This window comes from Saccharopolyspora dendranthemae (assembly GCF_007829955.1).
In the GTDB taxonomy this organism is placed as follows: domain Bacteria; phylum Actinomycetota; class Actinomycetes; order Mycobacteriales; family Pseudonocardiaceae; genus Saccharopolyspora; species Saccharopolyspora dendranthemae.
Genome location: NZ_VIWX01000001.1, coordinates 1 through 57,671 on the forward strand (window position 1 = coordinate 1; position 57,671 = coordinate 57,671).

Genomic DNA, 57,671 nt, shown 5'->3' on the forward strand with positions numbered 1-57,671 from the left:
TGGTCAACGACCGGCTCATCCCGACGGGAACGGAGGCGGTCGAGGGAACCGACTACGACTTCCGCACCGCGCGGCCGATCGGCGGCACCGAGATGGACACCGCCTTCACCGGGCTGCACCACGCGAACGGCGAAGCGGTGGTGCGCTTCCGGCGGCGGGACGTCGACGTCGAGCTCCAGGTCGACGAAACGCACAAGTACTTGCAGGTCTACACCGACGACGATCCCAGCACCGACCGGCCGAGCCGGGCGGGGCTGACCGTCGAGCCGATGACGTTGGCCCCCAACGCATTCGTCACCGGTGACGGATTGATCATCTTGCAGCCGGGTCAGACCCACACCGGGAGCTGGGGCTACCGGATCGCGGAGTGATCGACCAACATCGGGGGTGGGAGGTTCCGGCCGGGACCTCCCACCCCCGATGACCGATAGGCTGGTCCCGTGGCCGAATACATCCAGATCCCCACGCCGGCAGGAAAGTTCGACGCGTTGACCGCGGGCTCCGAGGAGGGGCGCCCGGTGCTGCTGCTGCACGGATTCCCCGAAGCGGCGGTCGAGTGGAGCGAGCAGCTGGGCGTCCTCGGCGGCGCCGAGTGCTTCGCGGTCGCGCCGGACCAACGCGGCTACTCCCCCGGCGTGCGCCCGGAACAGGTCTCCGACTACCGGATGCGGGAGCTCGTCGCAGACGTTCTGGCCATCGCCGACCACTTCGGCTGGGACCGCTTCGACCTGGTCGGCCACGACTGGGGCGCCGCCGTCGCGTGGTCGGTGGCGGCCGAGCACCCCGAGCGGCTCCGCACGCTCACCGCGGTGTCGATCCCGCACCTGGACGCGTTCACCCAGGCCGTCCGCGAGGACGAGGACCAGCAGCAGCGCTCGGCCTACATGCAGGCGCTCCGCTCCTCCACGGCCGAGAAGACGCTGCTGGCCGACAACGCCGCGAAGCTGCGCCGGATCTACTACCCCGGCGTTCCCGAGCACCACGTGGACGACTACGTGCAGCGGCTCACCGAGCCAGGCGCGCTCACCGGCGCCCTCAACTGGTACCGGGCGTCGAAGTTCAACGACGAGATCGGGCCGATCACCGTGCCCACCCTGTTCGTGTGGAGCACCGAGGACGTCGCGGTCGGCTCCACGGCCGCGCTTGCCACCGAGCAGCACGTCACCGGTCCCTACCGGTTCGAGATGCTGCAAGAGGTTTCGCACTGGATCCCCGAGGAAGCGCCCGACTCGCTGACCCGCCTGCTGCTGGAGCACCTGCTCGCGCACCCCGAGTGAACTCTTGCCGGTGGCGGTCCGGGCGGTGAGCATGAGATCCGTCCGGTTTCCGACGCGCCGTAGGAGTGCTCGTGAAGGGTTCCGAAGGTCTGCTGGCCACCGCCGCTGCCGCCGGTGTCGACATCTGCTTCGCCAATCCCGGCACCACCGAGATCCCGCTGGTCGAGGCCTTCGACCAGGTCGACGGGGTGCGGGCGGTGCTGGGGCTCTCCGAGGGCGTGGTGACCGGTGCGGCTGACGGCTACGGCCGGATGACGGGAGCGCCCGCGCTGACGCTGCTGCACCTGGGGCCGGGCTTCGCCAACGGCATCGCGAACCTGCACAACGCCCGCAGGGCCCGCACCCCGATCATCAACCTGGTCGGCGAGCACGCGTCCTGGCACCAGGCCGCCGACGCGCCGCTGAGCAGCGACATCGAATCGCTGGCACGTCCGGTGTCGGGCTGGTTGGGCCGCACGACGTCGACGTCGTCCGCCCCGGAGGAGTTCGCCGAGGCCTACGTCGCAGCGCTGCGCGACCGGCTGCCCGCGACCCTGATCGCCGCGGCCGACCACATGTGGGGCCAGGGCGCCATGCCCGCGTCCGCACCCGCCCGGCCCGAACGACCCCAGGTCGACGAGCTGCGGATCGCCGAGGTCGCCAAGGTGCTCTCGGCCGGCCGCCGACCCGTGCTGCTGCTGGGCGGGCACGCGCTGGAGAACGCCGAGAGCATCCGCACCGCCGTCCGGATCGCGGCCGCTGCGGGAGGCGACGTCCTCGCCGAGCGCGGGAGCGCGCGGGTGGAACGCGGCCCGGACATCCCGCCGCTGCAGACGCTCCCCTACTTCCCGGAAGCCGTGACCTCGGCGCTCGACGGCTATACGGACCTGATCCTGATCGGTGCCCGCACGCCCGTGTCGTTCTTCGGCTACAAGGGACAGCTGAGCCACCCGCTCCCGGACGGCCTGAACGTGCACGAGCTGGCGGACGCCGACGCCGACTCGCTCACCTGCCTGACCGCGCTCGCCGAGGCGACCGGCAGCGCCGCGGACAAGCTCCCGCGGGCTGAGCGTCCGAAGGTCACCGCGCCCACGGGCGCGCTGGACGCCAATGCCATCGCCGCGGCGATCGTGCTCACCCAGCCCGAGCACGCCATCATCGTCAACGAGGGCGTCTCGTCCTCGGCCGCCTACCCCGCGATCGCCGACGCCGCACCCGCGCACTGCGAGCTCGCGCTGACCGGCGGTGCCATCGGGATGGGCATGCCCGTCTCCACCGGTGCCGCGATCGCCTGCCCGGATCGTGCGGTGATCAACCTCCAGGCCGACGGCAGCGCCGCCTACACCGTGCAGGCGCTGTGGACCCAAGCACGCGAATCCCTCAACGTCACCACGGTGATCTGCTCCAACTCCCGCTACCGCATCCTCGACGAGGAGCTGCGACGCGCGGGCATCGACGATCCCGGGGCCGCCGCGGCGTCGATGACCAGTCTCGGCGAACCCGCCCTGGACTGGCAGGCCGTCGCACGCGGTTTCGGCGTGCAGTCCACCCGTGCCACGACGGGCGAGGAGCTCCTCAACGCCCTCCGCGCTGCCCAAGCACAACCGGGCCCGCACCTCGTCGAAGCGGTCCTCTAGATCGGCTCAGCAGAAGAGCCCCACCCCGCTCACGTGCGGGGTGGGGCTCTTCTGCGGTGCGCGGACCCGGTCAGATGGTCCAGGTGTCGTTGCCGGTGAGCAGCTTCTGCAGTCCGGCGGGCTTGGCCTGCTCGGCCTGGGCGACCTGCTCGCGGGCGAGGTCGTCGTAGGTCGGGCGGACGGTGTTGCGGAAGACGCCGGTGATCGCCGGGCTGAGGTCCTGCCCGCCCAGCCGCGACAGCGCGAAGGCCAGCGACGGGTCCTCCCGCTCGGCGTCGTGCACCACGACGTCCGAAGCGTCCACTTCGGACAGCTTGGCCACGCGCAGGCCCTCGGGACCCTGCACCACGCCGTACCGCTCGTCCTCCGGCCCGAACACGATCGGTTCGCCGTGCTGGAGCGACACGATCCGGCGTTCCTTCTCCTCGTTGTCCTTGAGGACGTCGAAGGCGCCGTCGTTGAAGATCGGGCAGTTCTGGTAGATCTCGACGAGCGCGCTGCCCCGGTGCTCGGCCGCGGCCTTGAGCGTCTCGGTGACGCCCGCGCGGTCGGAGTCGATCACGCGGGCCACGAACGACGCTTCCGCGCCCAGCGCCAGCGACACCGGGTTGAACGGGTAGTCCAGCGAACCGGCCGGTGTGGACTTCGTGACCTTGCCGACCTCGCTGGTCGGCGAGTACTGGCCCTTGGTGAGCCCGTAGATCCGGTTGTTGAACAGCAGGATCTTCAGGTTCACGTTGCGGCGCAGCGCGTGGATGAGGTGGTTGCCGCCGATCGACAGCGCGTCGCCGTCACCGGTGACCACCCACACCGACAGGTCCGGCCGCGAGGTCGCCAGACCGGTCGCGATCGCCGGGGCACGCCCGTGGATGGAGTGCATCCCGTAGGTGTTCATGTAGTACGGGAACCGCGACGAGCACCCGATGCCCGAGACGAACACGATGTTCTCGCGCTTGAGCCCGAGCGATGGCAGGAAGCTCTGCACCGCGTTGAGCACGACGTAGTCGCCGCACCCGGGGCACCAGCGGACCTCCTGATCGGACTTGAAGTCCTTGGCCTTCTGCGGCGCATCGGCGGCCGGCACCCCGGCCAGCCCTCCGAGCGACGGCATTCCCAGCTCGGTGGCAGTCACACGGACACCCCCTGCACGACATCGATGAGCACGTTCTGGAGTTCTTCGGCCTGGAAGGGCAGGCCGGCGACCTTGGTGTAGGACTGCACGTCGACCAGGTAGCGGGCGCGCAGCAGCATCGCCAGCTGGCCGAGGTTCATCTCCGGCACGATCACCTTGTCGTAGCCGCGCAGCACCTCACCGAGGTTGGCAGGCATCGGGTTGAGGTAACGCAGGTGCGCGCTCGCGATGTTCAGGCCCTGCGCCCGCACCCGGCGGCACGCCGCACCGATCGGACCGAACGACGAACCCCACCCCAGCACCAGCACCCGAGCCTCACCGGACGGGTCGTCCGCGGTGAGGTCCGGAACGGTCACACCGTCGATCTTGCGCTGCCGCAACCGCGTCATGTGATCGTGGTTGTCCGGGTCGTAGGAGATGTTGCCCTTGCCGTCGGCCTTCTCCAGACCGCCGACCCGGTGCTCCAGCCCCGGAGTGCCCGGCACCGCCCAATCGCGCGCCAAGGTCTCCTCATCGCGCACGTACGGCCAGAACTCGCCCGAACCGTCGGTGGCGTTGGGCTCGGTCGCGAACTCCACCCGCAGATCCGGCAACGACTCCACGTCCGGGATCAACCACGGCTCGGACCCGTTGGCGATCGCTCCGTCCGACAGCAGCAGCACCGGAGTCCGGTAGGCCAGCGCGATCCGCACCGCCTCCAGGGCGATCTCGAAGCAGTCCGCGGGCGAGCACGGAGCCAGCACCGGCACCGGCGACTCACCGTTGCGGCCGTAGAGGGCCTGCAGCAGATCCGCCTGCTCGGTCTTGGTCGGCAACCCCGTCGACGGACCGCCGCGCTGGATGTCGCACACCAGCAGCGGCAGCTCCAACGCCACCGCCAGACCGATCGTCTCGGACTTCAACGCCAGACCCGGGCCCGACGTCGTGGTCACACCGAGCGAACCGCCGAACGACGCGCCCAGAGCCGCACCCACACCGGCGATCTCGTCCTCCGCCTGGAAGGTCGTCACGCCGAAGTTCTTGTGCTTGGCCAACTCGTGCAGCACGTCCGAAGCCGGCGTGATCGGGTACGTGCCCAGGAACACCGGCAGCTCGCTGCGCTGCCCCGCCGCCACGATCCCGTACGCCAGGGCCGCGTTGCCCGTGATCTGCCGGTAGGTGCCCTCCGGCAGCTTCGCCGGGGCGACCTCGTAGGTCACCGCGAACGACTCCGTCGTCTCGCCGTAGTTCCAGCCCGCCCGGAAGGCCAGCACGTTCGCCTCGGCGATGTCCGGCTTCTTCGCGAACTTCTCCCGCAGGAACCGCTCGGTGCCCTCGGTCGGCCGGTGGTACATCCACGACAGCAGACCCAGCGCGAACATGTTCTTGCACCGCTCGGCGTCCTTCTTGCCCAGCCCGGTCTCCTCCAGCGCACCCTGCGTCAGGGTGCCCATCGCGACCTCGTGCACGGCGAAGCGCTCGAGCAGCTCCTCGGCGTCCAGCGGATTGCCCTCGTACCCGACCTTCGTCAGGTTCCGCTTCGTGAACTCATCGGTGTTCACGATCAGGATCCCACCATGCGGGAGATCACCGAGGTTCGACTTCAACGCCGCCGGGTTCATCGCCACCAGCACGTCCGGCCGGTCGCCCGGCGTCAGGATGTCGTAGTCGGCGAAGTGGAGCTGGAAGCTCGACACACCCGGAAGCGTCCCCGCAGGGGCCCGGATCTCGGCCGGGAAGTTCGGCAGCGTCGCCAGATCGTTCCCGAAGGCCGCGGCCTCCGACGTGAACCGATCACCCGTCAGCTGCATACCGTCACCGGAGTCACCGGCGAAGCGAATCACGACCCGATTCAGCTTTCGAGTCCCGTTCGTCCGGTGTCCGTTCGTCGCGCCCAATTGATCCGTTCCCCTTCAATTGCAGGCAACGTTCGTCCTGTGGCGAACGATACAGGTAGTGGCGTGTTCGCGATCACGCAGTCGATCTTGGCGATCACCGTGTGCGAACCTCTGCGCGGAACGATCCAGTTCTGGATTCCCGCCCAGGCAGGAGGACCTGTATCGATGGTGCAACCGGGAGGTGAACGGACGCTACGGGCCGCTCACCGGCAAATTTGTGATCTGCCACACCATCGGTCTCTCACCATGCGGGAACACGATCGCTCAACTGGCCGATGCCCGCCCGGGGACAGGTCGGATTACATCTCAGGCCGGACCACAAGTCCGGTCGAGCCCGACCGTGGAGGACACCATGCCGCTGCATCCGGAAGCCGAACCCTTCGTCGCGCAGACCAGGGAGACCTTCCCCGACCTCGGCGGTGAGATCACCGATGCCGCGACAGCCCGGCGGATCTCCTCGGCGCGGAGCGACGGCAGACCGCGGGGAGAAGTCGAACGCGTCGAGGACCGGCACATCCCGGGCTCCTACGGCGTGCAGGTCCCGGTCCGCCTCTACTGGCCGAGCGACCGCACCGGGTTGCCCGTGCTGGTGTACTTCCACGGCGGCGGCTGGGTCCTCGGTGACCTCGAGTCCCACGACGGCTTGGCGCGGACGCTGGCCAACGCGGTCGGGGCGATCGTGATCTCGGTGGACTACCGGCTCGCCCCGGAGCACCGCTACCCCGCCGCCGTCGAGGACGCCTACTCGGCGACCGTCTGGGCCGCCGCGCACGCCGAGGAGATCGGCGGGGACGCCTCCCGACTGGCGGTGGTAGGCGACAGCGCGGGTGGCAACCTCGCCGCGGTGACCTGCTTGCAGGCGCAGGAGCGCGGCACGCCCGACATCGCCTTCCAACTGCTGCTCTACCCGGTCACCGATCACGACTTCACCACGCGGTCGTACCTCGACAGCGGACCGGACTGCCTGCTGACCAAGCAGCACATGATGTGGTTCTGGGACGAGTACGCGCCCGATCTGGAGGTGCGCGACCACCCGCACGCCTCCCCGCTGCGCGCCGACGACCTCACCGGGCTGCCTCCCGCCCACGTGCTCACCGCCGGAATGGACCCGTTGTGCAGCGAGGGGCGGGACTACGCCGCGCGGCTCAAGCAGGCAGGGGTGCCGACCTCCACCCAGCACCTCCCGGGCCTGTTCCACGGGTTCGCACCCGAGGCCGAGCGGATCCCGGTCGCCGCCGAGGCGATGCGCGAGGCGTTCGCGGTGCTGCGCACGGCGCTCGGCTAGCGTTCCCCCGCAACAGGTGGTGCGCTGAGGACCGGCTAGGAGAACGGAGGTGGGCCGAGTGGCCGACGAGGTCGATGTCGTGGTGATCGGCATGGGGCCGGGTGGCGAGGACGTGGCCGCGCGGCTGGCGAACGCCGGGCTGTCCGTGGTCGGCGTCGAGTCGCGCCTGGTAGGCGGCGAATGCCCCTACTACGCCTGCATCCCGACGAAGATCATGCTGCGCGCGGCCGAGGCGTTGGCCGAAGCGCGCAGGGTTCCCGAGCTCGCCGGGTCGGCGACCGTCCGGGCGGACTGGTCCCCGGTGGCCACCCGCATCCGCGACGAAGCCACGACCGGCTGGAACGACGAGGCCGCGGTCCGGCGCTTCGAGAGCACCGGCGGCCGGCTGGTGCGCGGTGTCGGTCGCATCACCGCGCCCGGTGAGGTGACCGTGGGAGAGCAAGTGCTGCGCGCCAAGCGCGCCATCGTGCTCAACCCGGGAACCGAACCGGCCATCCCGCCGATCGAGGGCCTGGCCCACGCACCGTTCTGGACCAACCGCGATGCCGTGGCGGTCGAGCAGGTCCCGGAATCCCTCGTCGTGCTGGGTGGCGGCCCGGTCGGACTGGAGTTCGCGCAGGTCTTCGCCCGGTTCGGCAGCGAGGTCACCGTGGTGGAGGCGCAGTCGCAGCTGCTACCGATGAGCGAGCCCGAGGCCTCGGAGGTCATCACCGAACGACTGCGCGCCGAAGGCGTGCGGGTCCTGGTCGGCAGCGCCGTCCGGCAGGTGTCCCACAGCGGTCGCTTCCAGGTCTCCACCGACGACGAGCAGCTCGAGGCCGAGAGCCTGCTGGTCGCCACCGGCAGGCGCACGGACCTGCGCGCGCTGGGCGTGGCCGCGGTCGGCCTCGACGACGAGGCCCGCACGATCGCCGTCGACGAGCGGATGCGCGCGACCGACGGCGTCTGGGCGATCGGCGACGTGACCGGCCGCGGCGCGTTCACGCACACCTCCGTGTACCAGTCGCGGATCGCCGCGGCCGACATCCTGGGCGAGGCAGGGGCGCCGGCCGATTACCGGGCGATGCCCTCGGTGACGTTCACCGATCCGGAGGTGGCCACGGTCGGGCTGACCGAGGCGCAGGCCGTCTCCGAGCACGAGCGGATCCGCACCGCGATCGCCAAGCTGCCCGAGACACCCCGGGGCTTCATCCACAAGGTCGGCAACGAGGGCCTCGTGAAGCTGGTCGCCGACACCGAGCGAGGCGTGCTGGTAGGCGCCACGGCCGTCGGGCCCTCCGGCGGCGAGATGATCGGCGCACTCGCCGTGGCGGTCCACGCGGAGGTCCCGATCGCGCGGCTCAGCGAGATGATCTTCGCTTACCCGACGTTCCACCGCGCGATCCAACCGGCGCTCGACGAGCTCAGCACGCCCTAGCTGCGAGCGGAGCCCCGGCGGCGCTTGCGCTCGTACATGTCCTGGTCGGCGGCGTGCAACAACTCGTCCCGACCGGCTTCGGGGTCGGTGGTGATGATCAACCCGACGCTGGTGCGCAGCCGCAACGCGGTGTCGCCGACGGTCACGTCGGCGTTGAGGCGCTGCTCGATGCGGTCTCTCAGCTCGGCGCCTTCGGCCGCGTTCTCGACGAGGCTCACCACCACGAACTCGTCCCCGCCGAGCCTGGCCACCGCGTCACCGCCGCGCACCGCCGCTTCCAGCTCACCGGCCGCGGCGATGATCATCTTGTCCCCGAACACGTGCCCGTGCTCGTCGTTGAGGGGCTTGAGCTCGTCGAGATCGGCCACCACCACGGCGAGCAACCCGTCGCCGCGCGCGATCCGCTTGAGCGCGAGGTCCATCAGGTCGGCCAGCAAGGTGCGGTTGGCCAGCCCGGTCAGCGGGTCGTGCAGCGCCAGCTGCGCCAGACGCGCGTCCGCCGACCTGCGCTCCCCGATGTCCTCGTACTGGCTCACCACGAACGCGGGGAGCCCGTTGGCTCCCGGGACGGCGGTCGCGCGGATCAGCATCCAGATGGCCTGGCCGTCCTTGCGCCGGTAGCGCTTCTCGATGTTGACGCTCTCCACGACTCCGTGCACGAGTTCGTCCAGCGCCGCTCGGCCCCTGTCGTCATCGTCCTCGTAGGTGACCTCGGTGAACGACATGCCGATCATCTCCTCGCTGGAGTAGCCGAGCATGTCGCAGAGCGTGTCGTTGACCTGGGTCCAGCTCCCCTTGAGGTCCAGCAGCGCCATGCCGATAGGCGCGTTGGCGAAGCTGCGCTGCCACAGCAGCTCCGCTTCGCGGCGACGGGTGATGTCCTGGCACTGCGACAGGTAGTGCACGGGCGCACCGTCGGCGTCCCGGATGAGCGAACGCGACACCAGTACCCAGATCACGGTCCCGTCGGAGCGGATGTAGCGCTTCTCCAGCGGCTCGTCGGACTCGGCCGGGCCCTGCTCGTCGACGTCATCGCGGTGCGTGACACTGCGGTAGTCATGGCCCACGAGGTCGTCCGGCCCGTACCCCAGCATGCGGCAGAACGCCTCGTTGACGTGCAGGTATCTACCTTGCACATCGATGATCGCCATGGCCGCCGCACCCTGTTCGAAGAGCGGCCGCCATAGGATCGACTCGGCGTCGCCGCCCGGCTGCGAAGAGGTGGCCATACGAAACGCACGATAACCGCACCGCACGGGGCACGCATAGACGACGCATCTCCGCGTAAGGCCGCGAACACGGTGCGTTACTATCCCGTGACCGACCCAGTCGAGCGCGGAGCGTGTGCAATGGCGGGAACTTCGGTGGGACGCGCAGTCGATCAGATCCGGCGGATGTTGCGCAGCCAGGAACTGCTCCCTGGCCAACCGCTGCGGCAGGAAGCACTGGCCGAACGGCTCGGAGTAAGCCGTGTCCCGGTCCGGGAGGCCCTGAAGTCGCTGGAGGCCGAGGGCGTCGTGCGCCACCGGCCGAACGTGGGCTACGCGGTGACCCGGCTCTCCGCTGACGAGCTGCAGCAGTCGCACCTGATGCGCGCCGCACTCGAATCGACGGTGCTGCGCCGGGTTCCGCAGCTCGGCGACTCCCAGCTGGTCGCCCTCACGGAGCTCAACCGCAGCATCGAGACCGCCGCCGAAGCCGCCGACGTGCTCCGCATGACCGAGCTCGACCACGACTTCCACTTCGTGATCTTCCGAACCTCCCGGCTCGACCTGATCGTCGACGAGATCGAGCGGATATGGACGATGACCGAGCCCTACCGCTCGGCTCACCTCTACGACCAGGAAACGAGGCGAAGACTCGTCCGCGAACAACGGATGCTGATCGACGCCTTGCGCAAGGGCGAGACCGCCACCGCGATCTCGATCATGGACTCGCACCGGAGCCGACCGGCTTCTCCGATTCCCGTCACGTTCGGCCCCGCACTCCCCTCGCCCCGCTGATCCCGCCGCCCGCGCGTCCACCACAAGCGCCGGAGCGGCCTTCCCGGATGATCACCGAAGGGCGCTGGTGACACCTCACCACCGAGGCATCACCAGCGTTCCCGCTCAGTGCGCGCGAGCCATGAGTCCCGCCGGGTCAGTAAGTGGCCAGGTCGACGAGATCCGCCTTGTGCAGGTTGCGGATCGGGTTCTTGGCTCCGTCCACGTATTTGCGCGCCCCGGATTCGAACAGCAGGTAGGCATTCCCGTTGAAAGCCGCGATGCCCTGAGACATGCTCGGCGCGCGGAAACACCGTGCGGACGAGTCGATATCGGTGGCACCCCCGTCGACGACGTAGACGTTGCTGAAATTGCCCCTGCCGTGGGACGTGCTGTAGATGAAGTGCCCCTTGGACACGAGCAGGCCTTGCGTCTTCTTCGGCACCTCGTATTTCTGGCCGGTCTTCAAGTTACCGTTGGCCGCCACGGAGTACTCGTACATGGAGTCGCGGCCACCCGTGTTGAAACGTCCCGCGTACAAGGTGTCGCCCGAGCTCGCCAGGAACGACGATCCGTACACCTTGCGCGGCTCCCCGACGGGGTTGAGTGTGGCGTGTCCCGGCAGCGAAAGAGCCAGCAGCAGGCTGTCCAGCCGGTACTTGTCGATGGTGTAATCCCGCTCGGTCCCCTCGTCCTCACCGTCATCGACTTGTTTGCCCTCGACGAACACCCAATCCTTGACCACCGCGATGCCTCCTGCGTGCGAGTCGGCGATCTCCACGAAATCGCGCGCTCCGGTGGTGAGGTTGATGACGTAGATCCGTGCACTCGTGCCCGAACCGCGATCCCCTTCCGAATCGCCACGGTCTTCCGAATCGTCGTCATTCTCGTAGGCGGTGATCAGCATGAGGTCTTTCCACACGGCGAGCCCCTGCGGGACGTAATCGTCGTCGAGGCCCGGTATCGCGCGGGACTTGCTGAACATGTCGTCGTAGACCTTCGAAGCCGAAGGCTTTTTGTAGAACGGATCAGCGCCTGGCGATTGCTCGCACGTGATCTTCTCGTCGGCGATGTCGTCGTCAGGTACTGCGCCGCCCGCGGTGGACGAGCAGAGCAGACACGCACCGCTGGTCAAGGCGATCACGGCACTACGGAATGCCTTTTTCATCTGTACCCCAGTTCTGCGCCATTTCGAACTCGCGGCGCGATCGAATTCCGTTCAACGATGATCCACGCCGCACAGATTAGAAGTGCCCGAGTTCTCGGCCAATGTGCACGGAGCGCAATTTCGGATGCGGATTGTGCACGGTGCTCAAGAGGTTCGCGCCGTGATGATGTCGAGGGCGTGAACGACGTCGTGGACACCGGCGCCGGTGGTCAGCAGGTCGAGTCCCAGCAGCGCCTCGGCCGTGCGCAGGTGCGCTCGGACCGTGTTGCGGCTGAGACCGAGGCGCTGGGCCGCCTGCTGGGCGTCGGTGTTGGTGTCGATCCAGGTGCGAAGGGTGCTGCGGTGCTGGGAGTCCAAGGGCCGCAGGACAGTGCGGGCCCACGCGGCTGCGGGTTCGATGCTCAGCAACTCGGCGAGCGTAGGTGGGTGCTGGCCGGTCGCCGTCGAATCCTGCGAACTGCTCAGCGCCAGGGCGAGGTGGATCGCGGCCCGAAAGCGCGCGTCGGCGAGGCTGTGCCCGAGGGCCTGTTCCGCGCGTTTGAGATGGGCGGTGATGGTGTTGCGGCTGAGCCCGAGCAGTCGGGCCACGCCGGACCGGGGCATGAGCATGACCAGGCGGATGATGTCGGCACTGGTCTTGGGCACCGAGTCCAGCGGCCGCAGAAGCGCTCGGGCCCAGGCGGCCGCGTGCGGCTGGACGAGGACGTCCTGCAGTGGGGTCTGGCCGTGGTAGAACGCCACGCGGTGGGCCACGGTGCGGGCGGCCGCCAAAGCGTGGGCCGACTGGGCATAGGCTGCGGCGGTGGCGCTGAGCGGGTGCGCATCGCTGATGCCGAGCGCGTAGCGGGGGTTGTCCCGGACCAGCAGGCGCAAGATCTCGGCGTGCCGCTCTTCACCGTCAGCGATGAGGCAGATCAAGTGATCGGTGAAGACCGGGCATTGCACCAGGAGATCTGAACCGTGGTAGCCCAAGTGATCCTGGTACGTCCGGGTGATCCGCGCGCGGTCGGCGGGCGGGCAGCGCAGCAGGTGGACGCGCAACCGCTCGGTGTCCAACAGCGGTGGAACGGCCCCGGTCGTCATCCGGCGGGCCAGCATCGGTTCTCCCGCCAGCAGCGCGTGCAGCACGGCGAACCGCACCTGGTGCGCCTTGTGCTGGTAGCCGCGCCAGGCCCGATCACCGTTCTCCACGCGCCGCAACATCGCTAGGGCGGTGCAGGCGTGCGAGGTCAGCGAGACTGCTCGCCGGGTCGGCTCGGAGCAGCCGGCCGCCACGAGCACCTGGCGGGGATCGTGCGTTCCCAAGGCTTCGCAGTGCACGTGCCACCCTTCGACCTGGGTCGCGGCGGCGGCCAGCTGCCCAGCCGACATTCGCGCGAGCAGCGGCGCGAGCGAGTGCACCGCCTCCTGCGGGAAACCCGCGGTGCGCGCGGCTACGGTGGCCGCGTCGTTGCCGACCAGCGCGACCTCAACTCCGGTCTGGCGGTGCAACCAGTCGAGAACTTTGCGCGCATCGGGCTCGGCCCCCTGCGCTGTCTGCCGCCGCATCTCGGACAGCAACCAGTTGAGCTCCTCGCCCTGCCCCCGAGCAGTCGCGTCCGCCACGATGCCCTCCCCCGCGCCAGCACGGCCCCCAGCCACTTCCCGGATACCGATCACCCTTGCGCCCGGCCAGAACACGGTAAATAGCCTGTTCGTGCGAAAAGCACACCCAGTGCGGGACAGGACCTAGACGGGCTCGATGCGGGCCTCGATGCCGTCGAGCACCCGGCGCAGGCCGTACTCGAACGGGATGTCGGCCTCGGCGCCCCCGTCGGCGACCGCAGCCATGACCTCGACGATGTTCGGGAACCTCTCCTCCTGCCCGAGGTCGGCGAGCAGCTGCCAGCTGACCATCTGGGGCTCCTCGGGCTCCCGCTCCGGCAGGAACGGTGCGCTGCCGCGCACGTAGCCGTTGATCAGCAGCACGGCGTTGAGCTTCTCGGCCGGCTCGAGGCCGGTGCCGTGCAACGCGGCCAGGGCGACTTCGAGGTACCCGACCTCGTTCGGTCCCATCACGCGCGGCCGAGTGACCAGCGCCAGCGTCCACGGATGTCGTTCGAAAACGCGGAGGTTGGCGCGAGCCCACATCTCCATCGCGGCGCGCCATCCGGTCCGCTCGCCGATCACCGGCGGGGTGCCGATGGCGGCGTCGACCATCAAGCTGGTCAGATCTTCCTTGCTCGGCACGTAGCGATAGAGCGACATGGTGCCCACCCCGAGCTCGGAGGCGAGCCGCTGCATCGACAGCGCTTCCATGCCTTCGGAGTCCGCGAGCCGAACCGCCTCATCGACGATCTGCTCCAGGCTCAGCGTCGGTTTCGGGCCGCGGGGTGGACGCTGGCGCTGCCCCCAGAGCAGGTGAACACCACTGGGCTGGACGTTCCGACCGGCCATCGCTGTCCGTCCTCGAGCTCGACGTCGGCACCTTCGTCGCGCGTAGAGGTTACGCCGAACGGTCTAGTGATCCCACGTTGCGCGCGGGACTTTCGAAGCTTCGCGAGTCCGGTTCGGCGGCACCACCCCCAGCCGATGCCGCCGAACCGCCCCGACCCTGTCGCTTCGCAATCCCCATTGCGTGCGGTATACGCATATTACCGCACAGTCCGAACGGGACGAAATCGCGATCACGTTCAGCCGAGGAGGTGCTGCGGGACCTCGACGTGCCGCGCGCGCAGGAACTCGCCCACCGCCTTGCCGATCGGGTCGACGCGCAGGTTGCTGGAACCGCCTGTGCCCAGCAGGCCGCGCAGCACGAAGTGGACCGCGCGCAGGTTCGGGAACTCGTGCCGCACGATCTCCAGGTCCTTGGCCTCCGGCATCAGACGCCGCAGCTCGTCGGTGGTGAGCAGGCTCCGCAACCAGGGCCACGCCTCGGGATCCGACACCCACAGACCCACATTGCTGTTGCCGCCCTTGTCGCCCGCTCGGGCATGGGCCACCCGTCCCAGCGGGACGCGCCGAGTAGTCCGGGGTTCGAACCCGGCAGGTTCGGGATGCTCGGGCTGCACCGCCTTTTCGGTGAGCGCGGGACCGCCGACGTCGATCCGGGAGCCGTCCTGGAGCACCACGACGTGATCGACGGTGCTGAGGGCCAGCAGAGCGGGCCAGTAATCGATGCGCGTGCTCGGCGTCGGAGCCTGCCGCGCGGCGGTGTCGGTGAAGAACCCCGGGATGCTCGACAGGTACAGCTCACCGATCCCGGTGACGAGGCGCTGCAGCGGTTCTCGCTCGGCGGCGGTGGCCATGACCCGCACCTGCACGGTGGATTCCCACTGCCGCTGCGGATCCTCCGCCGGCGTGCCGAGCGCGGACACGTCGAGCTCGGCCTCGGGGGCCGCGAGCAGCGCTGCGGCCTGCTCCCGGATCAGGGCGACCTTGGCGTCGATGTCGAGGCCGGTGGCGTAGAGAGTGGTGACGATCTGGTGGCCGATCGGCGCGAACAGCGCGACCTTGGTGGTGGGCGGCGGCGCCGAGCCGGTGGTGCCCGACAGCTCCACCCGGTCCGGTTCGACCTGGCGCAGACGCACGCTGTCCAGGTGCGCGGTGACGTCCGGGTTGAGGTAGCGGGGCCCTTGGATCTCGTAGACCAGTTGGGCGGTCACCGTGTCCACCGTGACCGCTCCACCGTCGGCGGAGTGCTTGGTGATGATCGTCGTCCCGTCCGCACCGATCTCGGCGATCGGGAAGCCGGGGGCGACCATGCCCGGGATCTCCGCGAAGCCCGAGAAGTTGCCGCCGGTGGCGTGCGGTCCGCACTCGATGATGTGACCGGCGACCACGGCTGCCGCGAGCTGGTCGAAGTCGGTCCGCTGCCAGTCGTGCCACCAGGCGGCCGGCCCCACGGTCAGCGAGGCGTCGGTGACCCGGCCGCACACCACGATGTCGGCGCCCGCCCGCAATGCGGTGGCGATGCCCCAACCCCCGAGGTAGGCGTTGGCGGCGACCGGACGCGCCCGCCAGCTCGACAGAGGTTCACCGGTGTCCATGCTCGCCAGGTCGTGCCCCGCGGCCTGCAGCTGGTCCAGCCTCGCGAGCACGTTGTCGCCCTCGACGTGCGCGACCGCCAGATCCGCTCCCGCCTCGGTGACGAGCTGCCGGGTGGCCTCGGCCAGTCCGGACGGGTTGAACCCGCCCGCGTTGACGACCACCCGCGTCCCGCGTTCGGCGATGGTCGCCAGGTGCGGGCGCAGCTGCTCCAGGAAGTACTCGACGTACCCCCTGGAGGGGTCGTTGCGGTACCGCGCCGAGAGCATGGCGAGGGTGAACTCCGCCAGGTAGTCACCGATCAGGACGTCGACCGGGTCCCCCGCGATCGCTTCGTCGAGCGCGCTCCGCCGGTCTCCCAAGTAACCCGAGAAGCCTGCGATCCGAATCGGCCCAGCCATTGATCCACCTCGTCCGGGGTTGGCGAAATCCTCGGTGACGCTAGGCACACTGAGGCGACGAGCACAAGCGCGCGACCGGCGCCTGATCTTGACTGCCCACGTCAGCGGCCCTTAACGTTCGCTAAGTCACTTCGCGCGTGGTTTCGTCCGACTGCGCGCGGTTTTTCGTCGCCTTGCCTGGAGGAAGCCCGTGTCGAGCACAGAGCGGATCAGCTGCACCGTCACCGACGGAGTCGCCGACGTGCGGTTGAACCGCCCCGACAAGCTCAACGCGCTGGACCAGGCGATGTTCACCGAGCTGGTCGCCACCGGCGAGCGGTTGCGCGACGACCCCGGCGTGCGCGCGGTCGTGCTCTCCGGTGAAGGGCGCGGGTTCTGCGCCGGACTGGATTTCAGCGTTTTCGGCGAGATGGCCGGGGGCGCTCGGCCGCCGCGCCTGGAGACCGACGGCCCGGCCAAGGCGCTCGCCCAGCAGGCGGTGCACATCTGGACGCTCCTGCCGCAGCCGGTCATCGCCGCGGTGCACGGGGTTTCCTACGGCGGCGGCCTGCAGATCGCGCTGGGAGCCGACATCCGGTTGGTCGCTGCGGACGCCCGGTTGTCGGTGCTGGAGATCAAGTGGGGCATCAACCCGGACATGACCGGCACCCAGGTCCTGCCGGAGCTGGTGGGCCGTGACGTGGCCAAGGAGCTGACGTTCACCGGTCGCGTGGTCAGCGGCGAGGAGGCCGTCGAGCTGCGCCTGGCCACGCGCGTCGAGGCGGACCCGCACACCGCGGCCATGAGCTTGGCGCGGGAGATCGCGGGCAAGAGCCCGCAGGCCATCCGCGAGTCCAAGCGGCTGCTGGACCTCGCCGGGCGGATCTCGCTCGAGGAGGGCTTCGAGGCGGAGCAGGTCGCGATCCACTCGCTGATCGGCACGCCCAACCAGCTCGAGGCGATCTCGGCGAATCTGGAGAAGCGGGACCCGAAGTTCGCCGACCCGGCGTAAGGACCGGTCGGAGATCGCTGCGCGCGGCGTCTAGTGGTAGAAGAGGTTGCGGCTGCGCCGCACTCCTCAACAGCCCCTAGGCCAGCTCCGCCGCGGCGCTGGCCCGCACGGCCTGCGCGACGGCGGCCAGCGCGGGCGAGTCCAGCTTCCACTGCTGCCAGTACAGCGGCACGTCCACGCCGCGGTCCGGCGCGATGTCGACCACCGCGCCGGACCGCAGCAGCGGCGCGGCCTGCACCCGCGGCACCATCCCCCAGCCGAGCCCGACCACGATCGCATCGACGAAGCCCTCGGACGAGGGCACGAAGTGCCGCGGACCGCCCGCACCTCGTCCTCGGGTGAGCTTGCGTGCGAAGGCGTCCTGCAGGTCGTCGTGCTTGTCGAAGATCAGCACCGGCACCTCGTCGAGCACCTGGGCGAGGGACCGCTCCCCCATCCTCGACGGTGCCACGCAGGCCAGGTAGCGCATGTGGCCGAGCTTGCGCACCGAGCACCCCTGCACCGGGTCGGGCGTCGAGGTCACCGCCGCCATCACCCTGCCCTCCCGCAGCAGCGCCGTGGTGTGGCCTTCATCGGCGCGATGCAGCTCGAAGCAGATCCGCGCCTGATCACCGACCTGCGCCAGGGCGGGGACGAACCAGGTGCTCAGCGAGTCGGCGTTGACCGCGATGGGCAAGGTGCTCGTGACACCGCTACCGGACATGCCGAGCTCGCCGGCCACGTCCTGCTCCATCCGCGCCAGCTGCCGCGCGAACCGGACCACCACCTGGCCGGATTCGGTGAGCTGCACCGGCTTGCTGCGAATCAGCAGAACCCGTCCGGTGCGCTGCTCGAGCGCCTTGATCCGCTGGCTGACCGCCGAAGGCGTCACGTGCAACGCCGCGGCTGCGGCGTCCAGAGTGCCTCCGTCGACCACCGCGAGCAGGGTCCGCGCGTGGTCCACGGGCAGATCGATGTTCATGCTGGCTAATGTTAGTTAAGAATCCTTAGCTGTACTGATCTGGGATCGATGCCTAGCGTCGAGGCATGGCCCACGCTCTGCTGCCGATGTCGGCTGGTTTCGCGACGTGCATGTCCCTGATCGTGTCCATCGGCGCGCAGAACGCCTTCGTGCTGCGCCAAGGACTGCGCCGACACGCCGTGCTGCTCGTGGTGGCGATCTGCATCGCCTCCGACGTCGCCCTCATCGCACTGGGAGTGGGCGGCTTCGGCACGCTGGTGACCGGTTCGCCCACGCTGCTCACCGCGTGCACCGTGGCAGGCGGGTGCTTCCTGCTCTGCTACGGCTTCCTCGCCGCCCGCAGGGCCTTCCGCCCGGGCACCGGGCTCGAGGCAGGCACCGGCGCCACCGGGTCCCGACGGCGGGCCGCGCTGACCTGTCTGGCCATGACCTGGCTGAACCCCCAGACCTACCTGGAGACGATCCTGCTCATCGGTTCGGTCGCGGCCGGCTACGGCGCGATGCGGTGGGAGTTCGGCCTGGGCGCGCTCGCCGCCAGCTGCGTGTGGTTCCTCGCCCTGGGCTTCGGAGCGCGTTTGCTGACAGGTCTTTTCGCGCGGCCCGGCGCCTGGCGCGTACTGGACGGCGTAATCGCGGTGATGATGGTGTCGCTCGGAGCGAGCCTGCTCGCGGGCGCATGACCTGTGGATTCATCGAGCGGTGTCGCTTGATGGTGTTGTCTTTCAGGGGCTTTCGAGTGCGATCACCTGATCGTGTAGCCGGTATTCGCTCGCATTTTCGAGCGTCCGACTGCACCATTGAAACATGCGTTCGACACGATTCCTCTCCGCTCTGATCCCTGACCAAGATGAAAGTCGTCTGCCCGAGGTGGTTCTCGAGCCCGCGACCGCGAACCTCACCGCATCCTCAGAAGGTGACCGCCACCGAACAGCCCGGGGAGAGCTCGGGCACCACGCGCGCGCCGCAGCACGAGAGCCGCCGCCCACCACGCTGTGATACCCGAACACCCCGCACAGCACAGATCCTCAGATGGCCGGTACTCCCGGCGACATGCTGCTTGACAACTCAAGAGTGGATGAGGCGGGAGTCAGACCCCCTCCGGGCGAGCAGGCCATTCCGGCATGAAGTCGGGGTAGTCCTCGCTCACCCGGAGGGGGAACTCCGGAGCGCGCTTGGCCAGGAAGGAACCAACCCCCTCGGCCGCATCAGCTCCGGATCCGAGCACCTTGATGCCTCGGGAGTCCAATCGGTGCGCCTCCCAGGGCGACTCCGCCGAGAGCATTCCCCACATGAGCTGGCGGGCCACGCCCACCGACACCCCGGAGGTGTTCTCGGCGATCTCCCGGCAGATCGAGCGCGCCGTGGGAATCAGCTCGTCGTCGGCGACCACCCGCGACACCAGACGACCGCGCAGGGCCTCCTCCGCGTCGAAGATGCGCCCGGTGGCAGCCCATTCCATGGCCTGTGAGATCCCGACGACGCGCGGCAAGAACCAGGACGAAGCGGCCTCCGGAAGGATCCCGCGGCGGGTGAAGACGAAACCGAACTTGGCTCCCTCGGACGCGATCCGGATGTCCATCGGCAAGGTCATCGTGACCCCCACGCCGACCGCAGCGCCGTTGAACGCACCGATCACCGGCTTGCGCATCTCCGCCACCCGAAGCGCCACGGTGCCGCCACCATCGCGAGGCACCCCGTCGACCTCACCGAGCTCGCGGTGGGCCTGCGCCCGCCCCTCGTTGGCCTCGCCGTTGAAGGTGTCCTCCCCGGCGCTGAGGTCTGCCCCCGCGCAGAACGCCCTGCCCGCACCGGTGACGATCACCGCGCGGACCACGTCATCGGCCTCCGCTGCGTCGAAGGCCGCGACGAGCTCGCCGCGCATGACGTGGGTGAACGCGTTGAGCTTGTCCGGCCGGTTCAACGTGATCGTGGCGATCCCCTCGGAGACCTCGTATCCGACCTCGGTGAAAGTCATCGCACCATCCTGTCTCGGGTTTGAAAACGGCCTTGCGCGGTGGAAAGGTCGGGCGTGCACGAGGAATCGCGGAGAGCGGAGCACCATGTCCGAGGTCGAGTACCGGCAATCCACGTTCACACCGCCCGCCGGTGCCACCGACATCCTGTTGATCCGGCACGGCGAGTCCGCACCGGCGGTACCGGGCAAGCCCTTCGCCCTCGTCGGCGGGCAGGGCGACCCGGAGCTCGCCCCGGCCGGCCGGGAGCACGCCGAGCTCGTCGGCGGCCGGCTCGCGGGTGAGCACCTGGACGCCCTCTACGTCACCACCCTGCGGCGCACCGCCGAGACCGCGGCCCCGCTGGCCGCCCGGCTCCAGCTGACGCCCGGGGTCGTGCCCGACCTGCGCGAAGTGCACCTCGGCGAGTTCGAAGGCGGGCTGTTCCGGCAGAAGGTCGCTCAGAACGACCCCATCATCCAGCGGATGCACGCCGAGGGCCGGTGGGACGTCATCCCGGGTGCGGAATCCCGCGAGGCGCTGCGGGATCGCGTGGGGGGCGCGATCGAGCGGCTCGCCGCCGCTCACCCCGACCAGCGCATCGCCGTGTTCACCCACGGCGGCGTGATCGGCGAGATCCTGTCCATCGCCAGCGGAAGCCTGCCGATGGCGTTCCTGGGGGCAGGCAACGGGTCGATCTCGCAGGTCGTGGTCGCGGGTGGGCGCTGGATCGTGCGGCGTTTCAACGACACGGCGCACCTGGGCGGCGGACTCGACCAGCAGCCCGCCGCCCTCAGCTGAAACCGCACCCAACCCGGCCTACTTCAGCCCCAACGCCCGGACGGCCTCGGTCGGGTCACCCGGTGCGACCAGCGCGATCGCCGGCGTCGTGACGCCGTTGTCGACGTACTGCTGGACTCGCTCCCTGCAGTACTGGGCCGGGCCGTGCACCACCAGGTCGTCGACGACGCTGTCCGGGATCGCCGCGAGGGCGGCCTTGCGGTCGCCCGCGTCCCACGCCTGCCACATCGGGGTGAACTCGTCCCGACCCAGCCACTCGTGGAAAGCGCGGTAGACCGGAACGTTCATGTACGCCGCGATGTGCCGTCGTGCGAGCGCCCTCGCCGTGTCCGGGTCCGTGTCGGGCATGACGAAGATGCGCGCGACGACCTCCTTGTCCGGTCCGCCCTGCTGCACGTGGGGCACGACGGTGCGCACGTCCTCCGGCGAGAGCCAGTTGATGATCGCGCCGTCGGCCTCGCGCCCCGCCAGCTTCAGCATTCCCGGACGCAGCGCCGCCACCAGCACCGGCGGCACCGGATCGGCCACCAGGCCCGCGGAGAACCCCTTGACCTCGAAGGTGTCGTAGGACTCGGTGACCTTCTCCCCGCGCAGCGCCTGCCGCAGGAACCGCACGGTGTCGCGCACCCGCTTGTACGGCTCGTCGAAGGAGATCCCGTTCCAGCGTTCCACGATCACGTTCGAGGAGGTGCCCACGCCCAGCGCGAAACGGCCTGGGGCCGCCGCTGCGAGGGTGGACGCGCTCATCGCCAGGGTCGCCGGGCCACGGGTGTAGACGGGCACGATCGCGGTGCCCAGCCGCAGCTGTGGCGCCCAGGTGGCGGCCAGCGCCAGCGGGGTGAACGCATCGGCGCCGTTGGCCTCCGACGACCACACGTCGGTGTAGCCGAGGTCGGGCAGTTCGGCGATGAGTTCGCGCTGATCGGGCAGCGAGAGCTCGGGCAGCGGGACGGAGATGCCCCAACGTCGATCCACGGTTATCCCTTTCGATCACTCACGTGTAGCGGGCTTTGAGCTTGCCCTTCACGAGCTTTCCGGTCGGCGTGCGCGGCATGTCGGCGACGAAGTCGACACTGCGCGGCACCTTGTAGCGCGCCACGCGCTCACGCGCGTGGTCGATGATCTGCCTCTCGAGCTCGGGTCCCGGTTCGACACCCGGTGCTGGCTGCACCACGGCCTTGACCGTCTCGCCCATCTCGGGGTCCGGCACGCCGAACACGGCGACGTCGAGGATCGAGGGGTGCAGCGCCAGCACGTCCTCGACCTCCTGCGGGTAGATGTTGACCCCACCGGAGATGATCATGAATGCCTTGCGGTCGGTGAGGAACAGGTACCCGTCCTCGTCGAGGTAACCGAGGTCGCCGGTGGTCGCCCAGTTGGTGTGCCCGGGGTGCTTGACCGAGCGGGTCTTGTCGGGGTCGCCGAGGTACTCGAACTCGATCTCCTCGCGCTCGAAGAACACCGTCCCGACCTCACCCGCGGGGAGCTCGTTGCCCTCGTCGTCGCAGACGCGGACGATGCCCAGCAATGGGCGCCCCACCGAGCCCTGCTTCTCCAGCCACTGCGCGGAGTCGATCATCGTCATGCCGATGCCCTCCGTCGAGGAGTAGTACTCCTGCAGGATCGGGCCCCACCACTCGATCATCGCCCGCTTGACCTCGATCGGGCAGGGTGCGGCGGCGTGCACGGCGTTGCGGTGGCTGGAGAGGTCGTAGCGGTGGCGGGTGGACTCGTCGAGCTTGAGCATCCGCACGAACATGGTCGGGACCCACTGGCTGTGGGTGACCTGGTAGCGCTCGATGGCGCGCAGCGCCTGCTCGGGGTCGAAGCGTTCCATCATCACCACGGTTCCGCCGATGGCGTGCACCGAAGCGCAGTACCGCAGCGGCGCGGCGTGGTAGACGGGTGCCGGGGAGAGGTAGACCGTGTCCTCGTCGAAGCCGTAGAAGCCGCGCAGCAGGTCCACCAGGATGTTGCCCGGTTCGTGCACCTGCCGGTCGGGCAGCTCCGGGCGAATTCCCTTGGGCCTACCGGTGGTTCCGGAGGAGTACAGCAGGTCAGCGCCGCACGGTTGCACCGCCGGAACCTCCGAGGAGGCCGCGGCCAGCGCCTGCTCGTAATCGCCGAAACCGGCGACGGGCCCGCCGAACGCCAGCCGGACGCGGACGTCGGTGAGCTCCGCGACGTGCTCCGGCAACTCCCCGAGTCCTGCTGACACCACCAAGGCGTTCGCCCCGGAGTCGTTGACGATGTAGGCCACCTCGTCGGATTGCAGATGGCTGTTGACCGCGCAGACGTACATGCCGGAACGTACGGCTGCCCAGTACGCCTCGTACGCGTGCAGGTCGTTGTCGGAGAGCACGGCGACCACGTCGCCCTTGCTCAAGCCCGCCTCGCGCAGCGAGTTGGCCAAACGCAGCGAGCGCTCGTCGAGTTCTCGATAGGTCAGCACCTCGCCCGACCCGGCCATGATCAGGGCCGGTTTGTCGGGCGTGGTGGCGGCGTGGACACCTGGGTACATGCGGCTCCTCCTTGAACCTCGCGTACCGCGTTCGATTACCTCACCTGGCGAGCCCCTCGACCTTCCCGAAGAGCCTGCTGGACTGCTCGGCGCTGGGGACGACGAACTTGCCCTCGGCCTCCACCAGGACGGTGTCGGGCGCGTCGGCGGCGCAGATCGTGGCCCTCGACTCGGTCCAGCGGCCGTCGACCCGCTCGATGCGGCCGACGATCCGCAACGGGGTGCTCAGCGGCACCGGCCGCCGGTAGCGCAGCGACAGCTGCACCGTCATGCCCGGTGGGGCTCCACCCGCGGCGTGGGCGTGACCGAGGATCTGGTCCAGCAGCATCGCGCTCATGCCGCCGTGCACGTAGCTCGGCGGCCCCTCGTAGGCCAGCCCCAAGGTGCAGGTGCCCACCGCGGCGCCGTCGACCACCTCCACCTGCATCGGCGGGGCGATCGGGTTTCCCGGGCCGACCGCGGGGCTGTAGAGGCGGCGAGGGCGTCGTCCGTCGTCGACGGTGGCCAGCTGGCCGCGCTCGCGGCGCACCGCGTCCAGCGGGGGCACCAGTTCGCGCACCTGGGCGGTGATCTCCCGCAGGGTCTCGCTGTCCACCTCGGTGGACACCGCGGCGTCGGTGAGATCGCGCAGCGCGGACCCGAGCTCCCGCACCGCCTGCCGGCGCTCCCGCAGTTCGTCTTCGCTCTCGGCGGTCACGTTCGCTGATCCCTCCGGGGTTTCGATCAGATTCCGGCCTTCAGTTAAACCCGTAGCCCGCCCTTCAGTCCAGACAGACCGGCCGGTCGGTATGAGTTCGTTCCGGGCCCGGACCGATTAGGCTGCGGGCGGAGTCGAACCGGGAGGTGTCGTGCCGCAACAGCGTGGAGAGCACTTCGTCCGCGCGGTGGAGCGGACCATGTCCGTCCTGCGAGCGTTCACCGCCGAGCAGGCAGAACTGTCGCTGACCGAGGTCGCCCAGGCCTCCGACCTGGACAGGGCGGGCGCTCGCCGGATCCTGCTGACCCTCGTCGAGCTCGGCTACGTCCGCCAGGCCGACCGGCGCTACGCGCTGACCCCGCAGGTGCTGGAGTTCGGCCACGCCTACCTCACCAGCCGCTCCCTCCCGCAGGTCGCTGAGCCGCACCTGCAGGAGCTCACCCGACAGGTGCGGGAGATGACCGCGCTGGCGGTGCTGGAGGGAACAGAGATCCGCTACGTCGCCGCGGTCCCGAGCCCGAAGCTGCTGTCGGTGGCGATCCCGGTCGGCGCCCGCTACCCGGCGCACGCGACCTCGATGGGCAAGGTCCTGCTGGCGGCCGTCCCCCCGGAGCGGCTGGAGGCGAGCCTGCGCTCCGTGGAACTGGCGCGGGTGACCCCGCACACCGTCACGACCCGCGAACAGCTGCTGGCGGAGCTGGCGACGGTGCGCAGACGCGGGTTCGTGATCGCCGACGACGGCCTCGAGGAGGGCTTGCGCGGAGTGGCGGTCCCCGTCCGCGATGCCGACGGCCGGGTGTTCGCCGCGGTCAACGTCTCGCTGGACAAGCACAGCTCCACCGAGGAAGGCGTCCAGCGCGAGATCGTGCCGCTGCTGGCTCGCACCGCTGCGCGCATCGAAGGCGATCTGCGAGCGCGGCCCGGAACCCGGTGAGTGCACCGAGTTCCGGGCCGCCGCGCGAAGGCCCGCGCCAGCCCCGGCTTACCGGCGGATGCGCGGAGCCGACCTGTCAGAGGTCTTCGACGTAGGACTTCTCCACCACGTGGATGAAGAAGTCGGGCACGTCGACCGGCTGCTCCTGGAAGTCGCCGTAGGTCTCGATCCGCTGGAACCCGACGTCCCGCAGCAGACCGCACAGGTAGTCCCTGCGCAGCGGGTACATGTTCAGGTGGTACTCGCTGCCGTCCGGGAACTCGTACCGGTACCGGGCCAGACCCTCGTCGACGTGGTCCGGAACCGCTTCGACCTCGGTGCCGCAGTAGTAGTAGCTGCTCTTGCCCCCGGCCTCGCCGTCCAGCAGTGCGTCGTAGTTGCGCTGGTCGATGATGAGCACGCCGTCGTGCTTGAGCATCGCGTAGAACTCGGCGAGGGCCTTGCGGCGATCGTGCTCGCTGAACAGGTGCGTGAAGGAGTTCCCCAGGCAGATGACGGCGTCGAACTCGCCGTGCACGTCCCGGTTCAGCCAGCGCCAATCGGCGTTGACCACGCGCAGCAGGTGCCCACCGTTGTTCAGACCGTTCCGGAAGGCCTTGGCCAGCATCTGCGGACTACCATCGGCGCTGACGGTCTCGAATCCGGCCTCGATGAGCCGGACCGAGTGGAACCCGGTGCCGGTGGCCACGTCGAGCACGCTGCGCACGCCGCGAGCTTTCAGCTGGTCGACGAAGAAGCGGCCCTCACCCTCCGCTCGACGTTCCCAGTCGATCAGGTCATCCCACTTGTCGACCATGCCACCCACGTACTCCTGGGTGTAGTGGCCGGTTTCGCGGACTTCCAGCGGATTGTCGCCGAAGGCCTGCTCTTGAACATCGGACAGGACGTTCTGCGTCATGCTCCCATTCCTCGAATCGCTCGACGTTGATGCGGCGCGCGCGACCGCCGAATTCTCCATCCGGAATCCCGATGCGCACGACGTTAGTCCGGCAATTCCCGGCAGCAAGACTCATTTCGCACCGAGGCGGCGGAAATCAGCACCGGACCAAGGCTGGGGCGATGCGCGCGATGCGCTCCGACCAGTCGGTTCTCACGTGATCGCATTCGCTCCCGCGCCGCGGCATCGTCGCCGTCGAGCGGTTCGCCCAGCGAATGCCGCGATCGCTGCGCGAACCCGGCACCACGTCCCCGGGACGGGTTACCCGTGTGACGTCGAATGCCACGCCGAGGAGTGGAAATCGTTCTGCCATCGCCGCATTCGCGCCACGGTGAGCAGAGTGCGACACCGATCAGTTCTCTCCCGCCGGACCGTGCTGTCCGGTGCACTGGCCGCCGGAGCTCTCGCGATGACCAGCAAAGCCGCAGCCTCGGGTGCGCCAGCGCGCTTCCACAACCCGCTGGCGCGCAGACGTGCGGACCCGCACGTCTGCAGGCACACCGACGGGGCCTACTACTTCACCGCCACGGTTCCCACCTACGACGAGGTCGTGCTGCGCCGCTCCGAGACCCTTCCGGGGTTGAGCACCGCCGAAGAGCACGTGCTGTGGCGCAGGCACGACAGCGGGGAGATGAGCAAGCACATCTGGGCACCGGAACTGCACCACGTCGACGGCCGCTGGTACGTCTACTTCGCGGCAGGCAGCTCGGACGACGTCCAGTCCATCAGGATGCACGTGCTGGAGAACTCCAGCCCCGATCCGATGACCGGGACATGGGTGGAGCGAGGGCGAATCCACACCCCGTGGGACACCTTCGCCCTCGACGCCACGACCTTCGAGCACCGAGGTGCGCGGTACCTGGCGTGGGCCCAGCGCGAGCCGGGCATCGAGACGAACTCGAACCTCTACCTGGCTCCCCTGGACGATCCCTGGACGCTCGGCGGCCGGCCGGTGCGCCTGTCGACTCCGACCCACGACTGGGAGACCCGAGGGTTCCGGGTCAACGAGGGGCCTGCGGCGCTCATCGGCGAGGACCGCGTGTTCCTGACCTTCTCGGCCAGCGCCACCGACAGCAACTACTGCCTGGGCCTGCTGAGCGCGCCCGAGGATGCGGACCTGCTCGACCCCGCGTCGTGGGACAAGAGGCCGGAACCGGTGTTCACCACCAACGTGGCCACCGGCCAGTACGGCCCGGGGCACAACAGCTTCACCGTCACCGAGGACGGCACGAACGTGCTCGTCTACCACGCACGCCCGTACGACGCCGAGGTCGGCGACATCAACCGGCACGCCCGGCTGCAGACCTTCGGCTGGAAGCACGACGGCTCACCGGACTTCGGCGTGCCCGTAGCGGACTGACAACGCAAGAGCGGTGCCCCGGCAGGAACCGGGGCACCGCTCTCATGCGCTCTGACTCAGACCATCGGGCGGTCCGTGGGCTCGATCGGTGCCGGGAGCACGTCCCGGCCCACGAGGTAGCGGTCCACGCCCGCGGCCGCGGAACGACCCTCGGAGATGGCCCACACGATCAGCGACTGGCCACGTCCCATGTCGCCGGCGCTGAACACGCCGTCCACGCTGGACATGAAGTTCTCGTCCCGCGCCACGTTGCCGCGCGGGTCGAACTCCACGCCGAGGTCCTCCAGCAGACCGGGCTTCTCCGGACCGACGAAGCCCATCGCCAGCAGGACCAGCTGCGCCGGGATCTCCCGCTCCGTGCCGGGCACCGGCTCGAAGCCGGACTCGCCGCGCTGGACCTCGACGAGCCGCAGCGCCTGCAGCGAACCCCGGTCGTCACCCACGTACTCCTGGGTGTTGACCGAGTACAGCCGTTCGCCGCCCTCCTCGTGGGCCGAGGTGACCCGGTAGAGCATCGGGTAGGTCGGCCACGGGTGCGCCTCGGAGCGCTCCACGGGCGGCTGCGGCATGATCTCCAGCTGCGTCACCGACGCCGCGCCCTGGCGGTGCGCGGTCCCGACGCAGTCCGCACCGGTGTCACCGCCGCCGATGACGACGACGTGCTTGCCACCGGCGTGGATCGAGGGGCGCTCGAAGTCGCCCTCCTGCACCTTGTTGGCCAGCGGGAGGTACTCCATCGCCTGGTGCACGCCGTCCAGTTCGCGGCCCGGAGCAGGCAGGTCGCGGGCCTGCGTGGCACCACCGGCGAGCACGACCGCGTCGTAATCGGCGCGCAGCTGCTCCACGGTGATGTCCACACCGACGTTCACCCCGGTGCGGAACTCGGTGCCTTCGGCACGCATCTGCCCGAGCCGCCGGTCGAGCCGGCTCTTCTCCATCTTGAACTCGGGAATGCCGTAGCGGAGCAGCCCGCCGACGCGGTCAGCCCGCTCGTAGACCACGACGCTGTGCCCCACCCGGGTCAGCTGCTGCGCGGCGGCGAGCCCGGCAGGGCCCGAGCCGATGACGGCGACGTTCTTGCCGGTCTGCTTCGGCGGGAGCTGCGGCGTGACGTACCCGGATTCCCAAGCCTTGTCGATGATGGAGATCTCGACCTGCTTGATGCTCACCGGGTCGCTGTTGATGCCGACGACGCACGCCGCCTCGCACGGGGCGGGGCACAACGTCCCGGTGAACTCCGGGAAGTTGTTGGTCGCGTGCAGCCGGTCGATCGCCGACTCCCAGTCCTCCCGCCACACCAGGTCGTTCCACTCGGGAATCAGGTTCCCCAGCGGACAGCCCTGGTGGCAGAACGGAATTCCGCAGTCCATGCAGCGACCGGCCTGCTTGGTCAGCCGCGGCTGCTCGAACTCCAGGTAGACCTCGCGCCAGTCCTTGATGCGCACGTCCACCGGGCGACGCTGCGGAGTCTCCCGCGGCGTCGTCATGAATCCCTTGGGGTCAGCCATGAGCCGCCTCCATGATCGCCTCGTTGACGTCGCGCCCTTCGCGCTCGGCCGCGCTCTGCGCTTCGAGCACGCGCTTGAAGTCGCGCGGCATGACCTTGCCGAACCGCTCGACCGCGGTGTCCCAGTCGGCGAGCAGCTCGCGGGCCACCGCCGACTCGGTCTGCTCGTAGTGCCTGCGCACCCGATCGTGCAGGAAATCGCGGTCTTCGTCGTCCAGCGTTTCCACGTCGACCATCTCGGGATTGATCCGCTGGGGATCGATGTCCAGCACGTAGGCGACGCCGCCGGACATGCCGGCCGCGAAGTTCCGCCCGGTCGTCCCGAGGATCACGGCACGGCCACCGGTCATGTACTCGCAACCGTGGTCGCCCACGCCTTCGACGACGGCGATGGCACCGGAGTTGCGCACGCAGAACCGCTCGCCGACGATGCCGCGGACGAACAGCTCGCCGCCGGTGGCGCCGTAGAGCAACACGTTGCCGGCGATGATGTTCTGCTCGGCCACGAACGGCGCCTTCGTGTCGGGACGGACCACGATCCGCCCGCCGGAGAGGCCCTTGCCGACGTAGTCGTTGCCGTCACCGAGGAGGCGCAGGGTGATCCCGCGCGGGACGAACGCACCGAAGGACTGCCCGGCCGAACCGGTGAAGGTCACGTCGATGGTGTCGTCCGGCAGGCCCTCGCCGCCCCACCGCCTGGTCAGCTCGGAACCGAGCATCGTGCCGACGGTCCGGTTGACGTTGCGCACCGGGAGGTCCAGCCGGACCGGGGTGCCTTCCTTGAGCGCACCCTCGGACAGCTGGATCAACGTGTTGTCCAGCGCCTTGTCCAGACCGTGGTCCTGCTCGGTGGTCTGGTGCAGCGACACGCCCTCGGGCAGCTCCGGCACGTGGGTGATCGGAGCGAGGTCCAGGCCCTGGGTCTTCCAGTGCCGCACGGCGTCGGAGGTGTCGAGCAGGTCTGCGTGCCCGATCGCCTCCTCCAGGGAGCGGAAACCCAGCTCCGCCAGGTACTCCCGCACTTCCTGGGCGATGAACTCGAAGAAGTTCACCACGTACTCCGCCTTGCCGGAGAACTTCTCGCGCAGCTTCGGGTTCTGCGTGGCCACGCCGACCGGGCAGGTGTCGAGGTGGCAGACCCGCATCATGATGCAGCCCGAGACCACCAGCGGAGCGGTGGCGAAACCGTACTCCTCGGCACCCAGCAGCGCGGCGATCACGACGTCACGGCCGGTCTTGAGCTGACCGTCGGTCTGCACCACGATCCGGTCGCGCAGGTCGTTGGCCAGCAGCGTCTGCTGCGTCTCGGCCAGGCCCAGCTCCCAGGGACCACCGGCGTGCTTGATCGACGACATCGGCGAAGCACCCGTGCCGCCGTCGTGACCCGAGATGAGCACGACGTCGGCGTGCGCCTTGGAGACACCCGCCGCGACCGTGCCGACTCCGACCTCGCTGACCAGCTTGACGTGAATGCGCGCCTGGGGGTTGGCGTTCTTCAGGTCGTGGATCAGCTGCGCCAGGTCCTCGATCGAGTAGATGTCGTGGTGCGGCGGCGGCGAGATCAGCCCGACACCCGGCGTGGAGTGCCGCGTCTTGGCGACCCACGGGTACACCTTGCCGCCGGGCAGCTGACCGCCCTCTCCCGGCTTGGCGCCCTGGGCCATCTTGATCTGGATGTCGTCGGCGTTGACCAGGTACTCGCTGGTCACGCCGAAGCGGCCGGAGGCGACCTGCTTGATCGCCGAGCGGCGCGAGTCGCCGTTGGCGTCCGGCGTGAACCGGTCGGCGTCCTCGCCGCCCTCACCGGTGTTGGACTTGCCGCCCAGGCGGTTCATCGCGATCGCCAGGGTTTCGTGCATCTCCTGCGAGATCGACCCGTAGGAGATGGCGCCGGTCGCGAAGCGCTTGACGATGGAGGCGACGGATTCGACCTCCTCCACCGGCACCGGCTTGCGCACGCCCTCGCGGAACTTGAACAACCCGCGCAGCGTCATCAGGTCGCGCGACTGGTCGTCGACGGCCTCGGTGTACTCCTTGAACACCTCGTAACGCCCGGAGCGCGTGGAGTGCTGGAGCTTGAACACCGTCTTCGGGTTGAACAGGTGCGGTTCACCGTCGCGGCGCCACTGGTACTCGCCACCGACCGCCAGCGAGCGGTGCGGAGCGTGGACGCCGTCGACCGGGTACGCGCGGCGGTGCCGCTCGGCTGCTTCCTGCGCCAGCACGTCGAAGCCGACTCCGCCGAGCCGGGAGGTGGTGCCGGTGAAGCAGTGCTCCACGACCTCCTCGCCGAGACCGATGGCCTCGAAGATCTGCGCACCGGTGTAGGAGGACACAGTGGACACGCCCATCTTGGACATCGTCTTGCGCACGCCCTTGCCCAGCGCCTTGATCAGGTTCGCGGTGGCGTGCTCGGCATCGGTGTCCTTGATGACGCCGGTGTTGACGAGGTCCTCGACGGTGGCCATTGCCACGTAGGGGTTAACGGCAGCGGCGCCGTAACCGATGAGAAGAGCGACATGGTGCACTTCGCGGACGTCGCCGGCTTCGACGATCAAGCCCACCTGGGTGCGGTCCTTCTCCCGCACCAGGTGGTGGTGCACCGCACCGGTGGCCAGCAGCGACGGGATGGGTGCCCGCTCCGCATCGGCCTGGCGGTCCGACACCACGAGGACGTGAGACCCGTTGGCGACGGCCGCCGAAACCTCTTCGCAGATCTCGTCGAGCCGCGCCTTCAGCGCCGCTCCCCCACCGGAGACCTGGTAGGTGGCGTCGATGACGGCCGGCTTGAGCTCGGGACGGTCACCGTCGTCGTTGATGTGAACGATCTTGGCGAGCTGAGCGTTGTCGAGAACCGGGAACGGCAGCACCAGCTGGTGGCACGCTTCCGGGTCGTGGCCGAGCAGGTTGTGCTCGGGTCCGACGTGGGTGCTCAGCGACGTCACCAGCTCTTCGCGGATCGCGTCCAGCGGCGGGTTCGTGACCTGTGCGAACAGCTGGGTGAAGTAGTCGAAAAGCTGCCGCGGACGTTCCGACAGCGCGGCGAAGCCGGTGTCGTTGCCCATGGAGCCGATCGGCTCGGCGCCGGTGGTGGCCATCGGCTGCAGCAGCACCCCGAGCTCTTCCTGGGTGTAGCCGAAGACCTGCTGCCGGTGCACCAGGGAGTCGTGAGAGGGCAGTTCGCGCTCGCGCTCGGGCAGGTCGCCCAGTCGCACGACGCCACCGTCCAGCCACTCCTGGTACGGGTACTCCTCGGCGAGCTCGCCCTTGATCTCGTCGTCGTCGATGATCCGGCCGGCCTCGGTGTCGACCAGGAACATCCGGCCCGGCTGCAGTCGGCCCTTGCGCACGACCTTCTCGGGCTCGAACTCCAGCACGCCGACCTCGCTGGCCAGCACGACGAGTCCGTCCTCGGTGACCCAGTAGCGACCGGGTCGAAGACCGTTGCGGTCCAGCACCGCACCGATCTGGGTGCCGTCGGTGAAGGCCACGAGCGCCGGGCCGTCCCACGGCTCCATCAGGTAGTTGTGGAACTCGTAGAACGCCTTGCGCTTCGGGTCCATCTCGGCGTGGTTCTCCCACGCCTCGGGGATCATCATCAGCACCGAGTGCGGCAACGAGCGACCACCGAGGTGCAGCAGCTCCAGGACCTCGTCGAAGGTCGCCGAGTCGCTGGCCTCCGGGGACGCGATCGGGTACAGCCGCTTGAGCTCGCCGGGGATGAGATCGGTCTCGAGCATGCTCTCGCGGGTCCGCATCCAGTTGCGGTTCCCCTTGACCGTGTTGATCTCACCGTTGTGCGCGATGAACCGGTACGGGTGCGCCAGCGGCCAGGACGGGAACGTGTTCGTGGAGAACCGCGAGTGCACCAGCCCGATCGCGCTGGCGAAGCGCTCGTCGCGCAGGTCCGGGTAGAACGCGCCCAGCTGCGTCTCGGTGAGCATGCCCTTGTAGACGATCGTCCGCGCGGAGAGGCTCGGGAAGTACACGTTGGCTTCGTGCTCGGCGCGCTTGCGCACGCAGAACGCGCGGCGCTCGAAGGCCAGCGCCGACTCGGCCTGCTGCCCGTTCGGGGTGCCGATGAACAGCTGCCGGAAGTTCGGCATCGTCTCGCGCGCTGCGGTTCCCGCGCTGTCCGCGGCGATGGGGACCTCGCGCCAGCCCAGCAGTCGCAGTCCTTCTTCTGCCACGATCCGGTCGATGACGGCGACGGCCTCCTCGGCCGCGGTGTCATCGGCGGGCAGGAAGGCCGTACCGGCCGCGTAGCTGCCGGCTTCGGGGAGCTCGAAGGGCACGGCAGCGCGGAAGAAGGCATCCGGGATCTGGGTCAGCAGTCCGACACCGTCACCGGTCTCGGGGTCAGCACCCTTCGCACCGCGGTGCTCCAGGTTGCGCAACGCAGTCAGTGCTTTGTCAACCAGGTCGTGACTCCGCCGACCGCGAAGGTCGGCGACGAATGCGACACCGCAGGCGTCGTGCTCGTTAGCCGGGTCATACAGACCACTGGCTCGGGCGCTGCGCTGCGCCACGCTTCTTGCATGGTGGGATTGGGGCATCGGACCTCCCGTCGACAGGCTGCAGCGCGCAGCAGGGCATGAATCACCCACTGCGAACCGCGGGAGCCTTTGGGGGCACTGACAAATTAAGGATGCGCCGTTGCACTCTTGGTCAGTTTGAGGCACTGTACAGACCCAGCGGCCCAAAAGCTACCGCTAGGTAACACGAAGTTGAGAGAACGTGACATCTCTCAGAAGGTGAGACGTCGTTGTCGCTCGGGCCGAGAGTCCGAGGAATTGTGCACCACGCATCTGTCCTAAGGCGACAGCTAGCGATCATCAGTGGTGTTATTCACGATCTCATTGCACCTTACCGAATGTGGCCCGAATCGCAGCGCACACCATTCGGATTCGGTTCAGATCGAGCGCATTATCCGTAATTGTCGGTGCACCGTCCGTGTGCACCTGGTCGATCACCCGAATGCGCAAGCACTTTCAGACACCGGCCGGTTCCGGAAGCGGCGCGGGCTGCACCTGCGGAGTCGGCCGCTGGCGCCGGGCGTTGCGCACCAGCAAGCCGATCAGAACCAGCCCGAGGAACGCGTAGGGATTTCCGAACGTGTGGGCCACCACGTCCCACGGAGGGCCGGCGGGCATCCAGTTGAACGCGGCGGCCAGCACTGTGACCAGCGTCCAACCGGCCACGGCCAGCCAGCCGACGCTGCGCAGCCGAACCGCGAAGGCCAACAGCACCAGGAGGCCGGGAGCGACCCACACCCAGTGGTCTGACCACGACGTGGGCGAGATCAGCAGTGCCAGCAGCGCATTGGCCAACACCGCGAGAACCGGTTCCACTCGGCGGATCGCGAACACGACGGCGATCGTCACACCGACCGACAGCACCAACCAGAGACCGTTCTGCGCGGTCACCGGGAGCTCCAGGCGCGCCAGCGCACCCATGATGGATTGGTTGGTGTGGAACGCGGATCCGCTCACCCCGTGCGCGGGCCCCTTTCCGAACCAGTACTCCACCGCCGCGGAGAAGTTCAGCGCGAACCCGGCCAGCGTGGCCAGCACCGCGCTGACCACGGCCACGACCGCAGCGCGGTAGTCCTTGCGGAAGAGCAGGAACAGCAGGAAGGCGGCCGGGGTGAGCTTGATCGCAGCCGCCAGCCCGATCAGAAGCCCGCGCGGCCATCGCGGCGATTCGGCCAGGCAATCGGCCATCACCATGCCCATCAGCAGGATGTTGACCTGCCCGAGCCCGAAGGACGAGTAGACGGGCTCCAGGAAGAGCGTCCAGGGCAGCAGCACCATGGCCACGGCCAGCGCCCCTCGCTGCCCCACCGCGGCCCACAGGTGCCGCGTCACCAGGTACAGCGTGCCGCCGATGGCGAGCAGGTCCAGCAGGTAGAGCACGATCAGCCCCGCGCTGAACGGCAGCAGGGCCAGGGGCGCCAGCGGTGCCAGCGCGAACGGCGGGTACACCCACGGCAGGACTCGACCGATGCTCACCGTCGGAGCGGTGTTCATGATGTCGCCGCCGGCCAGCCAGGTGTGCACCGCCCAGCGGTACACCTGGTAGTCGATCGCCGATTCCTGACCGATCCCGGCGCGCGGTGTGAGCAGCAGCAGACCGAGCGAGGCCAGCACCAGCGGGGCGCATATCAGCGCGATCGCGCGCGAGTTCGCCAGCACGAAAACGCGCAGGCGGCCGGGCAGACCGCCCAGGTGCAGATCAGGGACGGAGCCGATCCGAACCGTGGCCACCCTGTGTCCTCTCGTCCGAGCGGCACCGGCCATCATTGAGCGTGATCGTCCGATCACACCGAGTTCGCCAAGCCGCATGAATTCCCCGGTGAAAGCCGGAAAACCTTAACCCACGGAACACGACGGCCCGCAGTCGCCTCGCCGGGGCGACCGGATCTTCAACCAGCCAGGTCCATCGGCCCCAGGACCTTCGCCAGCAGTTCACCCAACCGAGCCCGCTCCTCGGCGCTGAGCGGCTCCAGCAGAGCCCGCTCGTGCTCCAGCTGAGCGGGGAAGACCCGGTCGATGACCTCGCGTCCGCGTTCGGTCAGCCGCACGTCGACCTCACGCCTGTCTCGAGCGGACGTGTTGCGCGTGATCAGGCCGTCCTCCTCCAGCCGCGCGAGGCGCTTGGTGGTGGCCGCACCGGACGACAGCATCTCCCTGGTCAGCTGGCTGGGGCGCAGGCCGCCTCCGGCCCGGCGCAGCGCGCTGAGCACCTCGAACTCCATCCGGGACAGCCGCAGGTCGTCGAGGACCTCGTCGTGCCGCTGGTTGGTGAGCGCCGCGAGCCTGCGCACGCGCCCGATCACCTCGATGGGCGTGAGGTCCAGGTCCGGATGCTGCTCGCTCCATTGCTCGCGGATCCGTCCGACGACGTCCAACGTCACACTCCTTCACGAGTAAAACACCTAGTAACATTTTACCTGTGAACGGTTATCTGATCCAGACCTTGCGGACCCGCGATGCCCTCAGGTTCACGTCGATGTTCGGCGGCGTGCTCGTCCCGGCCCTCCGGGTCGGCACGTCCTACGCCCTGCCGATCGTCGCGCTGCTGATCGCAGGCCGCCTGGAACTCGCACCGTTCGCCGCGCTGGGCGCCTTCACCTCGCTGTACTGCCGGGTCGACCCGTACGGGCGCAGGGCCTGGCTGCTGCCGGTGGTGGCGATCGGCCTGACCGCGAGCGTGGCGGCCGGTGCCGTCGCCTCCGCCGCAGGCGCCGGAGGCGTGACGAAGGTCGTGGTCCTGACGCTGGTGGCGACGCTGGCCAAGCTGCTGGCAGACGTGCTGCGCGTGGGTCCGCCCGGCGGGCTGATGTTCGTCTTCGCCGCCGGAGCCGCCGCGTACTCGCCCCAGTCCTGGAGCGGGGTCGCAAGCGCCGTCGGAATCGCCGCCGCTTCAGCCGCGGTCTCGTACGCGATCAGCATGCTCGGCGGCATCCTGCACCCGACCGGGCCGCACCGGCTCAACACCGCGAGGGCCCTGCTGGCCGTCGCCGATCACCTGGAGACTCCAGGCGCCGGCGCTCGCAGTCGTGCCCACACCGCCGTGCACCACGCGCTCAGCGCGCTGCCCACCGGCGAGCGCCGGACGACGACACGGCTGCGCGCACACCTGGCGCACGCCGACCACCTCCTGCACCACCCGGCCGACGCGGCCCCGGAGCTGCGCGCGACGGCGACGAAGATGCGGCGCGGCCGGGTGCCCGCCGCGCGGCTGGACCGCCCGGCGCCCAGGCCGGTGGCCGCTGGTCGCGCCAGGATCGCCGAGTTCCGCACCAACGCCGTGCGGATGGCGGTGGCCTCGCTGGTCACCGGCCTCCTCGCATCGACCTTCCAGCTCGACCACGCCTACTGGGCCGTGGTCTCGGTCAGCTCGGTCCTCCAGTCCCACAACACCGCGACCACCTGGCAGCGGGCCCTGCAGCGCAGCGCGGGCACCATCGCGGGTTCGCTGCTGGCGCTCAGGATCTTCGCGGCGAATCCGTCACCGGCGATGATCCTGGTGGTGATCGTGCTCTGCCAGATCGCCGCCGAACTGGTGGTGATGTCCAACTACGGCCTCGGGCTGACCTTCGCCACTCCCCTGGCGCTGTGCTTGGCGACCTTGGGACACCCGACCGAACCCGTCCACCTGGTCGCCGAACGCGTCGGCATGACGTTGTTCGGCGCGCTGCTGGGCGTGGTGGTCTGCCTGGTGCTCTCCAACGACCGGGCACGCACGCGGTTGCGCGAGGCCGTGGAGACGTGCCGCACCGCGACCCTGGAGCTGCAGCGCTCGCCCGCCGACCCGGCGGTGCGCGACCGGTTGGTGGCCGCGGTGTTCGCGCTGCGCGACGCCCACCGCGTCGCGGCAGGCGAGCCGCTGCGTCCGCACCAGGGCGATCAGGAGGTGCTCGACACCGAGCACGACGCCTACCTGGAGCTCTCGGCCACCTCGGCCCCGGCCCGCAGCACCCGGCCGGGCTGACCGCCGCCGGACGTCATTCGACGCCGAGGCGGGCCAGCAGCTCCGCGCGCAGGGTCACGAACTCCGGGTCGCCGACCTCGCGCGGGCGCGGCAGGTCCAGAACCCGGTCGTAGCCGATGCGGCCCTCGTTCATCACCAGCACGCGGTCGGCCAGCAGCAGGGCTTCCTCCACGTCGTGGGTGACCAGCAGGATCGCGCAACCGTGCCGCTGCCAGAGCTCCCCGACCAGCTTCTGCGCCTTGATCCGGGTCAGCGCGTCCAGCGCCGAGAAGGGCTCGTCGAGCAGCAGCAGGTCCGGCTCGCGCACGAGGGCGCGCGCCAACGACGTCCGCTGCGCCTCACCACCGGAGAGGACCTTCGGCCACACGTCCACCCGGTGACCGAGCCCGACCTCTTCCAGGGACGCGACCGCGCGCCGCTTGTCCGGGCGGCCGGGCAGTCCGAGAACGACGTTGTGCCACACGCGTTTCCACGGCATGAGTCGCGGCGCCTGGAACGCGACCGCACGACGCTCGGCCACTTCGACCTCCCCGGTGACCTCCTGGTCGAGATCGGCGAGGATGCGCAGCAACGTGGACTTCCCGCACCCGCTGGGTCCCAGCAGCGCGACGAACTGGCCGGGCTCGATGTCCAGGTCGAGCCCCTCCAGGACGACGCGGTCCCCGAAGCTCCGCGACAGCCCCCTCACCACAGCCGGTTTCGTGGTCACTTCCCGCTGAACGCCGGTCGCCATGCCAGCACCACCCTTTCCAGTCCGCGAACGATGAAGTCGGCGATGAGGCCGAGCAGGGCGTAGAGGACGAGACAGACGACGATGACGTCGGTCTGGAAGAACTCGCGGGCGGTGTTCATCTCGTACCCGATGCCCGCGGAGGCGTTGATGGTCTCGCCGAAGACCAGGGCCAGCCACGCCGAACCGAGGGCGTAGCGCAGCCCGACCAGGGCGTTGGGCATGGCCGCGGGCAGGATCACGTGGCGTACCTGCTCGAACGGCCCGAGTCCGAGCGTTTTCGCGGCCTCCACCAAACCGGCGTCGACGTTGCGGATACCGCCGTAGATGTTCATGTAGAGCGGGAAGGTCACCGCCAGCGCGATCAGCACGATCTTGGGCTCCTCGCCGATGCCGAACCAGATGATCAGCAGCGGGATCAGGCCGATGACCGGAACGGTGCGCAGCATCTGCATCGGAGCGTCGATGAGGTCCTCGCCGCGGCGGAAGAGACCGGACAGCGTCGCCAGCAGGGTCGCGGCCACCACGCCGATCGCCAGACCGGCACCGACGCGCTGCAGGGACACCGCGATCGCCTCCTGCAGCCGTCCTTCTTCGAACAGCTCAGCACCGGTCTCCAGCACTGTGGCGGGCGAGGCCAGCGTGTCGTCGCTGAGCACTCCGGTGGCGCTGAGGGTCTGCCACAGCGCGACCAGCGCGAGGGGGCTCACCAGCTTGAAAGTCCATCGGGGAACGCGCGATTCCCGTCGAGCGGTGCGAGTGCGCACCCGGGTGACGGGTATCTGCTCACCCGTCGGCAGGGAAGTGAGACGTGTCGTCATGAGGGCTCCACGAGCGTGGGCGGACATGCGGAGGCGACCGCCGGGAAGAACTCAGCACGGCGGTGCGGGAAAGAGCGGGAGGAAGTGCGTCAGGCGCGACACAGCGCCGAGGACACACGTGAGAAGTCCACGTAGCCCCGGATCGTCAGTGGCTCCGACGGGATCATGAGCAGCACGCTAGACCGCGCCCAGTGCCCTGTAAACAGCGCTTCACGGACTGGGACGGCAGACCGTCCGGCCTGGTCAGATGCCAGGTGAGCTACGTTGTCGGGGTGATCGAGGAGCTCCTGCCCGCCGGGGTCGCCACCGCCGAGACCTTCGACGACCCACCGGAAGCGACGCTGTTCGACGCCGAAGCCGGCGAGATCGCGAAGGCGGTGGCCAAGCGGCGCCGCGAGTTCACCAGCGGCCGCTGGTGCGCGCACCGGGCGATGCGCGCTTTGGGCGTACCACCGGTTCCGCTGCTCCGGGGTGAGCGCGGGGCACCGCAGTGGCCCTCCGAGGTCGTCGGCAGCATCACCCACTGCGCCGGGTACCGCGGCGCGGCCGTGGCTCGCAGCGGCGAGGTGCGTTCGGTGGGCATCGATGCCGAGCAGCACGAACCGCTGCCCGATGGCGTGCTCGGCGTCGTCTCCCGCCCGGAGGAGCGCGAGCACATCGCCGAGCTCGCGGCCCGCGAGCCGGGCACGTGCTGGGATCGGATCCTGTTCAGCTGCAAGGAATCCGTCTACAAGACCTGGTACCCGATCACCGGCGAGTGGCTCGGGTTCGAGGACGCGGAGCTGGAGTTCTCAGCCGGCGCGTTCACCGCTCGGCTGCACAAGAGCGCGAGCGGTCTCACCGGCTTCACCGGCCGTTGGCTGGTGCGCGACGGCTTGGTCCTCTCCGCCATCACCCTGGAGAACTAGCAGGGGCGCCTCCGCCGAGCCCCCACCGCTCGAACGTTTCCGAGCGATGGGGACCGGGAAGGCGCCCCGCACTTGACTTCTGGCTGGTCACGCACCGCTGTTCAGGGCACGTGCGACCTTGACCACGCGGCGGGCCTGCACGGCCGCGGCGGCGCGGGTGACGTCGCCGACCTTGTTCTCGCCCTGCGCGTCGACGTGGCTGGTGCCGTAGGGGTTGCCGTCGACGAACTTGCTGCCGTCGGTGTACCCGGGGGCGACCACGATGCCACCGAAGTGGTGGATGGTGTTGTACAGCGCGAGCAGCGTGGACTCCTGCCCACCGTGGCTGGTCGAGCTGGAGGTGAACCCGCTGTAGACCTTGTCGGCGAGCCGGCCCTGCGCCCACTCGCCACCGAGGGTGTCGATGAACTGCTTGAGCTGCGCGGCGACGTTGCCGAAGCGGGTCGGGGAACCGAAGATCACCGCGTCGGCCCACACGACGTCGTCCGGCGTCGCTTCCGGCACCGAGCGCGTGGCCTCGACGTTGGCGCGCCAGGCGGGGTTGCCGTCGATCGCGGCGTCGGGTGCCAGTTCCGGCGCCCGACGCAGCCGCACCTCAGCGCCGGCCGCCTCCGCCTCGGCGACCAGGGCGTTGGCGATCTCGACACCGACCCCGGTGGACGAGTAGTAGATGACGCTGAGCTTCACGGGGTTGCTCACGAACCGAACCTCCTGTTCACGCGACAGATCGCCTCGAACGATCATTCTCTCGCACGGAAGACACTACCGAAGTGAATGTCTTTCTCGCAAGCGACTTTCTTGAAAACGTCTTTCATGTAACATCCCTGTGCACCGGCAGCAGTGAAGGAGCGTTGCGTGAACGAGGCGATCAGTCCGGACAGCGCCGTCGACGACGACGAGATCGTCACCTGGTGGGGCCTGGTCATCGAGGGCTACCACCTCACGGCCGCGAAGCTGGCCAGCGCGATCATGGACGGTTACGGACTTCCGATGGCGTCGCTGGACATCCTGCTCCGGCTCGTGCGCTCGCCCGACAACCGGATGCCCATGACCAAGCTCGCTCGCGAAGCGGCGTTGAGCAGCGGCGGCTTCACCAAGGTCGCCGACCGGCTCGCGAAGGCGGGCCTGATCCGCCGCGTGCCCAGCGAGACCGACCGCCGCGTGACCTTCGCCGAGCTCACCGACCACGGGCTGGACGTGGCCGACCGCGCCCGGGCGACCTCCGCGCAGGTCCTGCGCGAGCACGTCCTCGCACCGCTGGGCGGCAAGGATTCCCGCGCCCTGGCCGAGGCCATGCGCACGCTCCGCGAGGCGAACTCGCCGGAGGACTAGAGCACGTCGGACACCGACGTGCCGGTGTCGTCGAGCGCCAGGCCGAGTTCGGCGCGTTCGACCAGCCATCGGCTCGGCCGGTATCGCGGGTCGCCGGTGGCCGCGTGGAGGGCGCGCAGGACGGTCAGCACCCGGCGCGCCCCCACCTGCTGACCCCACTCCAGGGGGCCGCGCGGGTACCCCAGCGCGAGGCGCACGGCCGTGTCGATGTCCCCCGGCGTCGCGAGCCGCTGCTCGGCGATGAAGCAGCTCGTGTTGACGATCGCGGCGAGCAGCCGCTGGGCGATCATCCCCGGCCCGTCGCGCACGACGGTCACCGCGCGCCCGGTGGCCGCCAGCGCCGCCCACGCAGCGCGCGCCACGTCGACGCCGGTGGCCGGGTGCACGCTCAGGGTGCAGCGGGTGGCGTTGCTCAGCGGGTCCACGCCGCAGACCCGTTCCGCGGGAAGGCCCGCCGACAGCGCCGCCGACGCAGCGCTGTGCCCGAACGGCGTCAGCAGGACGACCGCCGCGGTACTCGGCTCGTCGCCGCGCTCGACCGGAACCCCCGCACCGGCCAGCGAGTCGAGCAGCTCCCCGTCGTCGGACCACACGGGTGCGCGTGCGATCTCGGGCGCGGCGGGCTCGGGGTTCTCCTGCTTGACGCCGTCCTCGTAGCGGTAGAAGCCCTCCCCCGCCTTGCGGCCGAGCAGTCCGGCCTCCAGCCGGGTGCGGGTGATCGGCGACGGGCGCAGCCGGGGATCGCCGTAGTAACCGGTGAAGATGCTCTCCATCGCCGGGTGCGTAACGTCCAGCGCGGTGAGGTCCATCAGCTCGAACGGCCCCATCCGCAGACCGAGGACGTCCCGGCCGACCCGGTCGACGTCCTCGGGCGTGGCGAGTCCTTCGCCGAGGATCTGCAGCGCTTCGGTGACCAGGCCGCGCCCGGCGTGGTTGACCAGGAAGCCCGGCGTGTCGGTGGCCCGCACCGGCGTGTGCCCCAGCCGCCGGACCAGTTCGGTGAGGCCCTCCGGCAGGTCCTGCGCCGTGCGGGCGCCCGGGATGACCTCGACCAGGCGCATCAGCGGAACCGGGTTGAAGAAGTGCAGCCCGGCGAGCCGGCTCGGGTCCGCCAGCGCCGTGGCGATCGAGGTGACCTGCAGCGAACTGGTGTTGGTGGCGAACACGGCGTGCTGCGGGCAAGTCCTCTCCAAATCTGCGAAGAGCTCGCGCTTGGTCTCGAGGTCCTCGCGCACCGCCTCGATGACCAGGTCGCAGTCGGATGAGCTCAGCGGGTCGGAGATCGGGACGAGCCGACCGGCGGCCGCAGCGGCCTCCTCGGCGCTCATCCGCCCCTTGCTCGCGAGCTTGTCGTACATCCGGCCGATCTCGGCGACCGCGGTCTCCACGGCCTCCGGACGTGCGTCGGCGAGTTGAACGGTGACGCCGGCGGCGGCGCAGATCTGCGCGATCCCGCGTCCCATGACGCCGGTGCCGATCACCCGCACGGTCTTCACGCGCTCAGCCCACTCGCCCGGAAGCATGCTCGACTCCTCCGTTGACGCACCGATTCGGATCAGCTTCGCACGCGTCGCCGAGAGCGTCCAATACCGAATTCGTGCTCCGGTGAGACGTGCAGGAACATAATCGGCGCTTCTTACGACCGGCTCCCGCGCTGTGCTACCAACGAAACAACGACGTCCGAAACGGCGGCGTACCAACGCGAAGGAGCAAGCGATGCGCGAAGCGGTGATCTGCGAGCCGCTGCGAACCCCGATCGGACGGTTCGGCGGAGTGTTCAAGACCGTGACAGCGGTGGAGCTGGCCGCCACCGCGATCAAGGGTTTGCTGGAGCGCACCGGACTCCCCGGCGAGGCGATCGACGAGGTCGTCCTCGGCCACTGCTACCCGACCGCCGACGCCCCGGCGATCGGCCGGGTCGCCGCCCTGGACGCCGGACTTCCCGTTGAGGTCGGCGGCACTCAGATCGACCGCCGCTGCGGTTCGGGCTTGCAGGCCGTCCTCGACGCCGCGATGCAGGTGCAGACCGGAGTCAGCGACGTCGTGCTGGCCGGTGGCGCGGAGAGCATGAGCAGCGCGCCGCTCTACACGACCGAAGCGAGGTGGGGCGTGCGCGGCAGCGGTCTGCAGCTGCACGACTCGCTGGCCCGGGGTCGCACGACGGCGGGCGGCAAGGACCACCCGGTGCCGGGCGGGATGCTGGAGACCGCCGAGAACCTGCGCCGCGAATACGGCATCCCGCGCGCCGAGCAGGACGAGCTCGCCGTCCGCTCGCAGCAGCGCGCCGCCGAAGCCCAGCAGGCGGGCCGTTTCGACGACGAGATCGTTCCGGTGGCGGTGCCCTCCCGCAGGGGCGACGTCGTGGTCGACACCGACGAGCACCCGCGGCCGGACACCACCGCGGAACAGCTGGCCGGGCTCAAGCCCGTGCTGGGCAAGAACGATCCCGAGGCGACCGTGACCGCGGGCAACGCCAGCGGCCAGAACGACGCCGCCGCGATCTGCGTCGTCACCACCCCCGAGCGGGCTGCCGAGCTCGGGCTCCGCCCGCTCGTGAAGCTGGTGTCGTGGGCTCGGGCCGGGGTGCCACCCCGCACCATGGGCATCGGCCCGGTGCCCGCGACGGCCAAGGCGCTGCAGCGAGCGGGGATCGGTCTCGCCGATGTGGACCTGATCGAGCTCAACGAGGCCTTCGCCGCGCAGGTGCTGGCCTGCACCCGCGAGTGGGAGTTCACGCCCGCCGACTTCGACCGGGTCAACGTCAACGGCTCCGGCATCTCTCTGGGGCACCCGGTCGGCGCGACCGGTGGCCGGATCCTGGCGACGCTGTCGCGGGAGATGCAGCGCCGGAACGCCCGCTACGGCCTGGAAACGATGTGCATCGGGGGCGGCCAGGGGCTCGCCGCGATCTTCGAGCGCGCCTAGAACATCACACCACCGGCGCTCGCTCGAAGTCCACAGTGGACGTCGAGCGACGGTCGGTCCCCAGGGCTAGGCTGGAGCTCGTTCCCTGCGATCTGTTTCGAGGAGCTGTTCATGGCGATCGCCACCGCAGACAAGGTCGACCGCGAGGCGCTTCTGGAGTTCCTCCGGCCGCGGCACAAGGCAGTCCTGGTCACCACGAAAGCCGACGGCGGGCCGCAGATGTCGCCGCTGACCTGCGGTGTGGACACCGGCGGGCGGCTGGTCATCTCGACCTACCCGGATCGGGCCAAGGCCCGCAACCTGCGCCGGAACCCCCGGACTTCGGTGTGCGTGGTCTCCGACGAGTGGAACGGTCCGTGGGTTCAGGTCGACGGCACGGCCGAGGTGCTGGACATGCCGGACGCCCTGGACGGGCTGGTCGAGTACTTCCGGTGCATCTCCGGTGAGCACCCCGACTGGGACGAGTACCGGGAAGCGATGGTCCGCCAGGACAAGTCCCTGATCCGGATCACCATCGAGCGCTGGGGCCCGATCGCCACGGGCGGTTTCCCCGCGCGCCTGGTCCAGGACTGAGCTCTCCTCCGACGCCCCGGTCCCGCGCGGGCCGGGGCGTCAGGCCGTCCTGACCCGCACGTTGAAGGCGCGGGAGAAGCGCGCGCTGCGCAAGAACTGCGAGAGCATCAGCAGCCAGCCGAACCCGACGCACAACGCGATCCGCTGGTAGAGCCCGGCGTAGGGCTGGAAATCGGGCAGTCCGGCGAAACCCAGCGCCGCGAGCGCGAAACCGGTGCCGAACACCACCGCGGTCAGCAGGCAGCAGGCGGCCCACCACGGGTGCCGGGTGCTCCAGAACAAGCGCGCCAGCAACGAGCTCGCCGCGGGGAACCCCAGGAACACACCGGCCGAGAAGAACTGGTGCAGCACTCCTGTCGCCGTGGTCCCGCCCATCTCGCCCGGCGGGTAGCCGTTGATCGGGTCGGTGGTGAAGAAGCCGGCGCCGATGAGCCCGACGCCGACGGCGATGATCAGCCCCGGAATCCACCAGTCACCGCCCAGCCGCAGCAGCACCGACCGCATCCCGAACGCGGAACTGGTCACCAGAACGCCGCTGATGCAGAAGCTCACCGCCTGCGCCCATCCCAGCGAGCCGATCGCCAGCGAGCTCACCGGGTGGCGGAGCGGGTCGTACCCCGACTTCACCGAACCCAGCACCAGGAACACCGCCACGAACAGCACCGCGCCCGCGGTCCCGCAGCGGAGCAGCGTCCGTTCATCCCGAGCCTGCAACATGCGCGGGAGCCTAGCCGTTGGCGTCACCTCCGGATCCCACGGTCGTCACCAGCGTCACTCCCCCGTCAGCGCCGTGCCAGCCCGCGAGCGGCAGCGCTCCCGCCGATCAGCAGCACCAGCGTGGCCAGCGCCCACCGGCGCTTCTCCTGCGTGGTGTGACCGGACTCCTCGGCATCGATCTCCTCGGATGGCGCCGCAGGAGAGGACGTTTCGGGCGTTTCGCTCGGCTCCTCGACCGGTTCAGGTGGTGCTGGCGGGCGAGGAGGAGCCGGCGTCGCGCTCGGTGCCGGCTGCGAGCTGGACGGTGCGGACGTGGGTGCGGGGGAAGGTGGGGTCGACGTCGGCGGAGTCGACGGCGTCGTCGTGGGAGGTGTTGTCGTGGGCGGTGTTGTCGTGGGTGGAGCCGGCGGCGGTGCCGGTGGTTCCGGCGGCGGGGTGCGCCGCAGGCACCCGGCGGCATCAGAACTGGACATGCCGGGCACTTCGGCCAGTTTCGCCAGTTCGCCACCGACGCTGACCCGGTAGACCCCGCCGCTGCGGTTGGCGGTGACGTAGAGCGCGTCGTCGTCGCCGATCACGACCGATCCGTAGGAGTCGGGAAGCAGTCCCGGCAGCCACACGACCGGCTCCACGACTCCGGTGCGACGGTCGAGCCGGACCACCGCAGGTATTCCGGAGTAGCTCTGGGCGACCCCGTAGAGCAGCCCGTCCGGCCCGACGTCGAAGTCGTCGATGTCGAAGGGACCGTGGCGCTCCTCCAGCTCGACCGACGACAGGACGTGGCGGAAGGTCGAACTGTCGGGATCGACGTCCACCGCGTGCAGGTAGTCGTCCTCCAGGACGTACCAGCGGTTTCCGCGGATCGCTCCGGCCGTCGGGTGCTCGATCGGGTTCCACGGGGTGTCTCCGCGTCCCGCGACGACCGGCCCCAGGTCCAGCGGCGGGTCGGCCGGACGCAGCGCCATCACGTGTCCGCCGTCGGAGAAGCCCTCCGCGATCCCGTAGGCCCAGCCCTGCGCGGCCGAGTACCCGAGGGCGTTCATCCGGTGCGGCAACTCCCCGACCCTGGTGTCGGCGAAGCCCGGCAGGGTCACCCGGTACAGCTGCGAGGTGGTACCGGTGGTGCGGATCTGCAGCGCCTCGCACGTCTGATCCGCCTCCGCTGCCGGGCCCACCGCCGCCGCCAGGACCAGGAACGCCCCGACTACCCCCGCCCGAGACGTGCGAGCGCCCACTGGAAGGCCTCCGGCTCGATCCGAGACCCGCCGCTGAACGGGTTCTGCAACTGGAAGATCGCGAACAGCAGCAGCGCCAGCGCGCCGGCCAACGTGGACACCAGCACGATGTGCGGGAACAACTTCGTGCCACCGAAGAGGTTCGGTAACAGCACGCACACCAGGCTTCCGACGATCAGCACGAACCACACGACCGCCACGACACCCCGGTCGAAGGCTCGGGTGAGACGTTCGTGCCGCTCGGAGTAGACCTCGTTGAGCTTGTCCAGCGCCTCGGACTTGCGGTCCTCCTGGAACTCCCCGTCTGCCTCCGCGTTGACCACGGCTGCCCGGATCTGGTCGAGCCGTCCCCACCCCGGGCCACCCACCGGTGCCCCGCGCTGCATCGACGGTCACTCCTCCCGGATCACCCCGTTCACGTAGGCCTGGCTGGTGTCCCGGACCTCGGCCGCGTCCTGCGCGGGCAACGACTCCATCGCCCAGGACACGGCGACCAGCTCCTGCGCTTCCACGTAGGCGCCATCGCGCGCGTCGGAGACCGCGTCGAAGAGCGTCACCAGCACGAACGCCAGGACCACGGCCTGCAGCCCGCTGACGATCGTGAACACCTGCCCGGCGGCGTCGTTGTTGCTCGGGCTCCCCTCGTCCTGCCCGATCCGGCGGACCAGGTACCCGATGATCGCCGCCCCGACCGCTGCGCCGAGCACCCAGAGCGCACCGGTGAGCACGAGGTTCACTCCGCCACTCCCGCGATCGTGCCGCGCGCGCCGTCCGGTTGTCGCGGCACGGGCACCCGTGGGGCTTCGGGTTCGAGCAGCTCGCCGACCTCGCAGCCCAGCACTCGGCAGATGACGTCGAGGTCTTCCAGCTTCAAGCTCGCGGGAGTCTTCGACCACAGGCCGGACATCTTCCCCGCGGATATCACCAGGCCGTGCTCGGCGAATCTCCGCTGCAGGTCGGTGGCCTTCCAAATACCGCGCTGCGCCGCGACCAACCGCAGGTTCCACTTCACGCGAAATCGCCTCCTGGAGAGAACAGCTAACCGGTTCGCGGATTCTGATGGGCCTTCACCTATCGCGACCGGACCCGGGAAACACCCGGCAGAACCACGTCCCGAACAATACGCCCAAGATCCGCTGGAATTGGATAACCCGATTCGTGGAATTCGAGTTCACACAACCGTCGCCCGGGTGGAGCAATACGACGGCCAAACCTCCGCGAGGACCGCATCGACATTGGTGCACCAGACTGAACGTGCCCCGAAATCAGGACCCACGAGGACTCGCGAGACCACCCTGCGTCGCGCAATCGGAAGATCGGGCGATCATGAGGACAACCCGCGCTGACCACCGCGTATTGCTCCCCTCAGCACTTTCGGGTGACTGTACGGCCCAGTCGCCCGGTGCTAGCGTTTCGACCGGAAGCAACGACGAGGCCCGCCGATCCGGCGCGGCCAACAATTCTCTTCCACCCTTCTCCAATTCCTCGACGACATTCGCCGATTCACCTTTTGCGCCCGTCTCGAGCCCCTCCATCGAGCCCCTACGTCGAGCCCTTCTCGACGATTTCTCATCCCGATGATTGGTGGTATTTCTGTCGTGACTGCGACCGATCCGAACCCGGCCGACACCGAAGCCCCGCAGCTGAGCCTGAGCACCGCGGCCGCGAGAAATCTCGCGACCACGACCAAATCGGCCCCGCAGATGCAGGGCATCACCTCCCGGTGGTTGCTGCGGATGCTGCCCTGGGTGCAGGCGTCCGGTGGCGTGTACCGCGTGAACCGGCGGTTGAGCTACACCCTCGGGGACGGCCGGATCACCTTCAGCAACACCGGAGCCGACGTCCGCGTCATCCCCCAGGAACTCCAGGAACTCCCGCTGCTGCGCGGTTTCGACGACGACTCCGCGCTCCGTGCCCTGGCCGACCGGTTCGTGCAGCGACAGTTCGAACCCGGCGAGGTGATCGCCAACTCCGGCGAGTCCGCCGATGAAGTGGTCCTCATCGCCCACGGCAAGGTCAACAAGATCGGCACCGGCGAGTACGGCGACCAGACCGTGCTGGACGTGCTCGCCGACGGCCAGTACTTCGGTGCCCAGGTCCTCTCCGGTGAGGCCGGCGAGTGGGACGCCAGCTACAAGGCGGTGACCCCGTGCACCGTCCTCTCCTTGGGCCTGAGGACGTTCCAGGAGCTCAACGGGTCTTCTGAGGCTCTGCGCGAACACGTCCGGCAGGCGCTCGCCGGACCCGCCCGCCCGCACAACCCGCACGGCGAAGCGGATATCGACATCGCCTCCGGCCACTCCGGCGAGCCCGCGCTCACCGGCACCTTCGTCGACTACGAGATGTCCCCCCGCGAGTACGAACTCAGCGTCGCCCAAACGGTTCTCCGCGTCCACAGCCGAGTCGCCGACCTCTACAACCAACCGATGAACCAGACCGAGCAGCAGCTCCGACTCACCATCGAAGCCCTCCGCGAACGCCAGGAGCACGAGCTCATCAACAGCCGGGACTTCGGGCTGCTGCACAACGCCGACCTCCGCCAGCGCATCCCCACCCGCACCGGTCCCCCGACGCCCGACGACCTGGACGAGCTGCTGACGCTGGTGTGGAAGGAACCGGGCTGCTTCCTGGCGCACCCGCGCGCCATCGCCGCGTTCGGCAGGGAGTGCAGCAAGCGCGGCCTCTACCCGCAGAGCATCGACCTCGGTGGGCACCAGGTCCCGGCGTGGCGGGGCGTGCCGATGCTTCCGTGCGACAAGTTGCAGGTCAGCGACAAGCGCACCAGCTCGATGATGCTGATGCGCCTCGGCGACCAGAACCAGGGCGTCGTCGGGCTGCACCAGACGGGCCTGCCCGACGAGTACCGGCCGGGATTGTCGGTGCGGTTCATGGGGATCAATGAGCAGGCGGTCGTCTCCTACCTGGTCAGCGCCTACTACTCCGCCGCAGTGCTGGTCCCCGACGCGCTCGGAGTGCTCGAGCACGTCGAAGTGGGACGCGAGAGCTGAGAACGCGGGCCGGTCACATCACCGGCCCGCTCCTCTTCCCGATCAGAGGAGTTGAACCACCTTGACCGCGACCGAGCAGCCCGCTCTGAGCCTGAGCACCCAGGCGGCGCGCACGCTCTCCACGACCACCAAGACGCAGCCGCAGATGCAGGGCAGGTCCTCGCGCTGGCTGCTGACGATGCTGCCGTGGGTCGACATCGAAGCCGGCACCTACCGGGTCAACCGGCGTCTGACCTACGCGTCCGGCGACGGCCTGGTGACCTTCACCAACACCGGCGACAGGGTGAGCGTGATCCCCCGCGAGCTCACCGAACTGCCGCTGCTGCGCGGGTACGACGACGACTCGGCCCTGAGCGCTCTCGCCGACCGCTTCGTGCAACGCCATTACGAGCCCGGCCAGCTGATCTCCGTGGCCGGGGAGCCGGCGACCGAGGTCGTGCTGATCGCGCACGGGAAGGTCGACAAGGTCCGCGGTGGTGCCTACGGCGCCGAGACCGTCACGGACACCCTGGCCGGTGGCCGGTTCTTCGGCTCGCAGGTGCTGGCCACCGCGCAGTCCACATGGGACAGCACCTACCGGGCGGTGACCCCGTGCATCGTGCTCGCCCTCGACAGGGCCGCGCTGCACGAGGTCACCCGGCAGTTCGAGGGCCTGCGCGCGCACGTGGCGGCCGAGTACGCCTCCCCGGCCCCGCCGACCAACAAGCGCGGCGAGTCCGACATCGCCATCGCCTCCGGTAACTCCGGCGAACCCGCACTCACCGGCACCTTCGTCGACTACGAGATGTCCCCCCGCGAGTACGAACTCAGCGTCGCCCAAACAGTTCTCCGCGTCCACAGCCGAGTCGCCGACCTCTACAACCAACCGATGAACCAGACCGAACAACAGCTCCGACTCACCATCGAAGCCCTCCGCGAACGCCAAGAGCACGAACTGCTCAACAACCGCGACTTCGGGCTGCTGCACAACACCGACCTGCAGCAGCGCCTGCACACCCGAACCGGCCCACCCGCTCCGGAAGATCTCGACGAACTGCTGTCCCGCCGCCGCAAGTCCCGCTTCTTCCTGGCGCACCCGCGCGCCATCGCCGCGTTCGGCAGGGAGTGCAGCAAGCGCGGCATCTACCCGAACACGGCCGAGGTTCAGGGAAGAACCGTTCACGCCTGGCGCGGTGTCCCCATCCTGCCCACGGACAAGATCCCGATCAGTGACAAGGGCACCACCTCGATCCTGTGCATGCGCACCGGCGAGGACGATCACGGCGTCGTCGGACTGCACCAGACCGGCATCTCCGACGAGCACGAGGCCGGGGTGTCGGTGCGGTTCACCGGAATCAACGAGCAGGCGGTCATCTCCTACCTGGTCAGCGCCTACTTCTCCGCTGCGGTGCTGGTCCCGGACGCGCTCGGCGTCCTGGAGAACGTCGAAATCACCCGCTGAGCGAGAGGAACCCGCAATGACGACGATGCAGCAGGACGCGAACCGAGCGGGTCAGGCGTTCGAGGCGCTGACCAGCAGTCGAACGATGGTCGAGCCCGCGTTGCGAGCTGCGGTGGACCGGCTCCCGGACCGGATGCGCCAGGTCGCCGGCTACCACCTGGGCTGGCTCGACGAACGGGGCAACCCGGTGCGGGCCGACCGGGGCAAGGCGATGCGGCCAACGATGGTGCTGCTGAGCGCTTCCGCCGTGGGCGGTGATCCGGCCAACGCGGTTCCGGCCGCGGTGGCGGTCGAGCTGGTGCACAACTTCTCGTTGCTGCACGACGACGTGATGGACGGCGACGTGACTCGTCGGCATCGGCCCACCGCGTGGACGGTGTTCGGCAACGCCACGGCGATCCTGGCCGGTGACGCGCTGCTGACGCTGTCCGCTGACGTGCTCGCCTCCTCGCAGCACCCGGAAGCGGCGAGCGCGGTGCGCATGCTCAGCAGCGCGGTGCTGGGCCTCATCGACGGGCAGAACTCGGACCTGGAGTTCGAGACTCGCGCCGACATCGACCTCGCGGCGTGCCAGCGGATGGCGCGCGACAAGACCGGCGCTCTGCTGGGGTGCGCGTGCGCGCTCGGCGCGCTCTACGGCGGCGGATCTCCGGAGCAGATCACCCGCATGCGGAGCTTCGGGGAGCGGCTCGGCCTGGCGTTCCAGCACGTCGACGACCTGCTGGGCATCTGGGGTGATCCGGCGATGACCGGAAAGCCGGTGTTCTCCGACCTGCGCACCCGCAAGAAGACGCTGCCGGTGGTCTCCGCGCTGACCTCCGGCACCAGCGCGGGCCAGCGGCTGGCCGGGCTGTACTACCGCGAGCAGCCGCTGATCAGCGGCGAACTCGCTCAAGCGGCGGAGCTGGTCACGCTCGCCGGCGGACGAGCGTGGAGTCAGGGGCAGGCCGACGAGCTGCTCGCGGCCGCGCTCTCCGACCTCCGCAGGGCCGACCCGGAGGCGAACGCGGCGGAAGCCCTCACCGCGCTGGCGCACCTGGTGGCCCGCCGGGACCACTGATCCCGGCACCCCGGAACGACGGCTCCAGCCACCGCCGCCCCTCCTGGCTGGAGCCGTCCCCGGTCCTCGGGCGGGTTTTCGCGAGAACCGGCCGATTTTCGCGAGAACCCGCTCGACACTAGGGAGTCTTTTCAGAATGCGGCGGAGCCGTTGCTTCAGGTGTGGGACTCAACCTGCACCGCGGTGCCTTCCCCTGTGGGGATTTCTCACCCGCTGTCTGGCGAGTACGCCGCGACGCCGATGTCCACCCCGGGGTAAGCGGAAGACATCAGGAGTGGCGCACGGAGTCCAGGCGGCGTGTGAGGTTCCGCTACCCGCACCGCCAAGCAAAGCAATTCTGAAACAACTCCTAAGCCTTCCGCCGGGCCCTGCTGAGCAGGCCGATCAGTCCGGCAGCCGCGGCGGAGATCACGAAGGAGGTCAGCGCGGCACTCATCCAGGTGGGAACGGTGAAACCGGCGGCCTCCCGAGCAGCGGTCCAGAAGGCGGTCCACCAGCCCAGCTCGCCGGGGTTGATCAGCTGGAACGCCGCGAAACCCAGCAGCCACGCGAGAAGCATCCCCCAGCGGGAGGGGGCCTGCGCCGAGATGTCCCACTCGCGGGTGCGCGCGTTGTAGAAGTAATCCACCGCCAGCACACCGAACATCGGCACGAAGACCGATCCGATCAGCAGCAGGAAGCTGGAGAACTGCTCGATGTCCATGGTCAGCGCGGCCAGGGTACTGACCACGCCGACGAGGAGGCTCAGCAGGCGTCGATCCGTGCTGGGGCGCAGGTTCTGGATGGACACCGCGGTCGAGTAGGTGTCGGCGAAGGACTGGTCGACCTCGCGCAGCACCAGCACCGCGAAGAACAGCACGCCCAGCGGCGCGGCCAGCAGCGGGTCGAAGGCCTTGTCGCCGTCGAACCCGACCAGCGCGAGTCCGAGCAGACCCAGCAGGTAGCAGGCGATCTGGGTGAGGGAGTAGCCGACGGTCGCGGCGGTGAACGCCCCGCTCGCCGAGCGCGAGTGCCGCGAGTAGTCGGAGGCGACGGGGAGCCAGGACACCGCCACCGCCAGCGCCGCGTCGGCACCGGGCCAGAAGCCCTCCCACGACCCCTGGTTCATCGGCGGCAACGGCTCCATGAGCAGCTGCACGAAGAAGTAGACCATTGCGATGAGCACCGCGACGCTCACGTAGCGGCGCAGCAGGCGCAGCGCACCGAGCGGGCGCAAGGTCAGCGCGGTGGTGAGCGCACCGGCGATCAGCACGTAGAGCCACTGCGGACCACCGTCGAACAGCGCCTCGGCACCTTGTGCGATCACCAGCAGCTCGAAGGTGCCCCAGCCGACCAGTTGCAGGATGTTGAGCACCGTCGGCACGTAGGACAGGCGGGTGCCGAACAGGCCGCGCAGCAGCATCATCGCCGGTGCTCCCGTACGGGCACCGGGGATGGCGGCGATGCCGACCATCACGCTGCCGAGCACAGTTCCCACGACGGTCGCCGTGATCGCCGCCAGGAACGACAGCTGCGGGACCCCGGCGGGTGCCAACACCGCGAGAGCACCGCTGAAGCCCAGCAGGCTGACGCCGAGGTTTCCCCAGAAGGCGCCCTGGTCGAGCACGCCCAGCGTTCTCGGCGCTGGTTCGTCCAAGGTGTTCGGAACTTCGGACCGTTCGACGTCAAGCGCCATCGACAGCTCCCTACGCCGGCATTATCCGGACAGGTTCTGCGGTCGGTGGCGCGTGCCTGCCACCCTCTCAGCCCGGTGCGCCCGAGCTCCCGCGTGAATGAGTCGCCAGGACCCTACCTGATCGAGTGACGCGGTGTCAGCGCCTCCTGTTGCCGAACAGTCCGCGGGTCACCTCGCGGCCGACCGCGCTGGCGGCGGAGCGGAAGAACGACCGCACCGCGGGGTTCTCCATCGCCTTCTGGAACATGCCCGCGTCCTGGGCCTCGCCCTTCTCCGGAGCCTCGGCCGACGGTTCCGCGGAGGCCTCCGGGACCTTCTGCGCGAGCTTCTCGTAGGCGGACTCCCGATCGATCGTCTCGGAGTACTTCGCGTGCAGCTGCGAGGACCGGGCCGAGGAGCGAACGGCGTCCTCACCGATGGCGCCCATCAGCGAACGCGGTGGCCGCAGCCGCGTCCACGCGACGGGCGTCGGTGCGCCGGTCTCGGACAGGACGGTCACGATCGCCTCGCCGGTCCCGAGCGAGGTCAGTGCCTGACCGAGGTCGTAGTGCTCGGTGGTCGGGTAGGTCTTCACCGTCCGCGACAGCGCCTTCTGGTCCTCGGGGGTGAAGGCGCGGATGGCGTGCTGGACGCGGGCGCCGAGCTGCGAGAGCACCGGGTTGGGCACGTCGGTGGGCAGCTGCGTGCAGAAGAACACGCCCACCCCCTTGGAACGGATGAGCTTCACGGTCTGCTCGATGCTGTCCAGGAACGCCTTCGACGCGTCGTTGAACAGCAGGTGGGCCTCGTCGAAGAAGAACACCAGCTTCGGCCGGTCCAGGTCGCCGGCCTCGGGCAGCTCCTCGAACAGCTCCGCGAGCAGCCACATCAGGAAGGTGGAGAACAGAACCGGGTTGGTCTGCACTTCGCTGAGCTCGAGCAGGTTGACCACGCCCTGGGCACCGACCTGCTGGAGCAGGTCGGCGACCTCGAGCTCGGGTTCGCCGAAGAACTCGTCGCCTCCCTGCGCCTCCAGGTTCGACAGCGCCCGCAGGATCACCCCGGCGCTGGCGGCCGAGACACCGCCGATGCCCTTGAGATCTTCCTTGCCCTCGTCGCTGGTCAGGTACTGGATCACCGAGCGCAGGTCCTTGGTGTCCAGCAGCGCGAGTCCGCGCTGATCGGCCCAGTGGAAGATCAGGCCGAGGGTGGACTCCTGGGTGGCGTTGAGGCCGAGCACCTTCGCCAGCAGCAGCGGCCCGAAGCTGGTGATCGACGCCCGGATCGGCACACCCCGGCCGCTGGTTCCCAGCGACAGGAACTGCACCGGGTAGGAGGTCGCCTGCCAGTCGTCGCCGATGTCCTGGGCGCGCGCGGTGAGCTTGTCGCCACCTTCGCCGGGCTGGGCGAGTCCGGACAGATCGCCCTTGATGTCGGCGAGCACCACCGGGACGCCGGCGTCGGAGAGCTGTTCGGCCAGCAGCTGCAGCGTCTTGGTCTTGCCCGTACCGGTCGCCCCGGCGACCAGGCCGTGCCGGTTGAGCGTGGCCAGCGGGATGCGCACCTGGGCTTCGGCGTCAGCGGCGTCGTCGATGACCACGGCCCCGAGATCCACGGCGGCTCCGCCGGCCGCGTATCCGGACGCGATCTGCTGGGCAGCGTTGTTGTCGGTCACCGCAGTCTCCTCCCGTCGGCACGTTCCCTTCGAAAGGTAGGTCGATCCCGCGCTCGATCCGTGGAGAGCCACTCGGTCGAGGGACGGGCTGGCGCGTCCGCACTAGCACCCCGAACGGCCCGCCAAAAGGCTCGTTGACCACCGGAAAGATCTCCTTCGACGGCATGGGAAGCATCGCTCGATGGAGTTAGAGTCGGGTGGGATCGCCTGGTTTGACCGCGCGTGCGTGAGGAGTGAGGTCGTGACGGGTTTGGACCGCCTGCGGACGCGGGTCAGCACCGAGGAAGCCCTGGTCGTGGCCTTCTCCGGAGGTGTGGACTCGGCGCTGCTGGCCGCGGTGGCGCACCAGGTGCTGGGGTCGCGGATGCTCGCGGTCACCGCCGTGTCACCGAGCCTGGCGGCCGAGGAGCGCAAGCAGGCCAAGCGCTTCGCGCGGGAGCATGGCTTCGCCCACGTCGAGGTGTGCACCGACGAGGCGGACCGGCCCGAGTACGCCGCCAACGACGGAAACCGCTGCTACCACTGCAAGTCCGCGCTCTTCGACGCCCTGGAGCCGCTCGCGGCGGCGATGGGCGCGAACGTCGCTCTGGGCACCAACGTGGACGATCTCGGCGATCACCGGCCGGGCCAGCGCGCCGCGGCGCAGCGCGGAGCGATCGCGCCGATGGTGGACGCAGGACTCACCAAAGCCGACGTGCGCGAGGCCAGCGACGCCCTCGGCCTGTCCACTGCGGACAAACCGGCCGCCGCGTGCCTGGCCTCCCGGGTCGCCTACGGCGATCCGGTCACCCCCGAGGTGCTGGCCCGCGTCGAGCGCGCCGAAGCCGCCATCCACGAGCTGGGATTCCCGGTCTGCCGGGTGCGCGCGCACGGTCAGGGAACGGTCGCGCGGCTGGAGGTCCCCGCCGAGGACATCGACCGCGCGGCGGCGCACCACGCCGAGCTCGACGCGGCAGGACGGGACGCGGGGTTCGAGTTCTGCGCGCTGGACATGGCGGGGTTCTCCAGCGGCCGGATGAACGCGCTGCTGCCGCTGCTGCCCACCCGAACCGCGTCATGACCGGCTTCAGCGACCTCGGGTACGCGAGGGTCGACACCGACCGGGAATCCCGCCAAGGACTGCCCGAGGTCGTCTACGGACCCGGAAAGCGCCCGGAGGAGATCACCGGGATCGTGACCGAGCTGCTGGCCCGCAGCACCGGACCCGTGCTCGTCACCCGGGTGGAACCCGACATCGCCGCAGCGGTCGACGTTCCCGGCGGCAGCTACCAGGAGACGGCGCGGCTGCTGGCGTGGCGCCCGGCGCCCGAACGGGACTTCCGGCTGTGCGTGGCCACGGCGGGAACCTCGGACTGGCCGGTCGCGGCCGAGGCCGAGGCGGTCGCCACCGCGATCGGCCTACGCGCCCACGTGATCCGCGACGTCGGCGTCGCCGGCATCCACCGGCTGCTCGCGGCGAGCGACGAGCTCCAGCAGGCCGACGCGGTGGTCGTGGTGGCCGGCATGGAGGGCGCGCTGGCCAGCGCGGTCGGCGGCCTGGTGTCCTGCCCGGTGATCGCGGTGCCCACCTCCACCGGCTACGGCGCGTCGCTGGAGGGGGTCACGGCGCTGCTGGCGATGCTGACCTCGTGCGCGGCCGGTCTGACGGTGGTCAACATCGACTCGGGTTTCTCGGCCGCGATGGCCGCGCACCGGCTGGCCACGGTGGCCCGGCGATGATCCTCTGGCTCAACCCCACCACCGGGCTCTCCGGGGACATGCTGCTGGGCGCCTTGCTGGGCCTCGGCGCACCGGTCGAGGCGGTCAGCGAATCCATCGCGTCCACCGGCCTCACCGGGTGGTCCCTGAGCGCCGAGCGGGTCCAGGTGGACGGCATCGCGGCGACCCGCGCGGTCGTGGCGGTCGACGACGACGCACCGGAGCGCCACGCGTCCGAACTCATCGGACTCGCCTCCCGGGCGAAGCCGGAACCGGTTGCGACGATGGCGGTCTCGGCACTCGACTCGATCGCCCGGGTTGAGGGCGCGCTGCACGACCGCGATCCCGCCGAGGTGCACCTGCACGAGGTCGGCGGCCTGGACACCATCGTGGACACCGTCGGAGTCGCCGCCGCTCTGCACGAACTGGGCGTCACCGCAGTGCATTCCGCGCCGATCGCACTGGGTTCGGGGATCGTCCGCTGCGCGCACGGCGTGCTGCCCGCGCCCTCACCGGCGACCACGCGCCTGCTGGAAGGCGCGGCGGTGGTCGGCTC

General features: G+C 69.5%; 48 protein-coding genes and 1 pseudogene (1 of these 49 running past the window's edge). 22 read left to right on the forward strand and 27 right to left on the reverse strand.

Translation table 11 applies throughout. The features are described from left to right. The 3 genes from FHU35_RS00005 to FHU35_RS00015 form a co-directional block, all read left to right on the forward strand. A partial coding sequence (locus FHU35_RS00005) for an aldose epimerase family protein (RefSeq protein ID WP_484336719.1) occupies window positions 1–371 on the forward strand: 371 nt, incomplete at its 5' end. 69 nt (window positions 372–440) lie between these two features. Further along, window positions 441–1,277, forward strand: a complete 837-nt coding sequence (locus FHU35_RS00010; protein ID WP_145735451.1) for an alpha/beta fold hydrolase — start codon at window positions 441–443, stop codon at window positions 1,275–1,277. 71 nt (window positions 1,278–1,348) lie between these two features. Next, window positions 1,349–2,893 carry an acetolactate synthase large subunit gene (locus FHU35_RS00015; protein ID WP_145735454.1) on the forward strand — a complete coding sequence of 515 codons (1,545 nt, stop codon included), beginning with the start codon at window positions 1,349–1,351 and terminating at the stop codon, window positions 2,891–2,893. 70 nt (window positions 2,894–2,963) lie between these two features. Here FHU35_RS00015 and FHU35_RS00020 read toward each other — a convergent pair whose 3' ends face one another. Together FHU35_RS00020 and FHU35_RS00025 are read right to left on the reverse strand one after the other, a co-directional pair. Further along, entirely contained in the window at window positions 2,964–4,025 is a 1,062-nt protein-coding gene (locus tag FHU35_RS00020; protein WP_145735456.1) for a 2-oxoacid:ferredoxin oxidoreductase subunit beta, read from the reverse strand. Continuing rightward, window positions 4,022–5,902 (reverse strand): 2-oxoacid:acceptor oxidoreductase subunit alpha, encoded by a 1,881-nt coding sequence (locus tag FHU35_RS00025; RefSeq protein ID WP_145735458.1) that lies wholly within the window; start codon window positions 5,900–5,902, stop codon window positions 4,022–4,024. Before FHU35_RS00025 ends, FHU35_RS00020 begins: the two co-directional genes overlap by 4 nt. 352 nt (window positions 5,903–6,254) lie before the next feature. Here FHU35_RS00025 and FHU35_RS00030 point away from each other — a divergent pair, with 352 nt between their 5' ends. Together FHU35_RS00030 and FHU35_RS00035 are read left to right on the forward strand one after the other, a co-directional pair. Next, entirely contained in the window at window positions 6,255–7,187 is a 933-nt protein-coding gene (locus tag FHU35_RS00030) for an alpha/beta hydrolase (protein ID WP_145735460.1), read from the forward strand. 58 nt (window positions 7,188–7,245) lie between these two features. After that, window positions 7,246–8,604 carry a dihydrolipoyl dehydrogenase family protein gene (locus FHU35_RS00035; RefSeq protein WP_186459191.1) on the forward strand — a complete coding sequence of 453 codons (1,359 nt, stop codon included), beginning with the start codon at window positions 7,246–7,248 and terminating at the stop codon, window positions 8,602–8,604. Here the strand turns inward: FHU35_RS00035 and FHU35_RS00040 are convergent. Further along, entirely contained in the window at window positions 8,601–9,833 is a 1,233-nt protein-coding gene (locus FHU35_RS00040; protein WP_145735464.1) for a sensor domain-containing diguanylate cyclase, read from the reverse strand. The two genes, FHU35_RS00035 and FHU35_RS00040, sit on opposite strands and share 4 nt — an antisense overlap. A gap of 135 nt (window positions 9,834–9,968) precedes the next feature. Here FHU35_RS00040 and FHU35_RS00045 point away from each other — a divergent pair, with 135 nt between their 5' ends. Next, window positions 9,969–10,607 (forward strand): GntR family transcriptional regulator, encoded by a 639-nt coding sequence (locus tag FHU35_RS00045; RefSeq protein WP_186459192.1) that lies wholly within the window; start codon window positions 9,969–9,971, stop codon window positions 10,605–10,607. Window positions 10,608–10,743: 136 nt separating this feature from the next. Here FHU35_RS00045 and FHU35_RS00050 read toward each other — a convergent pair whose 3' ends face one another. From FHU35_RS00050 to FHU35_RS00065, 4 genes are all read right to left on the reverse strand, one after another. Further along, window positions 10,744–11,730, reverse strand: a complete 987-nt coding sequence (locus FHU35_RS00050) for a hypothetical protein (RefSeq protein ID WP_246109971.1) — start codon at window positions 11,728–11,730, stop codon at window positions 10,744–10,746. A 168-nt stretch (window positions 11,731–11,898) separates the two neighbouring features. Beyond that, window positions 11,899–13,359, reverse strand: a complete 1,461-nt coding sequence (locus FHU35_RS00055) for a helix-turn-helix domain-containing protein (protein ID WP_222429245.1) — start codon at window positions 13,357–13,359, stop codon at window positions 11,899–11,901. 123 nt (window positions 13,360–13,482) lie between these two features. Continuing rightward, window positions 13,483–14,190 carry a TetR/AcrR family transcriptional regulator gene (locus FHU35_RS00060; protein ID WP_145735470.1) on the reverse strand — a complete coding sequence of 236 codons (708 nt, stop codon included), beginning with the start codon at window positions 14,188–14,190 and terminating at the stop codon, window positions 13,483–13,485. A gap of 236 nt (window positions 14,191–14,426) precedes the next feature. Beyond that, window positions 14,427–16,181 carry an acyclic terpene utilization AtuA family protein gene (locus FHU35_RS00065; RefSeq protein ID WP_145735472.1) on the reverse strand — a complete coding sequence of 585 codons (1,755 nt, stop codon included), beginning with the start codon at window positions 16,179–16,181 and terminating at the stop codon, window positions 14,427–14,429. A gap of 190 nt (window positions 16,182–16,371) precedes the next feature. On the opposite strand from FHU35_RS00065, the gene FHU35_RS00070 reads away from it, so the two are divergent. Beyond that, window positions 16,372–17,172: a crotonase/enoyl-CoA hydratase family protein gene (locus FHU35_RS00070; RefSeq protein ID WP_246109972.1), complete on the forward strand. Its 801-nt coding sequence runs from the start codon at window positions 16,372–16,374 to the stop codon at window positions 17,170–17,172. A gap of 76 nt (window positions 17,173–17,248) precedes the next feature. Here the strand turns inward: FHU35_RS00070 and FHU35_RS00075 are convergent, their stop codons facing one another. Beyond that, a complete protein-coding gene (locus FHU35_RS00075) occupies window positions 17,249–18,133 on the reverse strand; it encodes a LysR family transcriptional regulator ArgP (RefSeq protein ID WP_145735474.1) in 885 nt (294 codons plus the stop codon). Window positions 18,134–18,198: 65 nt separating this feature from the next. Here FHU35_RS00075 and FHU35_RS00080 point away from each other — a divergent pair, with 65 nt between their 5' ends. Continuing rightward, entirely contained in the window at window positions 18,199–18,813 is a 615-nt protein-coding gene (locus FHU35_RS00080) for a LysE/ArgO family amino acid transporter (RefSeq protein ID WP_145735476.1), read from the forward strand. A gap of 407 nt (window positions 18,814–19,220) precedes the next feature. Here FHU35_RS00080 and FHU35_RS00085 read toward each other — a convergent pair whose 3' ends face one another. After that, window positions 19,221–20,108, reverse strand: a complete 888-nt coding sequence (locus FHU35_RS00085; protein ID WP_145735478.1) for an enoyl-CoA hydratase-related protein — start codon at window positions 20,106–20,108, stop codon at window positions 19,221–19,223. Window positions 20,109–20,193: 85 nt separating this feature from the next. Here FHU35_RS00085 and FHU35_RS00090 point away from each other — a divergent pair, with 85 nt between their 5' ends. Further along, a complete protein-coding gene (locus tag FHU35_RS00090; RefSeq protein WP_145735480.1) occupies window positions 20,194–20,886 on the forward strand; it encodes a histidine phosphatase family protein in 693 nt (230 codons plus the stop codon). 18 nt (window positions 20,887–20,904) lie between these two features. On the opposite strand, the gene FHU35_RS00095 is transcribed toward FHU35_RS00090, so the two are convergent. The 3 genes from FHU35_RS00095 to FHU35_RS00105 are packed head-to-tail and all read right to left on the reverse strand — an operon-like array spanning window position 20,905 to window position 24,104. Then, complete coding sequence (locus tag FHU35_RS00095) at window positions 20,905–21,861, reverse strand: LLM class F420-dependent oxidoreductase (RefSeq protein ID WP_145735482.1); 957 nt, start codon at window positions 21,859–21,861, stop codon at window positions 20,905–20,907. Window positions 21,862–21,880: 19 nt separating this feature from the next. Continuing rightward, window positions 21,881–23,407, reverse strand: a complete 1,527-nt coding sequence (locus tag FHU35_RS00100) for an acyl-CoA synthetase (protein WP_145735484.1) — start codon at window positions 23,405–23,407, stop codon at window positions 21,881–21,883. Window positions 23,408–23,447: 40 nt separating this feature from the next. Further along, on the reverse strand, window positions 23,448–24,104 hold the full coding sequence (locus FHU35_RS00105) for a PaaI family thioesterase (RefSeq protein WP_145735486.1): 657 nt from the start codon (window positions 24,102–24,104) through the stop codon (window positions 23,448–23,450). 151 nt (window positions 24,105–24,255) lie between these two features. On the opposite strand from FHU35_RS00105, the gene FHU35_RS00110 reads away from it, so the two are divergent. Beyond that, window positions 24,256–25,038 (forward strand): IclR family transcriptional regulator domain-containing protein, encoded by a 783-nt coding sequence (locus FHU35_RS00110; protein WP_281290194.1) that lies wholly within the window; start codon window positions 24,256–24,258, stop codon window positions 25,036–25,038. A gap of 76 nt (window positions 25,039–25,114) precedes the next feature. Here the strand turns inward: FHU35_RS00110 and FHU35_RS00115 are convergent, their stop codons facing one another. Continuing rightward, window positions 25,115–25,936 carry a glycine/sarcosine N-methyltransferase gene (locus FHU35_RS00115; RefSeq protein WP_145735493.1) on the reverse strand — a complete coding sequence of 274 codons (822 nt, stop codon included), beginning with the start codon at window positions 25,934–25,936 and terminating at the stop codon, window positions 25,115–25,117. Window positions 25,937–26,315: 379 nt separating this feature from the next. Between FHU35_RS00115 and FHU35_RS00120 the strand changes: the two genes are divergently transcribed. Beyond that, entirely contained in the window at window positions 26,316–27,335 is a 1,020-nt protein-coding gene (locus FHU35_RS00120; protein WP_246109973.1) for a glycoside hydrolase family 43 protein, read from the forward strand. Window positions 27,336–27,391: 56 nt separating this feature from the next. Here FHU35_RS00120 and FHU35_RS00125 read toward each other — a convergent pair whose 3' ends face one another. From FHU35_RS00125 to FHU35_RS00140, 4 genes are all read right to left on the reverse strand, one after another. Then, entirely contained in the window at window positions 27,392–28,843 is a 1,452-nt protein-coding gene (locus FHU35_RS00125; RefSeq protein WP_145735495.1) for a glutamate synthase subunit beta, read from the reverse strand. Next, on the reverse strand, window positions 28,836–33,398 hold the full coding sequence (gltB, locus tag FHU35_RS00130) for a glutamate synthase large subunit (RefSeq protein ID WP_145735497.1): 4,563 nt from the start codon (window positions 33,396–33,398) through the stop codon (window positions 28,836–28,838). The genes FHU35_RS00125 and gltB overlap by 8 nt, the downstream gene beginning before the upstream one ends. A 435-nt stretch (window positions 33,399–33,833) precedes the next feature. Further along, a complete protein-coding gene (locus FHU35_RS00135; RefSeq protein WP_246109974.1) occupies window positions 33,834–35,108 on the reverse strand; it encodes a glycosyltransferase family 87 protein in 1,275 nt (424 codons plus the stop codon). Between the two features lie 158 nt (window positions 35,109–35,266). Further along, complete coding sequence (locus FHU35_RS00140; RefSeq protein ID WP_145735501.1) at window positions 35,267–35,752, reverse strand: MarR family winged helix-turn-helix transcriptional regulator; 486 nt, start codon at window positions 35,750–35,752, stop codon at window positions 35,267–35,269. A 44-nt stretch (window positions 35,753–35,796) separates the two neighbouring features. Here FHU35_RS00140 and FHU35_RS00145 point away from each other — a divergent pair, with 44 nt between their 5' ends. Continuing rightward, window positions 35,797–37,338 carry an FUSC family protein gene (locus FHU35_RS00145; protein WP_145735503.1) on the forward strand — a complete coding sequence of 514 codons (1,542 nt, stop codon included), beginning with the start codon at window positions 35,797–35,799 and terminating at the stop codon, window positions 37,336–37,338. Between the two features lie 13 nt (window positions 37,339–37,351). Here FHU35_RS00145 and FHU35_RS00150 read toward each other — a convergent pair whose 3' ends face one another. Together FHU35_RS00150 and FHU35_RS00155 are read right to left on the reverse strand one after the other, a co-directional pair. Then, complete coding sequence (locus FHU35_RS00150; RefSeq protein ID WP_145735506.1) at window positions 37,352–38,071, reverse strand: ABC transporter ATP-binding protein; 720 nt, start codon at window positions 38,069–38,071, stop codon at window positions 37,352–37,354. Beyond that, window positions 38,044–38,889, reverse strand: coding sequence for an ABC transporter permease (locus FHU35_RS00155; RefSeq protein WP_222429246.1), 846 nt, complete (start codon window positions 38,887–38,889; stop codon window positions 38,044–38,046). The genes FHU35_RS00150 and FHU35_RS00155 overlap by 28 nt, the downstream gene beginning before the upstream one ends. A 272-nt stretch (window positions 38,890–39,161) precedes the next feature. Between FHU35_RS00155 and FHU35_RS00160 the strand changes: the two genes are divergently transcribed. Next, window positions 39,162–39,797: a 4'-phosphopantetheinyl transferase family protein gene (locus FHU35_RS00160; protein WP_145737851.1), complete on the forward strand. Its 636-nt coding sequence runs from the start codon at window positions 39,162–39,164 to the stop codon at window positions 39,795–39,797. A gap of 87 nt (window positions 39,798–39,884) precedes the next feature. Here the strand turns inward: FHU35_RS00160 and wrbA are convergent, their stop codons facing one another. Next, window positions 39,885–40,496 carry an NAD(P)H:quinone oxidoreductase gene (gene wrbA / locus FHU35_RS00165; protein ID WP_186459193.1) on the reverse strand — a complete coding sequence of 204 codons (612 nt, stop codon included), beginning with the start codon at window positions 40,494–40,496 and terminating at the stop codon, window positions 39,885–39,887. A 156-nt stretch (window positions 40,497–40,652) separates the two neighbouring features. Here wrbA and FHU35_RS00170 point away from each other — a divergent pair, with 156 nt between their 5' ends. Then, window positions 40,653–41,129 (forward strand): MarR family winged helix-turn-helix transcriptional regulator, encoded by a 477-nt coding sequence (locus tag FHU35_RS00170; RefSeq protein WP_246109975.1) that lies wholly within the window; start codon window positions 40,653–40,655, stop codon window positions 41,127–41,129. Here FHU35_RS00170 and FHU35_RS00175 read toward each other — a convergent pair. Beyond that, window positions 41,126–42,652: a 3-hydroxyacyl-CoA dehydrogenase gene (locus tag FHU35_RS00175; protein ID WP_145735510.1), complete on the reverse strand. Its 1,527-nt coding sequence runs from the start codon at window positions 42,650–42,652 to the stop codon at window positions 41,126–41,128. The genes FHU35_RS00170 and FHU35_RS00175 overlap by 4 nt on opposite strands. A 193-nt stretch (window positions 42,653–42,845) precedes the next feature. Here FHU35_RS00175 and FHU35_RS00180 point away from each other — a divergent pair, with 193 nt between their 5' ends. Both FHU35_RS00180 and FHU35_RS00185 read left to right on the forward strand, forming a co-directional pair. Continuing rightward, a complete protein-coding gene (locus FHU35_RS00180) occupies window positions 42,846–44,054 on the forward strand; it encodes an acetyl-CoA C-acetyltransferase (RefSeq protein WP_145735511.1) in 1,209 nt (402 codons plus the stop codon). 111 nt (window positions 44,055–44,165) lie between these two features. Continuing rightward, window positions 44,166–44,627: a PPOX class F420-dependent oxidoreductase gene (locus FHU35_RS00185; protein ID WP_425474085.1), complete on the forward strand. Its 462-nt coding sequence runs from the start codon at window positions 44,166–44,168 to the stop codon at window positions 44,625–44,627. Between the two features lie 39 nt (window positions 44,628–44,666). On the opposite strand, the gene FHU35_RS00190 is transcribed toward FHU35_RS00185, so the two are convergent. The 4 genes and pseudogenes from FHU35_RS00190 to FHU35_RS00205 form a co-directional block, all read right to left on the reverse strand. Further along, window positions 44,667–45,344, reverse strand: coding sequence for a DUF998 domain-containing protein (locus FHU35_RS00190; protein ID WP_145735514.1), 678 nt, complete (start codon window positions 45,342–45,344; stop codon window positions 44,667–44,669). A gap of 65 nt (window positions 45,345–45,409) precedes the next feature. Continuing rightward, complete coding sequence (locus FHU35_RS29100) at window positions 45,410–46,579, reverse strand: DUF6923 family protein (protein ID WP_186459194.1); 1,170 nt, start codon at window positions 46,577–46,579, stop codon at window positions 45,410–45,412. Continuing rightward, a pseudogene (locus tag FHU35_RS30490) lies at window positions 46,549–47,316 on the reverse strand (bestrophin-like domain). Before FHU35_RS30490 ends, FHU35_RS29100 begins: the two are co-directional and overlap by 31 nt. After that, entirely contained in the window at window positions 47,313–47,591 is a 279-nt protein-coding gene (locus FHU35_RS00205) for a helix-turn-helix domain-containing protein (RefSeq protein WP_145735515.1), read from the reverse strand. The pseudogene FHU35_RS30490 and the gene FHU35_RS00205 overlap by 4 nt, the downstream one beginning before the upstream one ends. Window positions 47,592–48,177: 586 nt before the next feature. On the opposite strand from FHU35_RS00205, the gene FHU35_RS00210 reads away from it, so the two are divergent. From FHU35_RS00210 to FHU35_RS00220, 3 genes are all read left to right on the forward strand, one after another. Further along, complete coding sequence (locus FHU35_RS00210) at window positions 48,178–49,587, forward strand: family 2B encapsulin nanocompartment shell protein (RefSeq protein ID WP_281290195.1); 1,410 nt, start codon at window positions 48,178–48,180, stop codon at window positions 49,585–49,587. 61 nt (window positions 49,588–49,648) lie between these two features. After that, window positions 49,649–51,028, forward strand: coding sequence for a family 2B encapsulin nanocompartment shell protein (locus FHU35_RS00215; RefSeq protein ID WP_246109976.1), 1,380 nt, complete (start codon window positions 49,649–49,651; stop codon window positions 51,026–51,028). A gap of 16 nt (window positions 51,029–51,044) precedes the next feature. Beyond that, entirely contained in the window at window positions 51,045–52,088 is a 1,044-nt protein-coding gene (locus FHU35_RS00220) for a family 2 encapsulin nanocompartment cargo protein polyprenyl transferase (RefSeq protein WP_145735517.1), read from the forward strand. Window positions 52,089–52,437: 349 nt separating this feature from the next. On the opposite strand, the gene FHU35_RS00225 is transcribed toward FHU35_RS00220, so the two are convergent. Continuing rightward, the gene (locus tag FHU35_RS00225; RefSeq protein ID WP_145735518.1) at window positions 52,438–53,763 is read right to left on the reverse strand and encodes a purine-cytosine permease family protein; all 1,326 of its coding nucleotides are present in this window, start codon (window positions 53,761–53,763) and stop codon (window positions 52,438–52,440) included. Between the two features lie 136 nt (window positions 53,764–53,899). After that, window positions 53,900–55,417: a helicase HerA-like domain-containing protein gene (locus FHU35_RS00230; protein WP_145735519.1), complete on the reverse strand. Its 1,518-nt coding sequence runs from the start codon at window positions 55,415–55,417 to the stop codon at window positions 53,900–53,902. Window positions 55,418–55,658: 241 nt separating this feature from the next. On the opposite strand from FHU35_RS00230, the gene larE reads away from it, so the two are divergent. The 3 genes in view from larE to larC are tightly spaced (each overlapping or abutting the next) and all read left to right on the forward strand, a layout consistent with a single transcriptional unit that may run on beyond the window. Further along, on the forward strand, window positions 55,659–56,477 hold the full coding sequence (larE, locus tag FHU35_RS00235) for an ATP-dependent sacrificial sulfur transferase LarE (RefSeq protein ID WP_246109977.1): 819 nt from the start codon (window positions 55,659–55,661) through the stop codon (window positions 56,475–56,477). Beyond that, window positions 56,474–57,136 (forward strand): nickel pincer cofactor biosynthesis protein LarB, encoded by a 663-nt coding sequence (gene larB / locus FHU35_RS00240; protein WP_145735522.1) that lies wholly within the window; start codon window positions 56,474–56,476, stop codon window positions 57,134–57,136. Before larE ends, larB begins: the two co-directional genes overlap by 4 nt. Further along, a protein-coding gene (gene larC, locus FHU35_RS00245) for a nickel pincer cofactor biosynthesis protein LarC (RefSeq protein ID WP_145735524.1) crosses the window boundary here: on the forward strand, window positions 57,133–57,671 show its 5' end (the start). Its footprint extends 613 nt past the window's final position; 539 of the gene's 1,152 nt are visible here — the first part of the coding sequence; its start codon is at window positions 57,133–57,135; its stop codon lies off the right edge, out of view. Before larB ends, larC begins: the two co-directional genes overlap by 4 nt.

Excerpts from the sequence above, each read along its gene's own strand:
- FHU35_RS00030 (WP_145735460.1), top strand. The coding sequence starts at position 6,255 with ATGCCGCTGCATCCGGAAGCCGAACCCTTCGTCGCGCAGACCAGGGAG.
- FHU35_RS00040 (WP_145735464.1), bottom strand. The coding sequence starts at position 9,833 with ATGGCCACCTCTTCGCAGCCGGGCGGCGACGCCGAGTCGATCCTATGG.
- FHU35_RS00060 (WP_145735470.1), bottom strand. The coding sequence starts at position 14,190 with ATGGCCGGTCGGAACGTCCAGCCCAGTGGTGTTCACCTGCTCTGGGGG.
- FHU35_RS00065 (WP_145735472.1), bottom strand. The coding sequence starts at position 16,181 with ATGGCTGGGCCGATTCGGATCGCAGGCTTCTCGGGTTACTTGGGAGAC.
- FHU35_RS00075 (WP_145735474.1), bottom strand. The coding sequence starts at position 18,133 with ATGAACATCGATCTGCCCGTGGACCACGCGCGGACCCTGCTCGCGGTG.
- FHU35_RS00080 (WP_145735476.1), top strand. The coding sequence starts at position 18,199 with ATGGCCCACGCTCTGCTGCCGATGTCGGCTGGTTTCGCGACGTGCATG.
- FHU35_RS00085 (WP_145735478.1), bottom strand. The coding sequence starts at position 20,108 with ATGACTTTCACCGAGGTCGGATACGAGGTCTCCGAGGGGATCGCCACG.
- FHU35_RS00090 (WP_145735480.1), top strand. The coding sequence starts at position 20,194 with ATGTCCGAGGTCGAGTACCGGCAATCCACGTTCACACCGCCCGCCGGT.
- FHU35_RS00100 (WP_145735484.1), bottom strand. The coding sequence starts at position 23,407 with ATGTACCCAGGTGTCCACGCCGCCACCACGCCCGACAAACCGGCCCTG.
- FHU35_RS00115 (WP_145735493.1), bottom strand. The coding sequence starts at position 25,936 with ATGACGCAGAACGTCCTGTCCGATGTTCAAGAGCAGGCCTTCGGCGAC.
- FHU35_RS00125 (WP_145735495.1), bottom strand. The coding sequence starts at position 28,843 with ATGGCTGACCCCAAGGGATTCATGACGACGCCGCGGGAGACTCCGCAG.
- gltB (WP_145735497.1), bottom strand. The coding sequence starts at position 33,398 with ATGCCCCAATCCCACCATGCAAGAAGCGTGGCGCAGCGCAGCGCCCGA.
- FHU35_RS00150 (WP_145735506.1), bottom strand. The coding sequence starts at position 38,071 with ATGGCGACCGGCGTTCAGCGGGAAGTGACCACGAAACCGGCTGTGGTG.
- FHU35_RS00155 (WP_222429246.1), bottom strand. The coding sequence starts at position 38,889 with ATGACGACACGTCTCACTTCCCTGCCGACGGGTGAGCAGATACCCGTC.
- FHU35_RS00175 (WP_145735510.1), bottom strand. The coding sequence starts at position 42,652 with ATGCTTCCGGGCGAGTGGGCTGAGCGCGTGAAGACCGTGCGGGTGATC.
- FHU35_RS00180 (WP_145735511.1), top strand. The coding sequence starts at position 42,846 with ATGCGCGAAGCGGTGATCTGCGAGCCGCTGCGAACCCCGATCGGACGG.
- FHU35_RS00185 (WP_425474085.1), top strand. The coding sequence starts at position 44,166 with ATGGCGATCGCCACCGCAGACAAGGTCGACCGCGAGGCGCTTCTGGAG.
- FHU35_RS00190 (WP_145735514.1), bottom strand. The coding sequence starts at position 45,344 with ATGTTGCAGGCTCGGGATGAACGGACGCTGCTCCGCTGCGGGACCGCG.
- FHU35_RS00220 (WP_145735517.1), top strand. The coding sequence starts at position 51,045 with ATGACGACGATGCAGCAGGACGCGAACCGAGCGGGTCAGGCGTTCGAG.
- FHU35_RS00225 (WP_145735518.1), bottom strand. The coding sequence starts at position 53,763 with ATGGCGCTTGACGTCGAACGGTCCGAAGTTCCGAACACCTTGGACGAA.
- larB (WP_145735522.1), top strand. The coding sequence starts at position 56,474 with ATGACCGGCTTCAGCGACCTCGGGTACGCGAGGGTCGACACCGACCGG.